At 42.1% G+C, this 45,783-nt stretch carries 36 protein-coding genes and 1 tRNA gene; 8 read left to right on the plus strand and 29 right to left on the minus strand.

The features are described from left to right. The first annotated feature begins 294 nt into the window (after positions 1-294). The 4 genes from SAE01_RS22230 (at position 295) to SAE01_RS22245 (ending at position 3,607) form a co-directional block, all read left to right on the plus strand. A complete protein-coding gene (locus SAE01_RS22230) occupies positions 295-1,053 on the plus strand; it encodes a LiaF transmembrane domain-containing protein (protein ID WP_147206036.1) in 759 nt (252 codons plus the stop codon). Positions 1,054-1,456: 403 nt separating this feature from the next. Beyond that, positions 1,457-1,816, plus strand: a complete 360-nt coding sequence (locus tag SAE01_RS22235) for a DUF4288 domain-containing protein (RefSeq protein WP_147206037.1) — start codon at positions 1,457-1,459, stop codon at positions 1,814-1,816. Between the two features lie 13 nt (positions 1,817-1,829). Next, positions 1,830-2,870: a sensor histidine kinase gene (locus SAE01_RS22240; RefSeq protein ID WP_246113305.1), complete on the plus strand. Its 1,041-nt coding sequence runs from the start codon at positions 1,830-1,832 to the stop codon at positions 2,868-2,870. Between the two features lie 5 nt (positions 2,871-2,875). Further along, the gene (locus tag SAE01_RS22245) at positions 2,876-3,607 is read left to right on the plus strand and encodes a LytR/AlgR family response regulator transcription factor (protein ID WP_147206038.1); all 732 of its coding nucleotides are present in this window, start codon (positions 2,876-2,878) and stop codon (positions 3,605-3,607) included. A gap of 118 nt (positions 3,608-3,725) precedes the next feature. On the opposite strand, the gene SAE01_RS25230 is transcribed toward SAE01_RS22245, so the two are convergent. The 4 genes from SAE01_RS25230 to SAE01_RS22265 all read right to left on the minus strand — a co-directional run bounded on the left by SAE01_RS25230 (position 3,726) and on the right by SAE01_RS22265 (position 8,336). Continuing rightward, positions 3,726-4,025, minus strand: a complete 300-nt coding sequence (locus tag SAE01_RS25230) for a type II toxin-antitoxin system RelE/ParE family toxin (RefSeq protein WP_147206039.1) — start codon at positions 4,023-4,025, stop codon at positions 3,726-3,728. Then, a complete protein-coding gene (locus SAE01_RS22255) occupies positions 4,010-4,249 on the minus strand; it encodes a hypothetical protein (protein WP_147206040.1) in 240 nt (79 codons plus the stop codon). The genes SAE01_RS25230 and SAE01_RS22255 overlap by 16 nt, the downstream gene beginning before the upstream one ends. Before the next feature lie 147 nt (positions 4,250-4,396). Then, on the minus strand, positions 4,397-5,899 hold the full coding sequence (locus SAE01_RS22260) for an FAD-dependent oxidoreductase (RefSeq protein WP_147206041.1): 1,503 nt from the start codon (positions 5,897-5,899) through the stop codon (positions 4,397-4,399). A 241-nt stretch (positions 5,900-6,140) separates the two neighbouring features. Continuing rightward, complete coding sequence (locus SAE01_RS22265; protein ID WP_147206042.1) at positions 6,141-8,336, minus strand: alpha-galactosidase; 2,196 nt, start codon at positions 8,334-8,336, stop codon at positions 6,141-6,143. Between the two features lie 405 nt (positions 8,337-8,741). Here SAE01_RS22265 and map point away from each other — a divergent pair, with 405 nt between their 5' ends. Continuing rightward, a complete protein-coding gene (map, locus tag SAE01_RS22270; RefSeq protein ID WP_147206043.1) occupies positions 8,742-9,506 on the plus strand; it encodes a type I methionyl aminopeptidase in 765 nt (254 codons plus the stop codon). Between the two features lie 52 nt (positions 9,507-9,558). Then, entirely contained in the window at positions 9,559-9,912 is a 354-nt protein-coding gene (locus SAE01_RS22275) for a ribose-5-phosphate isomerase (protein WP_147206044.1), read from the plus strand. Positions 9,913-10,052: 140 nt separating this feature from the next. Here SAE01_RS22275 and SAE01_RS22280 read toward each other — a convergent pair whose 3' ends face one another. From SAE01_RS22280 to SAE01_RS22300, 5 genes are all read right to left on the minus strand, one after another. Continuing rightward, on the minus strand, positions 10,053-10,544 hold the full coding sequence (locus tag SAE01_RS22280) for a DUF983 domain-containing protein (RefSeq protein WP_246113306.1): 492 nt from the start codon (positions 10,542-10,544) through the stop codon (positions 10,053-10,055). A gap of 2 nt (positions 10,545-10,546) precedes the next feature. Continuing rightward, on the minus strand, positions 10,547-11,434 hold the full coding sequence (locus SAE01_RS22285; protein WP_147206045.1) for an AraC family transcriptional regulator: 888 nt from the start codon (positions 11,432-11,434) through the stop codon (positions 10,547-10,549). Between the two features lie 105 nt (positions 11,435-11,539). Further along, entirely contained in the window at positions 11,540-11,809 is a 270-nt protein-coding gene (locus SAE01_RS22290) for a UBP-type zinc finger domain-containing protein (RefSeq protein ID WP_147206046.1), read from the minus strand. A 152-nt stretch (positions 11,810-11,961) separates the two neighbouring features. Then, a complete protein-coding gene (locus tag SAE01_RS22295) occupies positions 11,962-13,623 on the minus strand; it encodes an FAD-dependent oxidoreductase (RefSeq protein ID WP_147206047.1) in 1,662 nt (553 codons plus the stop codon). Between the two features lie 240 nt (positions 13,624-13,863). Further along, positions 13,864-15,267, minus strand: a complete 1,404-nt coding sequence (locus tag SAE01_RS22300) for a sensor histidine kinase (RefSeq protein ID WP_147206048.1) — start codon at positions 15,265-15,267, stop codon at positions 13,864-13,866. Positions 15,268-15,474: 207 nt separating this feature from the next. On the opposite strand from SAE01_RS22300, the gene SAE01_RS22305 reads away from it, so the two are divergent. Beyond that, positions 15,475-15,559 (plus strand) — tRNA-Ser (locus SAE01_RS22305). Between the two features lie 253 nt (positions 15,560-15,812). Next, positions 15,813-17,030, plus strand: coding sequence for a site-specific integrase (locus tag SAE01_RS22310; RefSeq protein ID WP_147206049.1), 1,218 nt, complete (start codon positions 15,813-15,815; stop codon positions 17,028-17,030). A 606-nt stretch (positions 17,031-17,636) separates the two neighbouring features. On the opposite strand, the gene SAE01_RS22315 is transcribed toward SAE01_RS22310, so the two are convergent. The 20 genes from SAE01_RS22315 to SAE01_RS24855 all read right to left on the minus strand — a co-directional run. Next, on the minus strand, positions 17,637-18,494 hold the full coding sequence (locus SAE01_RS22315) for a tetratricopeptide repeat protein (RefSeq protein WP_147206050.1): 858 nt from the start codon (positions 18,492-18,494) through the stop codon (positions 17,637-17,639). Positions 18,495-18,510: 16 nt separating this feature from the next. Continuing rightward, positions 18,511-22,425, minus strand: coding sequence for an eCIS core domain-containing protein (locus SAE01_RS22320; protein WP_147206051.1), 3,915 nt, complete (start codon positions 22,423-22,425; stop codon positions 18,511-18,513). An 18-nt stretch (positions 22,426-22,443) separates the two neighbouring features. Then, positions 22,444-23,811 (minus strand): ATP-binding protein, encoded by a 1,368-nt coding sequence (locus SAE01_RS22325; RefSeq protein WP_170234247.1) that lies wholly within the window; start codon positions 23,809-23,811, stop codon positions 22,444-22,446. After that, positions 23,793-25,325, minus strand: a complete 1,533-nt coding sequence (locus tag SAE01_RS22330) for a contractile injection system tape measure protein (protein WP_147206053.1) — start codon at positions 25,323-25,325, stop codon at positions 23,793-23,795. Before SAE01_RS22330 ends, SAE01_RS22325 begins: the two co-directional genes overlap by 19 nt. 2 nt (positions 25,326-25,327) lie before the next feature. Continuing rightward, positions 25,328-28,585, minus strand: a complete 3,258-nt coding sequence (locus tag SAE01_RS22335) for a carboxypeptidase-like regulatory domain-containing protein (RefSeq protein WP_147206054.1) — start codon at positions 28,583-28,585, stop codon at positions 25,328-25,330. Between the two features lie 11 nt (positions 28,586-28,596). Then, positions 28,597-31,917: a baseplate wedge protein gene (locus SAE01_RS22340; RefSeq protein ID WP_147206055.1), complete on the minus strand. Its 3,321-nt coding sequence runs from the start codon at positions 31,915-31,917 to the stop codon at positions 28,597-28,599. Position 31,918: 1 nt separating this feature from the next. Further along, positions 31,919-35,689 (minus strand): baseplate J/gp47 family protein, encoded by a 3,771-nt coding sequence (locus tag SAE01_RS22345; protein WP_147206056.1) that lies wholly within the window; start codon positions 35,687-35,689, stop codon positions 31,919-31,921. After that, positions 35,686-36,093, minus strand: coding sequence for a GPW/gp25 family protein (locus tag SAE01_RS22350; RefSeq protein ID WP_147206057.1), 408 nt, complete (start codon positions 36,091-36,093; stop codon positions 35,686-35,688). The genes SAE01_RS22345 and SAE01_RS22350 overlap by 4 nt, the downstream gene beginning before the upstream one ends. Positions 36,094-36,165: 72 nt before the next feature. Further along, positions 36,166-36,444 carry a PAAR domain-containing protein gene (locus SAE01_RS22355; protein ID WP_147206058.1) on the minus strand — a complete coding sequence of 93 codons (279 nt, stop codon included), beginning with the start codon at positions 36,442-36,444 and terminating at the stop codon, positions 36,166-36,168. Positions 36,445-36,454: 10 nt separating this feature from the next. Continuing rightward, positions 36,455-38,206: a type VI secretion system tip protein VgrG gene (vgrG, locus tag SAE01_RS22360; protein ID WP_147206059.1), complete on the minus strand. Its 1,752-nt coding sequence runs from the start codon at positions 38,204-38,206 to the stop codon at positions 36,455-36,457. A gap of 3 nt (positions 38,207-38,209) precedes the next feature. Beyond that, positions 38,210-38,893, minus strand: a complete 684-nt coding sequence (locus SAE01_RS22365) for a CIS tube protein (protein WP_147206060.1) — start codon at positions 38,891-38,893, stop codon at positions 38,210-38,212. Continuing rightward, positions 38,893-39,063 carry a DUF5908 family protein gene (locus tag SAE01_RS24610; RefSeq protein ID WP_170234248.1) on the minus strand — a complete coding sequence of 57 codons (171 nt, stop codon included), beginning with the start codon at positions 39,061-39,063 and terminating at the stop codon, positions 38,893-38,895. Before SAE01_RS24610 ends, SAE01_RS22365 begins: the two co-directional genes overlap by 1 nt. A 2-nt stretch (positions 39,064-39,065) precedes the next feature. Further along, complete coding sequence (locus SAE01_RS22370; protein WP_147206061.1) at positions 39,066-39,524, minus strand: phage tail protein; 459 nt, start codon at positions 39,522-39,524, stop codon at positions 39,066-39,068. A 2-nt stretch (positions 39,525-39,526) separates the two neighbouring features. Beyond that, positions 39,527-39,961 (minus strand): phage tail protein, encoded by a 435-nt coding sequence (locus tag SAE01_RS22375; RefSeq protein WP_147206062.1) that lies wholly within the window; start codon positions 39,959-39,961, stop codon positions 39,527-39,529. A 39-nt stretch (positions 39,962-40,000) separates the two neighbouring features. Further along, positions 40,001-42,196 (minus strand): phage tail sheath C-terminal domain-containing protein, encoded by a 2,196-nt coding sequence (locus SAE01_RS25000; RefSeq protein WP_246113307.1) that lies wholly within the window; start codon positions 42,194-42,196, stop codon positions 40,001-40,003. Positions 42,197-42,226: 30 nt separating this feature from the next. Continuing rightward, entirely contained in the window at positions 42,227-43,282 is a 1,056-nt protein-coding gene (locus SAE01_RS22385) for a hypothetical protein (RefSeq protein WP_147206063.1), read from the minus strand. Position 43,283: 1 nt separating this feature from the next. Next, positions 43,284-43,895, minus strand: coding sequence for a Pvc16 family protein (locus SAE01_RS22390; protein ID WP_147206064.1), 612 nt, complete (start codon positions 43,893-43,895; stop codon positions 43,284-43,286). Positions 43,896-44,229: 334 nt separating this feature from the next. After that, positions 44,230-44,823 (minus strand): LytTR family transcriptional regulator DNA-binding domain-containing protein, encoded by a 594-nt coding sequence (locus tag SAE01_RS22395; RefSeq protein ID WP_147206065.1) that lies wholly within the window; start codon positions 44,821-44,823, stop codon positions 44,230-44,232. A 597-nt stretch (positions 44,824-45,420) separates the two neighbouring features. After that, on the minus strand, positions 45,421-45,543 hold the full coding sequence (locus SAE01_RS25110) for a hypothetical protein (RefSeq protein WP_262713389.1): 123 nt from the start codon (positions 45,541-45,543) through the stop codon (positions 45,421-45,423). A 14-nt stretch (positions 45,544-45,557) separates the two neighbouring features. Then, positions 45,558-45,783, minus strand: a 226-nt coding sequence (locus SAE01_RS24855) for an SH3 domain-containing protein (protein ID WP_218029226.1), incomplete at its 5' end; no start/stop codon positions are given.

The following is a 45,783-nucleotide window of genomic DNA, read 5'->3' on the forward strand; positions in this document are numbered from 1 at the left end:
AGTCGCGTTGCAAGAACGAAGCCCAGCGGCTTGACTTCTGACATGAGATGTTAGGTTCAACACAAATATCTAGGTTAAAAAAATATAACTTAAAAGACATCTCTAATCGGGCAACGGGGTATTCCCGAATTTGATTTTGCTAAATAAGCATCCTTTCAAGCAAAGCAACCTACCGCCAAAATATTCACCTCAATTTGCGGTGGCTTCACCGCGTTTCCACAAGCATGTACCTAACCCTTGTTGCAGCGGTATAAGCCGCACACTAGATTTGTTACATCAATTAAAAATATCACGATGGAACAGGATCAGTATAAAAGCAAAGGACGTATATCGACAGGATTATTTCTTGTGGGAGCAGGTGTATTATTATTTGCTTTTAAAATGGGTGCGCCTTTGCCCGCCTGGCTCTTCAGCTGGCCGGTACTACTCATTTCCATTGGCCTGCTGATTGGTATCAGGCATAATTTCAAAAACCCCGGGGGCTTCATTCTTATCATCATTGGTAGCCTAAACCTTGTTGATCGCTTAAACCCCAACTTGAATTTCCAGGCTTACATAGCGCCTTTAATCTTCATTCTGTTGGGACTGGTATTCATTTTCAAACCATCAAGAACCTGTAAGCATGGGAGAAAAAGAAGAATTGGAGAAGAAGAATTTGCTCACGCTACCAACGCACCTTACACTCCTGAGCAGGACGAAAAAAAAAATGACGATGCCGACTACATAAATTCAATCTCTGTTTTTGGTGGAGTAAAGAAAAATATCTTAACCAAAAACTTTAAAGGGGGCGAAATAACTTGTTTTATGGGCGGCGCTGAATTCAATCTTTCGCAGGCTGATATTCAGCATCACGTCGTGCTCGAAGTAACCCAGGTTTTTGGTGGAACGAAGTTAATTGTGCCCGCAAACTGGCATGTAAAAACCGAAGTGGTTACCGTCTTTGGTGGCATCGAAGACAAACGACCTTTACAGGCAGGAAACATAAATTACGATAAAGTGCTTGAGTTGGTGGGTACGACGGTGTTCGGGGGAATTGATATAAGGAGTTATTGAGATGGAAGTTAGCAGTTGCCGAATACATGTGTTGGTTTTGAGTTTTGGGTTTTGAGTTTCGGGTTCTGAGTTGACTTTTTACTTTTTACTTTTTACTTTTGACTTTTTACTTTGCTACCAACTCACCAGCTTCCTTCAACATCCTTGTGTCACTCACTTTTACTTGTACAACTTTATTCGACTTTTAAAAAAAGACCCACAAAAAACTTTAAAGCTGAACGGAGCGTCGCAACCAAAGCCATAACAAAGAACAACTGCTGAAAACCAAAACAACAAACAAAAACCAACAAGTAAGTCAGAAACGCTCTAATCCAACTCGCGATTTTCGACTTACGACTTACGGTTCTACTCTCACAACTCAAAACCCAAAACTTAAAACTTCAAATCCTTCAAACTGACTCATATGAAATGGTACATGGCAAAAATTGTTTACCAAATCGTTTGTGGTGACGGACAGCACACGCCGCAATTTGATGAACAGCTAAGGCTGATACATGCGCATAATCAATTGCACGCTTTTCATAAGGCACGCGATATGGGAAAGCATGAAGAAGACTGTTTCTTAAACGACCTAAACAAGCCTGTTCATTGGAAATTTATAGACGTCGCAGAAATTGTGGTGATAGATGACCTCGCTGACGGAGCCGAGGTCTACTCTAAAATTTGTGAAGAAGATGATGAAGAAAACTACATTCGCACCATACATTTAAGGGCTGCTGCTTTGCGCGAAAACAGTTCGCACGAGTTATTGGCGTTAAACTAAAACCAACTGTTTCTTGTCGGCATCATCTTTATCAGATAAAAAATTTAAACTGGCTTTTACCGGATGGTGGCTGGTACTGACCCTGATGCATGCAGTTGTTTTAAAAGATTTTGGAGTACCAGGATTGACCTCCGTGATTGATGCAATTATAAGTAATGTTTTACTGGCTGGCACCTGTTTACTCATTAGCAATAACATGCGTTATTACCTGCCGCGACAGGAAAGATATTGGTATGTGCTAATCATTAGTCTGGGTTTGGCTGCTGCATGGCTGGCCATACTACGATTGATTTTACGGTCGTTTTTCAGCGACGATGAATCGTATATGATCTTCCTGAAGCAATCTTATGTGTTACGATATGGAATTGCATTTTTAATGGTTGGTTGTATGGCAATGATGAGTTTATCGTGGTACACACAACAGGAGCAAAAAGAAGCCGATGCAAGAAAAGCGGATGCGGAGAAACTGGCAAAAGATGCAGAACTTTTTAAACTCAGGCAACAGCTGCAACCGCACTTTTTGTTTAACAGCCTCAACTCCATCAGTGCTCTTACCGGAACTCAACCCGAAAAAGCGAGGCATATGATTCAGCAGCTTTCAGACTTTCTGAGGGGAACTTTACGAAAAGACGAAATGCTATGGAGTACGTTTGAAGAGGAACTGCAGCACCTGCAATTGTATCTCGACATTGAAAAGGTACGCTTTGGATATCGTCTTCAAACAGATATTACAACTGATGATGACGTTCTTCGGATGAAACTTCCTTCTATGTTATTACAGCCGATTGTAGAGAACGCGATTAAGTTTGGGCTGTACGACACCATAGGTGAAGTTGTGATAACAATCGCTGCAAAGAATGTAAACAAAGCCTTACAAGTGAGTGTACAAAACCCGTTTGATATGGAGACGACACAACCCCTTCATGGTACCGGCTTTGGTCTTTCATCGGTTCAGAGACGACTATTTTTGCTATTTGCCCGACACGATTTATTGCAAACAAAATCGCGCGACAACTATTTTGTAACCACTGTTACCATTCCGCAGGTAATATAAATAATATGAAAGCAGTAATTATTGATGATGAGCCTTTAGCCAGGAGTATTGTAAAAGAATACCTTCAATCACATCCCAAAATAGAAGTACTGCAAGAGTGCAACGATGGTTTTGAAGGTGTAAAAGCAATTAATCAACACGCGCCGGATTTGATCTTTTTAGACATACAAATGCCAAAGATCAATGGGTTTGAAATGCTTGAGTTAATAGAAAATCCCCCTAATGTAATCTTTACAACAGCCTTTGAAGAATTTGCTATAAAAGCTTTTGAAACGCATGCAGTAGATTATCTACTCAAGCCTTTTGGCAAAGAGCGTTTCGATAAAGCGATTCAAAAATTATTGCAGACAAAATCAACTTCTCCGCAGACGCAGGCAGTGTTAGAAACCGCCGCACAGTCACCAACTCAAAGCAACAGGGTAGTTGTAAAAGATGGCGGGAAAATTAAGATTATTCCGCTTGCTCAAATCAACTACCTCGAAGCAGCAGATGATTATGTAAAGATCTTTACCAATGATGGCAGTTTTCTAAAAAGGAAGACGATGTCATATTTTGAACAGTTCCTTCAACCGGAGCAGTTCATCAGAGTCCATCGTTCTTATATCGTAAACGTTCAACTCATCACCCGCATCGATCCCCATGAAAAAGATACCCAGGTTGTTTTATTAACAACAGGGGCAAGGCTGCCGGTAAGCAAAGCAGGATATGCGAAATTGAGAGAGGTGTTGGGGATTTAGGGACGAGTTGCGAGTTTAGAGTTTAAAGTTTTGCGTTACCCGTTACCAGTTGCCTGTTTCCGATTTGGAGTTCTGGTTTGGGTTTAAATTTTTGAGTTTGTGGTTGAGGTTAGATGTTTTAGTTAAAGGGGTTTTTTCTGGGATCTTGCCTCATGTCGATAATACTTAACAAGGTAATTCTTGATGGAAAAATTTTGTAGTAGATTTTACTGTGGGGCTTCAATATTATACTTCTCACATTTTTTCTCGTGACTAATGGTCTTCCTATTTCAGGACGAGTTGAAACCTTGTTCAACTGTAAATCCAATCTGAGAATAAAATCAAAGGCCGTTTTCCTTCCAAACTCCGTTTCAATAAAGCCACATATATCATTTAGCTTTTTTCTGAATGTAGGTGTAGTAATTATGCTTCTTTCCATTTATTGTCTAACTCACTTTTGAAACTTTTCCAATCTTGTAATCCCGTTTCATCATTTGCTTCTTTTAACGCCATATCCAATTCCTCTAACTGTTTCGAGGTAAGTCCGTCAGTGCTTGATTCTAAAGCATAAGCAGCTAAATCTTCTTTCAATAGATTTAGAGTCTGTTCATCTTCAATCGAATCAATTATTTTATGTAATTCCTTTTTTAAATCCTGCATCATACTATGACATCATTGTTTCTTAAAGTTATGTTTTTCTGCCCTAAAACGTTCCTTCCTGCTTAAAGTGCTAGACATCCAGCCCGCTTCACTGACAACCGGGTAACAGGCAACCTAAAACCCAAACCCCAAAACCTTAAACTCAAAACCTCAAACCATCACTTTCTTTAAAGCCGTATAAGCCGGTCCTTCCAACACTTCACCATCTATTGAAAACCGGCTTCCGTGACAGGGACAGTCCCATGATTGCTCAACTTCATTCCAATGATTGATACATCCCATATGAGTACATATAGCTGATACAACGTGCAACTTTCCACTTGCATCCCGATGAACGCCACATTTCTTACCATCTACCTCCATTACTTTTCCCTGGCCAACTGCAACCTCGGCAAATTCATCAGCTTCATTTTTTGTGAATCGGTCTTTTACAAACTCAAAGGCAACGTTTACATTCTCCTTAATAAACTGTTTGGCAGAAGCGAGCGGAGTGACGCGAGACGCATCGTATGTTTTAGCCCACTTATTTTGTTTTCCTAAAATCTCGTCAGAAATAATCATCGAAGCAAGCGTTCCATAAGTTAGGCCGTCTGCTGAAAACCCGGTAGCGATATAAGTTTTCGAATTACCTGAACTTAATCCGATATAAGGAATGCCGTCTGCGGCTTTGAATTGCTGCGCTGACCACCTAAACTCAACCGACCTCACATCGTAACGCTCACGTAAAAACTTCTCGAGGTTGTCATAGCATTCATGGTTATCCTCTTTTTGCCCTACTTTATGCATTTCGCCTAAAACCATCAATATTTTGCCCTTAGAAGTATCGTAGGTACGCATTGAATAATGTTCCTGCTTCACTCCATCCCAATCCCACCAGACCCCGTCTGCAGGATAGCTTCCGTTTAATGTGACTCCAACTGCATATTCACGGTATGGCCCCATGTTCATGTGCACTGCATAAATACCCTTAGGACTATGAGTAGCCATAATTACCTGCGAGGCTGTAACTGTCCCACCGGCAGTCTTTACAGTGCATGTTTCGCCTTCCGTTACATCATCAACTTTGGTTAGTTCGTAAACAGAACAATTCCCCGATACAATCTTTTTTGATAATGCCTTCACATACTCCAAAGGATTAAACTGTGCCTGTTTTTTAACTGTAAATCCTGTTTCTATTTTTAAGGGAATAGCGAAACTTTTACTAACTGTCAGACCTGCATCTTCTGCCGCTTGCATTTCCTTTTCTACAAAGGATTTTCCAGCTTCACCTTCAGTAAACAAAGTCCATGGCACCCGCTTGAAATCACATTGAATATTTAACTCCGTAATTACTGTCTCGATAAAATCAACTGCGGCAGCCCTTGACTCTACCACCTCTTTTATTTTTTGCTCGTCAAACTTAGACTTTACGTTATGTAGTCCGGGGCTTCCTATCGTGCAATACAGGTTACCGGTAGAAGATCCGGTTGCGCCTTCCCCAATTTTTCTGGCTTCAAGCACAGCCACTTTTTTTCCTGCCTTTGATAAAATATATGCCGCTGTTAACCCGGTTATTCCGCCGCCGACAATTGCTACATCCACGGTAATATCAGTTCGCAGCGGAGAAAATGAAGTTTCCTCCGCCTTGTCTTTCCATATTGAAATGCTGCTCATAATGTTTGATTAAAGTGTTAGAAGAAACAATTAGATATTCAAAAAAGTTTATCTATAAAAAACTAATGCCATCGACAGGGGAAGGTCTGGAATAAACAGGGTCTACTTCAAAAGAAGCTAAACTTGAAATTCAAGAAAATAAGTACAAAACGAAACGGGAGTTGGATGTTTCTAGTAAACAATCCACTCCCGTTTAATTTTAAAAAATGCCGTCAACTTAATTAAGCCCGGCTAGCCCATTCTACTTGGCTTCCTCTATTTGCAACACTACGCTCATGCGATTTGAATTGACGCCGGGGTTGTAGCCAACAGTCATTAAATAATCTCCGGAGTAGCTGTTATTCGACCCGTTTCCAAAACGAGATTCCTGGTAGATATTGATCTCTCTTATTTTATATTTTTTAGCGGGATCTAAACCTTTGAGCTTTATTGGCGATAAGCTTCCAGCTCCATAACGGTTACTGGTTATATAATTAAACATTACCGCCTTGTCTTTTAATTCATTTACATACATGACAGAGGCGTATGGATTTTCACGGGGATCAGCCAGCCGATACATGTCTCCCTGCCAGATAATGGTTTTTATTGAATCATATGTTTTAACTGCCTTTTGCGCAAATTCCAAATCTTTCGGGGAGAGTTTGCTCACAACAATATCAAACCCCAGCTTACCCATCATAGCCACATCGGTTCTATATTTAAGCGGTTGCTTTCCCCAGTCAGTAACGTGGTTACTATGTGATATAGCTGGGTAGAAATAAGAGTACTCGTATTGAATAAATACCCTTTCCAATGGATCAGTATTATCGCTTAACCAGAACTCGTTGAAGTATTTCAATGCGCCATAATCCACTCTTCCGCCACCACCGGAGCATAACATCATCTCCACTTTAGGGTACTTAGCCCTTACCCTATCAAGCACGTTGTAAAGGCCCTTTACATAATCAACATACAAATGCGATTGTTTCTCGAGAAAGGAAGAATATGCATTGTAAATAACGGCGTTGCAATCCCACTTGATAAACGCGAGATTAGGGTTTTTAGTGAAGAGTGTATCGAGGATACCGAAAACGAAATTCTGCACCTTCGGATTACTTAAATCAAGCACCAACTGGTTGCGGTATAAATGCTCCTGGCGATTGGGCTGTTTAATCACCCACTCCGGATGTTTTAAATACAAATCACTTTTAGGATTTACCATCTCTGGCTCTACCCAGATACCAAACTTCACCCCGTTATTCTCGGCTTCTCTTACAAGAAAACCAACACCATGTGGAAGCTTTTTTACATTCTCCTGCCAGTCGCCCAAACCGGCCCTGTCATTGTTCCTGGGGTAATTATTACCGAACCATCCATCATCCAATAAAAACAGATCAACCCCTAATTTTTTAGTGTCTTTCAACAGACCCGCTAGAATCGGTTCATCGAAATTGAAAAACGTTGCTTCCCAGTTATTCAGCAAAGTCATCCTGTCGCCTTTGCCGTCATACAGTTTGTAATTTCTTGCCCAACGATGCAAGTTCCGGCTCGCTTCCCCCGTTCCTTTATCTGAGAAAGTGAACACGAAAGCAGGTGTTTCGAATTGTTGATTCGGCTTCAGAGTATATTCAGAAGCAAATGGATTTATACCCGCAATCAACCGAAGATTATTTAATGGATCTACTTCAAGATCTACTTTAAAATTTCCAGACCATTCCAATTGCCCTAACAAAACTTTTCCCTCATCCTCTGTCGCCGGCTTATCCAATGACACCATAAAAGTTGGCGGCTGGTACAGGTGCGCTCTTGTTCCCAACTTCGTGTCCAGCACTTTTATTCCCGCAGTTAAACGAGTTACTTCAGGTTGCATTTCCTTTGCCCAATCACCATGAAACTGCTTCAGCCAATATTGATCGCCGGTTAAGTATAAATTAGCGGACGCATACTTTTGCAAAGTCACATTTCCCTTCTCTTTGTTGCGTATCACCGTCCATTGCTCCACGACATCTTCCTTGTAATAAACCTTAAAAAACAAACTCACTTCCAGCGCATAAGCAGAGTCTCTGAGCAGAATATTGGTAACCGAAACATTGGCATCAGTCTTTTCAACAGCACTACTTACAAAATATAGATCGAGCGAAGTATTGCCGTTTGCATGCCTTACCTCAATGGCCGGTTCTACCAGGTTACGCGAACCCGCAGGCGTATAAGCAGAATTAAGTATGCCGGAGTAATCGTCTCCCCTTCTATACATCTGGCGCACAAATCTGTATTCACTCGTGTCTTTTAGTTTCGTTCCAAAGTACGCGGTCGATACCCTTAGGTCGTTACCAACTTGTAATGCTATAACGTTGTGTTGGGTTTCAATTGGGATGATTTGGTTTCTTTGGGCAAATGATATAGAAACAGAAAATGTAAATAAAACTGAGAGCAACTTTTTAGACCGGCAAACATTCATTTTTATGAATTTGGTTTTTTAATTTAAAACGTGGAGGTGAGTGTAACTCCGTAAAAATAATGAGGTTCAATTGAATAAGATGTGGCAATATTATTTCTATAAAAAAGATTAGAGAAATTGAATTTACCAGTTGTGGTTTGAACCTTTATCGATCCTTTTTGGGCTCGGGCATAATCTCTTTAATCAACATTGTTGTGTCACTCCCTTGTACTTATAAATCTTTTATCAGGCCTTTTAGGTGCAGCAGTTATGTTTCCTTGCCCTACAAACATATTTTTCACAATAACATAAAAAGCCTTTAAAAAAGTAATAACTAAGGCCCAATCCTAATGTCAACGGGATATTTTAAATTTGGCTAACGATTGAAAAATTGAAGAGTAATTAAGTCGGCAAAAAAGAGCAAGCATGTCAATAACAAGAGAATATGAATTAATCGGAATGCAAAAAGTAAGTGAAGCCGTTGGCTTGACACTTAAAGAAATGAGAGATCATGCAAAGCCAGGAATGACCACAAAACAACTAGATGAATTCGGTGGCAAAATACTGGCGAGTCTAGGTGCTAAATCTGCTCCGCGATCGACTTATAACTTTCCTGGTTGGACCTGTATCTGTTTGAATAATGAAATCGCTCATGGTATTCCATCAGCTAAAAAAATAATGAAAGAGGGAGACTTAATAAACATCGACGTCTCAGCAGAATTAGATGGTTTCTGGTCAGACAACGGAGGATCTTTTGTACTTGGACAAGATCTGCACCATCATCAGAAACTAGTTGACACTTCAAAGCGAATTTTACAAAAAGCCATCAACAACATCAAAGGCGGAGTTCGCATTGCGGAGATAGGACGGCTAATAGAAACGGAAGCAAAAAAATCAGGCTATAAGGTTATAAAAAATCTAACAGGTCATGGAGTTGGCAGAAGCTTGCACGAGGAGCCACACAATATTGCTAATTATTTCGACAGGTTTAATCTTGCCAGATTTAAGAAAAATGCTGTTGTAGCCGTAGAGACTTTTATTTCGACCAAATCAACCATTGCAAACACAACAAATGACGGCTGGACTTCTGTTGGAAATAATGGTGGTTATGTTGCTCAACACGAACATACAATTGTAGTAACAGACGGCGAGCCTATCATTTTAACAAAAATGAATGGAATTTGGAATTAGAAGAAAAACGGTCTTAATTAATGCATAGTTTGAAAGAAGAAAAGCTTCTTAAATGACGAGTGTGACATACCGGGTATATGTGGTAGAACTATCAAAAAAAGTGTTTACTGAAAACTGGAAGTTCAGGGCAGCTAACCCACAATTCAACGGCGTGCTTGAATGTTTGTATGTAGGCATGACGAGCAAGACTCCCGCGGAACGATTAAAGCAACACAAGACCGGATACATTAACAAGAAAGGACACAAGCTTTCAGCAAACGTTGTCGAGAAGTATGGAATATATCTTCGTCCCAGTTTGTACGAACATCTCAATGTGAAACCTATGAACCGCGAAGAAGCTTTAGCAATGGAGGAAAAGCTTGCACTGGACCTGCGACGAAAAGGTTACGCCGTTTGGTTTAACTGAAAATGTCTCCTTAAAAGATGCAAAGCTTATTTTAAGCGTACATGTTCCCAAGCGATTACCACTGCTATTACTTAAAAAACAAAAGCTGCCTGGGCAGCTTTCATTCATTTAATCTTTACTCTATTTTTCAAATCCGCAATTTACCAATTATTCTCCTGGTCTTTGTTGGTTCTTTCAAGAGGTTGAGGTGGGTTGCTTCTCCAATTTTTATCGTACTTCACAAAGAAAGCAAGCCATCCGGTTCTTGACACTCTCATTAGATATGGTTGGGCCACCACTAATAAGACAGCATTCAATGCAAGCCAGTAAAAAATGCGATTGTCGTACAAAGAGAAGCCAACTAATACCCACCATGCTACAAATGTTGCTACACTTAATGCAACTGTTAGTGCATAAGCAACGTAGCTGGCACCGAAATAGAAACCGACCTCAATGTCGAGAGGCTGGTTACAAATAGGGCACTCTTTATTCATCTTCATCGTATTTTTTAAGTGCCAGGGATTGCTGTCCTGGAACATATTTGCTTTTCTGCACCTGGGACATTTGCATGCAAAAAGATTAAAAACGCTGGGAGTTCGGTCGGTATGCGGCATCGTAATATTATTTTCCCGGGTAAGATGTATCGTTTCCATAATTATAATTTTTTGATAATTTGTTTTCTAAAAGCTTCGGGTGATACTCCTTCGTACTTCTTAAAAAATTTCGAGAAGTATGAGTTATCTATGAAATCGAGTTCAAGGGCTATTTCAGAAATTGTCATTTTCGCATTCACCAATAATCTTTTCGCTTCCAATAATATCCTGTCTCTTATCAATTCACCTGCGGGCCGGCCTGTAACATCTTTGCACAAGGCATTCAGATGGTTTGGCGTCACATTCAGCATTGCGGCATAGTCTTTCGTCAATTTCTTCTCTTTATAGTGTTGTTCAATTAGCTTTTGAAAGTTGCGAAGTAGCACCGAGTTATAATTGCTCTGCTGACTGCTGCTGTTGTTATTCGTGTACCTATTGACCAGTATAAACAATTGTACTAGCGCAGTTCTTACAAAATCATCTTTCCCTTCTTGTTGCGAGTGGGCTTCTCTCACTATCGTCTCCAGCACTTGCTCTACTTGCTGCTTTGCTTCTGTTGGAATATTGATTACTTGTTCGCTCGCAATGCCCGAGAAGAAACTAAACTGGTCAAGGTACCTGGGATTAGCAATCAAAGCATGTAAGTATTGCTCGGAGAAGTTGACGATATATCCTTCCGGCTGAGTTTCAAATTCCCACCCATGCACCTGTCCGGGAGCCATAAAATAAATTTGTCCAGCTTGTACAGGGAAGCTGACGAAGTCTATAGAATGACTGCCTGAACCTTGAGAGAAATAAACGAGGTGATAAAAGGAATGCTTATGTGGAAAATGCAAATTCTTATGTTCATTGATGTAATGAGCAAAGTAATCTGCCATAAAATCTTTCGGTGAAAGGGGAGTTTCTTTCAGCGTGTTGATGTTGTAAGTAGGCAGAATAGCTTTTGACATTGTTTTTATTTCAATGCAAAGCTATGCCGCTCATACAACTGCGAGGGGTAGTATTTAAGGCTTTTATGGTACTTTTTACTGATTAGGCAAAATTCGTAGCAGGCATTAATACTCAACAAACTGTTCGTCGGGAAAACACCATAGCCACCTTTCGCCGGGTTCGGCCGAAATAATTACGGGATGGCCCGTTGCGTGGTTATGGGCGGTCATATGTTTTTTGGGAGAATCGTTACAGCATAAAGTGACACCACACGTTTGACAAGTTCTTAAATGAACCCAACGGCTGCCGGTTTTAATACATTCTTCGCAGGCATATTTTTCCGCTGTTTTTAACTCTTCTATACTTTGTATGTGGGCACAAATGGCTTGTGTCATTATGTTGGATTTAACGAGTTTATTAGTTTATGATGATGTCCGTCTATCATAATTAAGATCACTAAAGATTTACCGATGAAGTGCTTGCGACGCAACGATGTCGATTAAAAAATCCAATGCCGGTACTTCAATATTTTTCATTCAAATGCAATCTATACTTCAGCCAGGTACTTATGAACAAAGCTAATTGCCATACTGCCTTCACCCACCGCGGAAGCAACCCGGTTCATAGCGTTGGCACGAACATCGCCGGCGGCAAAAATGCCAGGAGCACTGGTTTCAAGCAAATAAGGTTCCCGTTCGAGTTTCCAGATTCTACCAAAATCATCATAGCCTTTTACATCTCTGCCGGTTTCGATAAATCCTTTTTTGTTCCTGATCACGGCTTCGCAAAGCCAATCAGTGTACGGCCTGGAACCGATGAAAATGTATAACGCATCAGCCTGCTTTGTTTCCGTTGCTCCCGTCTGGATATTGCCTATTACAACTTGTTCAAGCCTGTCTTTGCCCATTGCTTCTTTTATCTCCGTGGTACCCAAAATTGTAATATTAGCAGCACCATTTATCTGGTCAATCAGGTAAGATGACATCGATGAAGTGAGGTCTTGTTTCCTGATTACTATATACACATTCCTGGCAAACTTTGAGAGGTACATGGCGGCCTGGCCAGCGGAATTACCGCCGCCAACGACGTACACTTCCTTGTCTTTACACGAAGCTGCTTCAGTCATAGCTGCCCCGTAGTAAATACCCGCACCGGAAAAGTCACTGATACCTTTTGTCTCCAACTTTCTATAATCTACGCCTGTTGTAATCACAACGGAACGCGTAACAATCTCCCTGTCTTCCTCGAGTAAAATGGTTTTGTAACCGTCTTTCTCCCTTATACCTTTCACGTCTGTAGGTGCAAGAAATTCGGCTCCGAAGCGAGTCGCCTGGGTCATGGCACGCCTCGTAAGATCGGCACCGCTTAGACCTGAAGGAAAGCCTAGATAATTCTCTATGCGCGAACTGGTGCCGGCTTGTCCACCAGGAGAATGGCGTTCTATCAACAAAGTTTTGAGGCCCTCGGAGGCACCGTAGACAGAGGCAGCGAGCCCTGCCGGACCTGCACCTATAATTACCACATCATACACGTCATTTTTAAGCGACGGATTTAAACCTATCTTAATTGCAATCTCTTTAATCGTCGGTTTTTGCATTAAAGTACCATCTTCAAAAAGCACCACCGGCAAGTCTTTTTCCTGTATGTTGTTGGCGTCTAAAATTCGGCAGCCCTCCTTGTTTCTTTCCACATCAAACCATTGATACGGTATGAGGTTGCCCGCCAAAAATTCTTTTATTTCGTGCGACTTGGGTGAGAACTGGTACCCTATCAATTTCATTCCCCTAAAGTCGGGTTTGTAGTCATGTTGCCATTCGTCTAACAAGTCTTTTACGACAGGATACAACTTTTCCTCAGGTGGATCCCACGGCTTCATCAGGTAATAGTCGAGCTTGACTTCGTTAATAGCTTTGATGGCAGCACTGGTATCTGAGTAAGCGGTCAATAAAACACGTTTAGCTTCAGGAAAAAGATCAAGGGCCTTAACCAAAAAAGTGACGCCATCCATCTCCGGCATTCGCTGGTCAGATACAATAAGCGCAACTTTGTCTCCCTGGTTTTTTAGTTGAAGTAAGCTTTCTAAAGCTTCACTAACAGAAGGGGTACTTAGAATTTTATACTCATTCCTGAATTGGGTTTTAAGGTCGCGGCTGATAGCTCTTAAAACCTGCACATCGTCATCAATACAAAATATTATTGGCTCATTCATAATGTCGATTGTTTAAACATAATTAGGAAGTAAGGCTGGGCAAGCAACATTATAAAAACAATTATTCTAAATTATTAAATCAATGATATACATCCTTTAATGTTAGCTGTCTTTACCAGTTTTCATTTACCTAAAATAATTTTTTACCGAACATCGTTTTTCATTGCATCATCGTTGTGTCACACACTTATACTAAAAATTAAAAAGCATCGAAAAAAAGGCGAAAGTAGCAATCGTAATTTATAAATCGTCAATCGGTAACCGTACCTCGAATGTAGTTTTTCCGGGTATAGAGTCTAATTCAACAGAACCGTCATGCTGTCTAATAATTCTTGTAACTACATCAAGGCCCAGACCTGTCCCCTTCCCTATTTCCTTGGTTGTAAAAAACGGATCAAAAATCTGGCTTTGAATATCGTCTGGTACTCCTGGCCCATCATCAGTAATTGAGACCTTTATAAATCCTCCGTCTCTTATTGTTTTGATCTCTAGTTTGCCCTGACTGTTTACTTCCATTGCGTCCAGTGCATTATCTAAAAGGTTGGTCCAAACCTGGTTTAGTTCTCCTACAAACGCCTTCACTTTCGGAAGTGTCACGTCATAGTCCTCCACCAGCTTTACATTGCCTTTTTTAAACTTGTACTCCAACATCGTCAGTGTGTTTTTAATACCCGAATGAATATCTGTATACTCCTTATCGCGGTCGCGATCCATGTGTGTAAAGTTCTTAATTGCACTGACCAACTTTTCTATTCGCTGAGATGACTCCTGTATGTCGTTTACCATCTTCTCCGTAACTAAATTGTTGTTGATCCAGTTAAGCACAGGAGATAAATATGCAGGTGGCACAAGCTCCGAGAACTCATTCATGTCCTCGCATGTAAACCCAAATTCGATGAAGTTCTCAGCTAGCTCTGTACTGTTCTTTACTCCATGTCCGTCGAGACATTCGGCCAAATCATCTTCTAACGCCATGCGCTGCATAAGCGTTAGTATAGGTTTCTCCTTCCTTCGAAGTACCTCAAACATTTTATTGTTCACTATTTCTACTTCTTCAGCAGTCATCTTAATGGAGATTACTTCTTTGAAAGTTTCCGGTTGCAACTGCAAGTGCTGCTTAAGAGAGATTGAACCGCGAACTATTGCTGATGCTGGATTATTTAATTCATGCGCAAGACCAGCTGATAATTTCCCAAGGGCCATCATCTTTTCATTCTGCTGTTGCATCGTCGTAAACTCTCTTACTCTTGATGTCATCACGTGCACCAGCGCACTTGTCAGTTCAAAGTTCTTTACTATCAGTTCATTTATTTTCTCGATTGGAAACGTCATTACTTCCACCTCATCTACTGCCTGTGCGTCTACCTTTGAAACCATTCCCCTTGAATAAGGCAGGTAGCCTGTGATTTCTTTTTCTTCGGCAAACCCAAGAATACGTACGCTGTTTTTCTGCGGCATGTAAAGCCTTACCCTGCCTTTGATAAGTACGTGCGTGCCGGAAGCCGGCTCTCCCGCTCTAAACAAAAACTCATCCTGCGCCAACGTTTTGATGTTGCTGTTATCAATCCACCATTGAAGCTGCTCCAAGGGAACATCATGAAATGCTTCTATTAATTGTAGCCATTTAGCCGTTACCGCCTGCATGATAGATTGGTTGTTAGGGAACCATAAAAATAATAACGATTGCCTTATGAAGTACTTGTCGTCACGAAGGCGAGGGTGAAGTCACTCTCTTAAACCTCTCTCCCAATAAATTATACTTTACGGAAGTTGTTCTATCACGTATGAAAGAAAAGTGAAAAAAATTGAAAGTTTTTTTTGTAGTTATAACTCAACCCGTACTTTTGCGCCGGAGAGTTGGCAGAGCGGTCGATTGCGGCAGTCTTGAAAACTGTTGACTGTAACAGGTCCTGGGGTTCGAATCCCTAACTCTCCGCTGATAATCGATAAAAGAGTATTAAAAGCCCGTAAAATGCAAGTTTTACGGGCTTTTTTGTTGTCTTCTCCTTCAAATCGTATCAAATAAACTCAAAGTTCTGGTGACAAATTCGGTTGACCGTCAAATTCATGTAAACTTGGTCAACCGAATTTCTCTAAAACCCTTACTGCTACTGCATTTCACGGTGTTAAAAGTAGCATTTAAGAGGAGTTTTTATTGATTTGATTATTAAAAAATAAGGAGGTATAAAATGGATCACAAAATCAGTATTCTTTTTTACAGCAGAATTGCTTCAACTAACAGAGACAATTTAGTTCCTATCTATTTAAGAATTACCATTGATGGGCAGCGAATAGAGCAAACAACAAAACGTTTTGTAGAGCTGTCGAAATGGTCAAATACTCGAGGCAAAATGAAAGGCGCGCACGCTGAGGCCAGATCTTTTAATAGTTTTCTCGATGCAATAAAACACAAAGTCCACACCGCCGAGCGAGAGCTTTTACATGACGGAAAAGAAATTACCTATCAAACTTTTAAGGAGAAGTGGTTTGGAGTTGATGTAAAGGTGTACAAAATCCTGGAAGTTTTTGAAAACCACAATCGGCAGGTGGCCCAGCTAATTGGGAAAGACTTTTCTCCTGCAACTCTCCAGCGTTATAAAACCTCACTCGATCATACGAGAAGCTTTATTAAATGGAAATATAAGGTCCAGGATATCGAAGTGACCAAACTTAATTATGAGTTTATTAATGATTATGCCTTTTGGCTAAAAACCACAAGGAATTGCAACCATAACAGCACAATGAAGTACCTGGCAAATTTTAAAAAAGTTGTATTGCTCTGTATTAAAAATGGTTACCTTCAAAAAGATCCCTTTGTAGGCTTTAAATTAACTAAACGCGAAGTTGAAAGACCATTTCTATCAAAAGATGAATTACAGACGATGGCAGCAAAAGAATTTCCAGCTGCTCGCCTTAATCATGTAAGAGATATTTTTCTTTTTAGTTGTTACACTGGCCTTGCTTATGCAGATGTAAAAAAGCTTAAAAGAAATGAGATAGGTGTAGGTGTTGACGGCGAACAATGGATATTTACAAAAAGGCAAAAAACAGATACCGCTTCAAGAATACCCTTGTTGCCAGTCGCGGAAAGGTTATTAGATAAATACAAAGACAATCCTCAATGTATGTCCGGAAGTATATTACCGGTATTAAGCAATCAAAAAATGAATGCTTATTTAAAAGAAATTGCAGACGTGTGTGGTATAAATAAAGTTTTGACCTTTCACATTGCCCGTCACACTTTTGCGACTACCGTTACCTTAAGTAATGGTGTTCCTATTGAAACTGTTTCAAAAATGCTTGGTCATACAAATCTTCGTACCACTCAACACTATGCTAAAATTTTGGATATCAAAGTTGGGGAGGATATGAAAGCGTTGAAGGGTAAATTAGAGGATAGGATTTAGCAGGGAAAGAAGCGAAGTGCACTTTTAACTGTTAGAACAGTCGCCTTTGTGGATTACGAGACCGCCTACCTAAAGGCCCACTACCCCACGGAATACAGAGTAAGCGTTCTTAACCATGCCGGCAATATCGAAAAGATTACTTTCTTTATAGAGGAATGTAAGCGCATTGGCTTACATGTGCTTACTTTATTATTCGATCAGACACAACTGATACCAACTTTGCATTTTGTTGCTTTAATTCCTGAAGGTCTTCAACCACTTCAGTTAGTACTGTTTGTACGATTTCGGCTTCCATAACTGTCCCTTGATTTACAAGCGATGAGATTGCATTTTTTTCTTTCGCTTTTGGGAAAAACGTTTGTTTATTTCTTCATTGTTTGGCTCTGGCTTTATAAGCATCTATGGTGTCTTCTTTATTGCTTTGCAAAATTGAATGATTTGAACTTGCAGTCTGCTGAACTAAGGTACGGGCGAAGATTCTTTAACTTTATAAAAGGTATTTGCAAGACAGCTAAAGTGGATGTAGAAAGGTTCTGCTGAGCTTTACGTTAGTTAAGTCTTTGTGTACTGCTCTTAGTACTTACAAAAATGAAAAGTTTTCATCTACTAAATTTTTTCTAAGTACTTTTTAGCCCTTAAATCATTTGGAGATATTTTAAGTACGGAAGCAAAAAAACATTTTGCCTTTTCATCATTTCCGTCAGCAAGTTCGAGTAAGCCCCTTTCGGTAATCACTTTTACATTATGTGGGTTTATTAAAAGTATTCTATCAAATTCTTTTTTTGCTTTTTCTATGTTCTGTTGTGAAAGATATACCAGTGCAAGATGATAACGGGATGCTTCATCATCGGGAGCAATTGCAAGCGCACGGAAGAATGCCTTTTCAGCAACTCCAAAATTTTGTCTCATTAACTCCATAATACCGAGTTGACTCCAGGCAAAAGCATTGTTGGCATCATGTTCAATAGCCCGGTGCAAGCACGCTACCGCCTCATTAGCTTTTTTCAAACCGGTTTTTACAAGCGCCAGCTGTATCCAGTATTTTACCTGGTCCGGTTTTAAGGCAAGTGCTTTTTCCCAACACTGTTCTGCAGCCTGGAAATCTTGTTGTAGCATGGCTACGGTCGCGAGACTCTCCCAGGCGAAAACGTTTTGGAGATTATGCTCGATCGCTTTGCTAATGCATGCTACTCCTTCTTCGCCCTTCCCTTCCTGCACGAGTATATTACCAAGGTTAAGCCAGGCGCTGGAACTCTCGGCGTTTATTTTCAACGATTTCCTCGCGGTCTTTTCTGCTTCGGAAAGTTTCCCTTTTTGCTGTAGTACGAAAGCAAGGTTATTGTACGCAGATGAATCCCTGGCATCAGCCTTAACTGCTTCCCTGAATTTTTTCTCTGCCGCGTCCAGGTCGCCGGTAAGGAACGTTTGCACACCGGCATTGTTGATCGTATCATTTAACTGCATAAGAAAAGTTTTAAGATTAACCGAATAATTGTTGGCCGATACCTTTCGCAAAATCACTTACGCTAATGTCCGGTGCTTCAAACTTTACATCGTCAAGTGATATTTCAAAAGGTTTATTTTCTTCATAATGTACGGGGAATTTTACGCCGAACTTCATAGCAGGACCCCATTCAAACGCATACAGATTCCACTTCCACTCTTTGCTGAATTCTGTCACCCAAAGATCAAGCACCGCCTCCACGTAGGCATTTACATCAAACTTGAATTTGGGTTGAACGGATAACGAAGCTTCTGCATCAAGCTTGAATCCAGTGGCAGGCGTCCAGTTCACGACAACACCTGCCTCTGCAGCGCCTTCTATACCCAGTGCACCACCGAGTTCGATGCCTCCTGATACACGTGCAATACCAACACTCAATCCAATACCTGCACGAACATAGACACGAAGACCTGCCTCGGCCGGTACCTTGAATTTTGCATTACCGGTGATGGACATACTTTCTTCCTCTGCCGGGTTGTATTTGACTTCTACCGCTGCATCCGTTAATTGACCGGGACCAATACTTGCATAGGCTTCTGCGCCGCCCCCAATTGTTGCAACAAGTCCGATACTCCTGCTCCCAACCGGAATAGCAAACAATGGAATCTCAATGGTAGGCGCTTTAAATATCTCTTTCTTGATCTCCTTCTTTTCGAAAATATTTACTGCTGCTGGAATGCCAATCTTGCCTACTACTTCGATATTTCCATCGGGCTTGAAAGTAACGCCGGCCGTGCCCTGCAGCCAATCCGTTATCTTCAAAGTCAATGACCCGCCCCCGAATACTTTGAGATCTTCACCTGGTCCTCCCGACGGTTTGCCGTCAGCGCCTACCGCCTGGTTAGTAACACCTACGGTAGCGGTACCCGCCAGCCTGCCTTTTGTATAACCAACAGTGCCGCTTACTGTAAATACGCCATCAACATAGCTTACGGTGAGGTCTGAATCAATACCGGGAATATTAGGTTTCGCATTGCCGGACATCGAAACTTTTGTTTCCTCACCGGCAGTTTCAACCTTTGCTGTTACCTTACCGCTTTTAATGAACTTGTGCTTGAAATTTGCTTCCCCCTCGATCAGCAACTGATCATTGCCGTAAGTAACGCTCATCTTACCGTCTTCAAGTCCGGGAATACCAAACTTCGCGGAACCGTCTGCCTTGAAAATTCTGTCAGCGTAATTCACATTGATCTCTGCGCTATCAATGCCCTTAATTTTTCCCTTTGGTATTTTGATATTGCCATTAACATCCCATTTATCCTCTCCTCCTTCCGTATGCTCGTAGCTGGCTTTTACATTTGCTTTCACACCACCAAACAGTTTCTCATCAAACTCAAAATTTCCCATGAGCTTGAACACACCGTTAGTATCGCCTGTAGCGCTGATCTCGCCCTTTCCAACCTTATTGATTTCAAAATTGATTTTGCCTGTTACACCAATTGCAGCGGTACCACCATTGGCAAAAACAATCAACGAGGCATCAGTTACTTTTAAGGGAGGTGGAATGCCTTTTATATTACCGGAGCTAAAGGTCCTGCTCAGTATTACATTCTTACCTTCAATAGAAAAATCGATGTAAAGGTCTTTGATGATTTCAACGGAAGGTTGTATTCTTCCTTTTGCCACTATACCTACATCCGGAAGCATCTCTGCTGAATCCAGTTCAATAGGGCTCATCCCTTTTACCTTAAGATTGCTGAGTACAGTTTCAAGATTTCCGCCACCCCGGGTCCTTCGCTTCATGAAACCACCAAAGTCAACCCCATCCATTGTATATATGTTGATCGAAATATTATCAAGGGGTTCGAAAATCTTGGGATTGGGGTTGAACTTGCCGGTAATCGTTCCTGCAACCGCCCCGCTTTTGGACAGATTTATATTTCCTTCAAAGCCGGGCATGCGCTTCAACGAATCATTACGTAACATCGCACCGCCTCCTTCCGAAGTATAAGCAATAGGATTATCTTCTTTGCCGGCAACCTGTTCTATTTCCCGGTCGGTCATTTTTTCGAAATTCTTCAGGTGCTGTCCCTTTTGGACCTGGTCGAATGACCAATATCCGTCAGCACCACTTCCCTTGCTGCTCTTTTCTGTTTTTCCTGTAAAAGATACTTTCTCAAATTTTATCTCGTAGTCCTTCATCGCATCATCAACGCTGAAGGCTTGATTTGTTTTGGTGATGAAATTTTGAACAGCCTTTTCAACATTGTTGCTGATCTGCGAGCCAGAACTGCGATTGCCTGAAAAATTAAGCAGCTCCATATTATCAATCGTGTTCTCACCACCAACTAATTGCAGCTCGAGGATGTGGTCTACATCGAATGCTGAAACTTCTCCGGATGCATTCCATAATGGCACCTTGCTGTTTTCTATCAACGTCTCCTCTTTACCGAATAACTTGATCCCCTTCCACTTCAAAAAATATACATCTGGTAAGGACGGCTTTTTACCTGCTTTAGTCTTTAAGCCATCAACAGCGGTCTTAACACCTGCAGCAATACCCGGATCTTTTTTCCAAATCTCTGTTTGTGCTTTGCCACCAGTGGCTGCCTTGCGGCTGTAATTTTTTTTGCGCGTAGCGCTGGTGCCAAACTTTCCTGTATTGCGCGATTTGAATTGCGGTACTTCGATGGACGGAATAACGATCTGGCTTCCGACGATCTTACCTGCATCTGTTGCTCCTCCACCATCCGACGGCGTAGGATTACGGTAAGCAATAGCCCGCAGTACCTGGTCTTTTTGTTGCACAACGTGGGTTAATTCATGCGCAATCAGCTCCCTGCCACGGTCACTTTCAGGATCGTATTTCCCTGTATTGAAAAATATATCGTTCCCAATAGCAAACGCCTGTGCATTTAGTGAAGCGCAAAGCTCTGCAGATTCTTTATCATCATGGATTTTTACTTCAGAGAAATCATATTTAAAGGATTGCTCCATGTCAGCCTTCAGCTGGTCATTCAGTGGGCGACCAGAACCTTTCTTGGCATTGATCTTTTCTTCAATGGCCTGCAATTTCGCCTCATCGTTTTCAGGATCGTCCTGTTGTTTGGTGTCTCCTTCTTTACCACCTTCCTTACGACCTAAAGCAGTGGCTAGCGGTTTCTCCTGCGGCTTTTGATGGATAACCGGAGCTGGTACGTCCTTGCGATGTAGAGATTTTGGTTTTGCACTTTTATCTTTTTCTTGGTCTACAGGCTTCTTATCCTTATTGTTTTCCTCCTTCTTCGCTACTTTATCTTGCTTATCATCGTCTTTTTTTGCAGCTTTCTTTTCTTCATTTTCATTTCCCTTTTTCTTCGCTTCCTGCTTCTTATCGTCTTTCTTTGCTAGTTTATCTTTTTTACCATCGTCTTGCTTGGCAACTTTTTTTTCTTCTTTCTGGCTACTCGCTTTCTTCGCTTCCTGCTTCTTATCGTCTTTCTTTGCTAGTTTATCTTTTTTACCATCGTCTTGCTTAGCAACTTTTTTTTCTTCTTTCTCGCTACTCGCTTTCTTCGCTTCCTGTTTCTTGTCGTCTTTCTTTGTTAGCTTATCCTGCTTATCGTCATCTTTTTTAGCAGCCTTCTTTTCCTCCTTCCGGCTTCCCATTTTCTGAACTTCCTTATTGTCCTTATCTTCCTTCGTCTTTAACCCTTCTTTTTTCGGCTCTACATTCGGTTCTGTCAAAGGTTCCTTCGCCGCATTGTCTTTTTTGTCATCTGCTGTTTTCGTATGAGCTCGCTTCTCCTTTTGTTCGTCCACTACCCTACTTGCAACGGTGTCCGCTTCTTTCTCCGCCGGGTCTGAGGCCTTGCTGACTGTGAGCTTCGCCTGCACTGGCAAAGCATCTGCCATACTGAACGGTGTTGCTTTACTGGCCAACGAAGAATTTGTTTTTCCAATGAAGCCCATAGCATTGCTTTTAGACAGTTATGAATTCAGATTATCACCGGACAGACTTGACTCCTTGGATAATTCTTTTTTGATGCCCATAATCACATTTTCACTGGTGATAATATTGTTTCCCTGCTTCAATGCCATCACTGAAGCGTACCGGACAACGTTCATGATATTCGCTCCTGTGAGTGAAAAGTTCTCAGACAACGCTTGCAGGTTAACGTCATTAGCGAAGGACGTACTCGGCGAAAAACTTTGTCGCCATAAACGCTGACGCTGTTCTTTGTCAGGTAGCGGGAAATGGGTAATGAGTTGAAACCGGCGGAGAAATGCCTTGTCGATATTGCCCTTAAGGTTGGTGGCAAGAATGGCAAGCCCCTCATATTCTTCCATCCTCATCAAGAGGTACGAGACTTCCTGGTTTGCAAATCGATCGTTGGCGTTTTGGATATTCGAACGTTTGCCGAATAGTGCATCGGCTTCGTCAAAAAATAAAATCCATTTTTTGTTTGCTGCTGCGTCAAATATCCTTGATAAATTCTTTTCCGTTTCGCCGATGTATTTCGAGATCACCATTGACAGGTCGATCCGATAAACCGGCAGATTGTTTTGCTTCCCGATCAACGCCGCAGCCAAAGACTTGCCAGTACCGGAGGGGCCATAAAAGAGACATTTGAAACCATCTGGGATTTTGTTGCCGAACCCCCATTTACCAAGTAATTTCTCTTTATGGTCCAACCATGTTCGTATTTCCTCCAATTGCTGCTCCGTCTCACTAGCCAGCACCATCTCATCATATTTGAAATTGGTGGTGAGGAGCCTGGCGGGAAAATTTGAATTGAATAAGGGTTGATACGTCGTTGCAGTAGTAAGCATATGCAACACATCTTTCGAAATAAGAATGACGCCACTAGTTTCCGGCTCATAAGCAGATATCTCCTGCAGCTTCAAGATGTTTTTTGTATAGAACTTATGTTGCGGAGAAAACAGCAGGCTGCATTCCAATCTTTTTTGAAGATCACTACCGGCAATGAGAAAGAAAACGGTTTCACCTGTTGGAATTAAACCGCCATGTGACGAACCCTTGATACCACCGATATCGGGGAGCTGCCTGTTATCTATCCCAAACTTTGCCAACGAACGCTCGACAAGGTGAGGGTCCACATAAGGTAACAAGGAGACCAGCAGGATCATCCGCTCTGTGTCGTTCAATTCGAAGGATCTGATAAACTGCTGATAAACGGAAACCGGTGAGTGAAATGCGGGCGCCGGCATTTTCGCAAATGGCATTTCTTTTTTCTTTTGAACAAAAGACGTAAGCCGGCTTTCCAGCACCGCAGTCAGCCAATGAAGATCTTTTTGAAGATGTGCGGCGTTATGTATCAGGTTCTTGTTTGCCATTGCGTATACAGGGGTTTTGACATCCATGGAAATTTAATTATACTGAAGCTCCATGGCAGGCTGTCGATGAGTATATCGTATCCTTTAGAATCCGTGTGCAACTGCCATCCCCCGTCGTCATTTATCAGCCTACCCTGCCGCTGCAGGAAAGTGGTTCGGAAACCATCGATGCTTGTATTTTTAAGTATGTTCCAATGATGAATAATTGTTTGAAGAAACTCTACGCCAGCTTCTTTTTCGTGTGGTGCTAATGATAGCCTAACATCGCATATTTCGAATGGATGAACCCCAGCGAATATTTTATTTAATAGTAACCCATATTCGTGAACCTTGTGTTCACCCCATATCAGCCAGTCAAGCCATAATATGATCTTATGTCTTGCTGATTCGTCCGCCGTCGCCTGACCCTTTACCCAGCCTAATTGATGAAAATATCTTTGTAGCAGTGCTGCATTTAATAATACCAAACCGCCGTTGTCGATGAAATACCGATTCTGGTCATAGTCCTCTGCATCAGCAAGACTGCTTTCATCATCATAACTTGCTTCACTTTTATTAGCTGGCAACTCCGGGGAACTGATGCTATCATTCCCGGCTTTTTCAAACTTCTGTCCGCGAGGCAATTCTTTTGCAATCACTAATCGCGATGCCTGTTCCAGTGCAGATCTATACAGCTCCCGCCGAGAAGGGGAAGTTTCTGCTGAGATGACAATCTCGATCTGTCCAACTATTGCTGCCAGCGTTTGTGCATCATATTTAATAAGAACAATTAATAATTGCTTAATGAATACCATATCATAATCCTTCCCTGTTTTGATGGACTCATGTAAGCTTGTCAGCATCGTGACTGCGAGCTCCGTTTCGGAGATTCTTATACGCGCTGCATTTAATTGATTTTTTATTGTTACGACTATCTCTTCCACCGCAACCGTTTGATCTCTGCCCACTATCTTTTCCCCAAGTAAACGAATAGTGGGAAAACTAAAAGCGGTTGCCAAGCGTTCAACAACATGCCGCCGGGACAGTTGTAACAGGATGGATCTTTTGAACGGCACTATTTCGTTTTCTAATATTTCCACCAGCAGCACCTCCATGTCGGGTTTCCCATAAATATTCCATGGTAGGGATCCGGTGACCAGGTAGTGGAGAAGTGTCTCAATTCCTGATCCGATATTTTCAGGCGCCAACGCGTGTTGCGGTTGTTCAGTAAACGCCTGCCGTTTTTCTACGCCATTTATATGCGCCAGCTTATCCGCAAGCACTTCTTCCAGTTGGTTCCTGATCAGTTCTTCAATACTACCAAAATTGTCAGCCTCTAAATGACCAAGATCCAGTTCGAGTTGATCGATCCGTATCTTCCACGGAACATAATCATATTGAGCGAACACTTGTGTTAACAACGATTCTGTTTTAATGCTGCTTATCTTATCGGTAAACTCATGGGCAGCTTCTTCAGTTGAGGCGTAAGCATCGAAGCATACTGTCTGAATGATATGATTATTATGCGGAGGCATGATTATCTGATAAAGTTTTTCAGTGCATTGAAATCAATCCCCTCCGCGAAGCTTCCGATATTGCCGAAAAGTTTTACATCCTCCAGTCCTTTGATGTCGATCAGAGGTGCTTTCTGCAGTTTCACTTCTGGGTTTGTTCGACTATTCACTTGCAGTACTGTTCGTTTGTACCCTTTTCTTTCAACTGTTATCACCTCGCCGGCTCTCAAGCCACTAATCTTATATTGACCTCTTTCATCAGTTACTGCTTCTTTTTCTGTGCTGGTTGTCAATTTCACGTCCCTCAAAGGCTGACCCTGGTCATCGGTGATAACACCTGTTAATGTATCAGTTCGTAGTTTATCTTTTTTATCAATAACGTTTACGTAGACCGAGTTTCTTGAGGAGGTACCGCCTGCTTCGAGTATAAACGGTATTTCTTCGACACCCGGCGTTTTCGCATTGATTACTTTTATGTACGACAAACCGCTCTTGTCTTTATATATGCCGAACTCGTTGCCGGTAGGCGTAGTGTATACTTTCACTCTTTCACCGCCGACGACTCTTGTCCTGAAGTCGCCTTCAAATTTCATTTCGGGTTTTGTTTTTTTCAGCGCTTCTTTGTCGTAAGGATAGAAAGGTTTCACCCTTCCTTCCACGGGTACATTGAATTCTTCCATTTTTGCTCCGGCGACCCTTCCGATTATCACCAGGAATATAATTCCCTCAACAATCTTTTCTTCGAAATCACCAGTCAGTTCATAAAACAATTTAAATATCCCGTCCTTGTTAGGATTCTCATTTATGAAGTATTCCATTACAAGCTTATCCGATTGCCATGTTACTTGCAGATCATTAAAAGGCGTTCCTTTTTCGTCCACAACCTTTACTTTGATATCGATCCTGGTGTCGCCCTTATAGAAGCCCATGTCATCCAGCTCGAGTACGTATTCTTTTTTTAAAGGATCAAAGAACGCTTTCTGCTTAATCAATGCTTTTTCCGTTTTATAGTTGTAGTCCACAACCATAATAATCGGTTTCTCGAGTGGGGATACCAGCGCCAGGTTCTTTCCATCGCAAGGCGCCGTTTTGCAATCGCACGAGCAACCCAATAGGTCAGGCATATTGAAATCCGCAACGACAGTATTGGTACCGGTGTCCGTTACCAGCAGAAAAGTTTCACCTCGCCTTACACCTGCGAGATGTTCCAGGCCGGTAGTTTTGCCAGCTAGCAATTTCAAACTACTGGTTTCGGTTTGCTTTAACAATGCAAGCCTGTACTGAAAGAAATACCAAATTTTATATATCGGTGCAAAGAAGATGAGGTTGAGAATAGTAAGTACTATATTAAATGCCTGCGTGGCATTTGTTGTATTGCTTTTCAAACCATTGGCATATAGCTCAAGAAAAGCTTCCCATATCAGTAGGTAGGCGATTTTAAATTTATCATAAGGGAACTTGTTAATACAACGAATTTCTTTCAGCAACTTAGCCATAGTGTCGATCCCCATCTTAAAATCCTGGAAGAACTTTTTCGTTTCGGGACTTCCTCCACTGCCGGTAAAAATCGGTTCTACAAAAGCCAGCCATCTTTGAATTTCCTTAAGATAACCAAGTACCCGATCGCGATAGTAATTGTATTCTTCATCAAGATCAGTGTACGAGCAATTTACTGTTTTAGTATCTGGTTGAATGGAGATAGCTGTGACAGAAAAAGGAAGATTATAAGTGGTGCGCAAGGTGTCGATGGCAGCTTTGACATTTATGGGATTGCTTCCAATATGTCCCTCGATCCTGTAAAAATCATTTTTGGAAGTATCTTCTTCCAACAACTGATCTTGCGAAAATGGAAGTTTATAACCTTTTATCCGGCTGATCTTATTGCGGCGCGTGGCATCATAGTTCCAGACACGTCTGATATTCTCTATTGCCGCCTGCAGGTAGAAGTAGGGAATAGCACGATCACCGAGCGACCGGTCGTAGTCTTTGCTTGGCGTCACCTTAATAATGATATCATTAGCAGCAGGTGCACTGAAATTTGCGATTATCCTTATCAATCGTTTGAACAGACTCTGCGTTTTCTCATACAGCATGAATTGACCATCCATTACTGGTGAGGGAACGAAATAGTGACGGTATTTAAAGTTGGTTTCATTGTATTTTACTTCATGATAACAGGATAGCGTATCGTTTGTAGTTGGCCGGCCAAGCATAACATGAAAAGGATGTATGAACTCGTTTCCGCCGCATTCACCAACTAAATCACTTACTGCCGCGTATAGTTCGTTATAAGCATCTACCACATCCCTCAGAAAGTCGTAGAGGTATTGCATATAGATATTATTCGCCGCATTGTTTCGAAACGCCTGCGACTGCGATTGAAGGAAGCTGCCTAGGTTTTGTCCTGCCAATGCCGGCACCTCGATTTTCATGCAATTGAATTGCGTATCGAATATCCACGGGAACTTTGCAACGAGGTTGTTGATGGTGGTGGACATGATGGCAAGTTCAGGATCGAGGCACGGTGCTTTAAAGAGGTCTACAAGCTGCGCCTGTGTACTCACATTCATGAGATTCGCTGCCTTGAAAAGATTTTTAAGATAGAGGTAGTCGGTCTCAAACAGTAAACTTTGCTTTGCCTTTGCTGACCGGCCCGGTTCAGTAAAAAATGGTTGCGTATCAGGAGCATTAAGTATGTCATCGATCACCGCAATGGGAACCAATAACGGACGCGGCGTGTATTGGTAGATTTTCCCCTTATCATCACAACTCTCATCAAGACATTTTGCGATATTCAGCGCCTCAATATCATATAACAGTATCAACACCCGGTTGGTCTTGTTCGCATCAGTAAGGATGGCTTTTGTAGGACTTGTTTCAGAATCAAATACATCTTTGGTGATCAATTCGTAGATAGCAGGATTACCAGCGCCGACCACCGTCTTAAATGGTTCAAAATCCTTCAGGCGGGTAAAATTTCTGCGGTGGGTGTAAGGGATCAACACACCTGCTGTGTCTACCGGTTGTTTGAAAACGATCAGGTAGCCCGCAGACGTGACAGCACATCCATCATCAATCAATACTTCAGCATTGCCTGCTGCAATTGGCTTCCAACTGAAGGTTAGTGCACATACAATACCACTTCCGATCAACTTGTTCCGGGTATAGCGTTCCTGCTGGTAGAGATAGGATGCGAGTTCATTCAGGTGATTATACGTCAATACCTGGTTGGCCTGGAAAAAAGGCATGGTGTTAATCGGGTCCATCAGTTTGAGTGCCATTTCTACTTCAATTAAAAGGTTCCTAATATAGTTTGACTCAAGATCACAGGGTTGTCGGTGGAAGGATTATCGCAATCATGCAAATGACCCACGGGATAAACATTCGTCATTGTGTTCATCGTCTTGATAAGGTCTCTCAGCTTTATTCTCAGCACATTCATATTGGGCTTGTAATTTTTATTCTCGGCAAACCATTCGGTGTATGCTTTTTCAAAGCGATGCATATCATACATGCTTACCCAACAGAATTTCGGAAGTATATGAGCCGGTGTTTCGCGGTGAATGGTGTCTTCAGCAAATGCACGAAAATCCATATTGCGGAATCGCTGTGTCCAGTATGGAAGGATCACGCTGATGCGGAAGCTATAATAATCTGTTACGGGGCAGTCACAGTCGGGATTAAGATCAGCACACAAGGGGAAGAAACCTTCGGCAAGGTCAGCAGCCGTGATATGTTGCATTGTTGGCAATGCACGAAGCAATAAGTGATCAATTACTTTCATGCCTTCATCAACAAATATTTTTTTCACCGACTTGATTGCCTCCTGTGCCAATAATGGGGTTGCATAGACCGGTGTAGACACCGCATAAGGAGTAACCGCCCCCATACTTTCTTTTACTTCGATCCGATGACCGCCGCCAAAAGGTTTCACTTCGAAATAAACATTTTCCGTATCCGGATTGTCTTCATCAATCATCAATTCCACGATCTTTTCCATGGCAGCGAACGCTAACTTGTCAGTAGCATACAGGTTCACCGAAACTAGCTGGTGAGCGCCGTCGTATTGTACCACGAACTGGAACTGCAAACCGGACGGCAACACAAAAAACTTATTCAACGCCAGGTTGGAGTTATCGTGGATATTCATTCCAAGCATTAACGACGTTCGTTTATGCAACCCTGTTGGATTAGATGGATGCGGCATCTTATACGTATCGTATTCGAGCACATCATCAGCGGTTAAAGTCGCTGGAGGAATGGGTGCGATTGCACATTCGCCGGTAGGACAACATTTATAATACTGTCCTTTACCCCGGTTATAACTTAGTATGTGGTATTGTTGTAAGAAATTGAATTTATCATTGGCAATCTCTTCTGCTGTCTTCTTGCTGTTACTTTCCAGCATATTGCCGGTAAATTTGTACATCATGGCGGCGTAATCGCTAAAGCTTTCAGCAAAGCGTGCGAGCAGGTGATCCAGAAAGCGGTTTCTTCTGTCCAGCTTATCATCTTCAGGCTCTGTGAGTTCTTCCAGCGTTGTGCGGTAAGCATTCTTCTTACCGTTGGCAAATGCTTTCCACTGTACAGCGTATGCATCGGTATCATCAATGTCAACTGTCGTTAGCAAGCTAGGGGTTGCAAAGTCTTTTATCAGGGCAGCAGTACCATAGAAATTCAAATTTTCTGAATCTGGCATCTGCGGTGCAGGTGGAGGTGCATTGGAATAAAAATTGTCATCTTCAGTTAAATCCGGTATTGGTGTATCATAAACCGGTTGAGAAAAATAAGTTTTATTGTTGCTGTTACCGGTGGCATAGAGATTCTTTATTTCATCCAGCTGCGATAAATAGTTGGCAAGTATCTGGTCAAAAAATAAAAGATAACCCTTGAGCTGTTTAATCTTCGTTTTGCGAATGATGTCTGCATCAGAAGGGATACCATCACGGTTAACGCCATACACAAAAGGAAATTCATTTTGTACTGAATAGTACTCGTCAAGTTTATAATTCTGACCGATGGGTGGGAGTATGTCGTTAATGATGGCGAGATCTGGATTTATTCTGGGCTTGGATAAGCTTGCTTTTAGATCGTTATAAATACGGTTTGCTACCTGTTTGTCTGCAATGATGGGCATGTTGCCTTTGTAAAAAGTAATCTTCGAGCGAAGGCGGTCCAGATTGAGGTGGAATTCGCTAATCGGCAGCGTGACGCTGTTGATCTTATCCTGGTTCAATACCAGTTTCCAAAACTCACCTTCAGTAAGTGGAATACCATTGTAGTAATTGGTGATCTGGAGGTATTTGATCGTCTTTACTCCAGGGATGCTCATAATAATATTGTAAAGATCGGATACATGAATCTCTGAAAAAAGTGAACGCTTTCGCAGGTCTTCATCCAGTATAAATCCGTGCCTGAGTAGCGGCCCCTCGAATATGATCTCTGAAGGATATCCTTTTTGAAGCAGTTCCTTCAATAGATAAAAGCGAACCGGAGGCGAGAAGAAAACATCAATAGCGAAATATACCTGTCCCAGTATTTCTTCGAGGTCAACCGCATTGTCAGTTTCTATATTAGCGCAAACGGCAATTTCCTGCGAAGGCACAATACCAATTTTGATCACATCTTCGCAGAGGTTGCGGATGTGTTCGTACATGCAATAGACTTCATCAATGATTGAGGATACCTTCTTCACTTTGGCACTGAATACCGAAAGGATCTTTGCGATTACATCGGCCTTCACAACCGGGTTAGCCGATGAAAGGTGAGCCCACATCGCCGTTTTTAGCGTAGATATAAGATCGCCGGTATGAACGGGTTGCACGTGAAACGCCACTTTAGGTATGCTGATCTGCTGCAGCCCCGGGTTCAGCACCAGGTCGAAGGTGTTTTTTGAAAAGTCGACACCAGAGACTGTGTAGTTCATTATACTACCTCCAGCGATTTTTTCTATACCCGTATTAACGCCTTGTTTGCCGGGATAGACTTTTCCCATGTTCAATGGAAAAATAAAACGAACCAATGCCCTACGCACACCAGTAATCGGGTCTCTCATTTCCCAGTCAACACTTAGTATGTTTAAGTCGCCAAGAACTGCGTCTTCTTCTAGGAGCAGGTTGAAATGATAAAGCCCGTTGATATTTCTTGGTTCAAAACCGACTTCAAATTCTGCATTCAGGTCTATACTTCCCGGTATCGGGTTGCATTTGATAAAATATGCGGGATTGACAAGAGGGCTTGAACATACGGTATCTGTATACGGAAGTATCCAGGCATTCTCAACTCCTTCCACGTCGATGCTCTTTTTTCGCAAGTCATCAAAGGTTACGGGATTGCAGGGCAATATCTCGCGGGCGGTGAAAAAATCTTTAACGGTATCGGTGGTTATTCTTGCCAGTATATCTTCCATCGGCATATCAGTGCGATAGGCAAGATCGGTGATTACATATTCAAGCAATTCCATCGTAGTGATACCCGGGTCATGCGTGTTGTAGTCTGTCCAGATATCCTTCGAGAACTGCTCGATATATTTCAGTCCCAGCAACCGAAGTGCTTCGTAATCCTGCGACAGCGGTTTGGGCTTGTTTTTTATTATCGTGTACTGTTCAGCCATATCATGCCTTTTGAATGCTATGTGTACCAGAGGATGTTAATACCGACCTCGATGTAGTTGCTACTGCCAGTGACGGCTCTGTTGTATTCAATACGGTGAGTCCGTCCTTATGTTCTATTTCCAGGTCTTCGAGATAGTCGATGTAATGAAGCTGCTCAATGAAATACACTACCTGTGAAGCATGCAATCTTCCGCCAAAATTGATCTTACCCGGATCACCAGTTATCCAGGGTGATAAAAAATTATTAAGATCATCAACCAATTGTGCTTCATAAAACATTTGATCAAGACATTCTTTAACGCGGACTTTACAGGTTACTTTTATCGTTTCGTATTTCGGATTTTCGACTGCCAGCTGAGCGAGGTGGCAATGCAATGGCTTCAAATATTTATTACAGCTACCGGAATTATCGTCGCCATGAATAAAATTTCCTATGTCGGTAAGCTTCGCTGTGCTAAATGTTGGCTGGAAAATATTTCCTGCCTGCAGGTTGGTGACAAACGGCACAGGTACCAGCATAACCTGCCCTGGAATATTCTCTTTGTATTTTTTCAAACTAGTCGTGCAGTCCACTTCATAGCCAGTATGATTCAGACATTTTACCATATACACTTCCTGGAATTCGCGGAGCACCAATCGTTCATAATCCCAGATGGTGATAGCACGATGCTTATGACGTAGCCGTTCGCTTACCTGCGTATAGAACTTACTTCCCGATTCAATCTTCTTCCCACCAAATGATGCATATGGCTGGTTGACTTTTTTAACAGCAGCATCGGACTCGTACAATTTAGAAATAGTATGAGCGGGTAGCGCTTTTGCAAGATGTTCCGGATCGTTGCCATGATCTTCAAAATTTGCTTTCACAGCATTGGTAAATAGAGCAAGCACTTTCGGCAAAGCATGAGAACTTATTTTAGGATACTTAGGAAAGTCCGGTTTAATAGCAGCGCTGATCCAGGTAAAACCTGGGGGTAATTCAGTGGTTGCTGTATTTACATCCGCAGGTATCTGGAATTTCACAATTCCAGACTTTAATAAATTTTTGGTCGAGTCGCCGACCAGTAGCATATCAAAGTTCTTCCAGCCTGAAGTAGATAAATAATTCCAGATAATTGTGGGTGGGTCAACAGATATATCTTCGGTGCCCTCGTTCATCTGCAGCAGCAATGAAATTTGCTGGTTGATGACTGCATGGCTGACTCCGATCAGCAAGGCCGATTCTACCGGTTCATAAGCTAATGTTCCATCAACCTGTTTTTTTTCCGTCTCAAATGCCGGTAACAGCAACGCGTTGGTATGGGTAGGTCTTATTCCGAATGGTAAAAGATGTATGAACGCTCCCTGTTCAGGCTTATAACTAACATCCAGTTTAATGTCTTGTGTGGCAACATACTTTAACTTGATGCTTTCCAGCAATGGTGTGTACGGAGGATTAGGTAAGGTGTTATGGACATCTTTAGTAAGTGCGACTGTTTGCGCTGCAAATACCAATCCCCACTTAAAATGGCCAAATGCATCGGCGGGCGTTTTCAGCGTAAGACGGATGAATCCATCAGTAGTTCCTGTTTCAAATAATAGCGGAGCATTAGTATACGCTTCCGGGCGCTTCATTGGTTTCTTGATCGTGGTGATTGAACTATAGTTGAGCGTCTTCAGGTTGCTACCGGAAGCAACCAGTGCGCTATTGCCGGCGCCAAGAGTAGTCCATGTCTTGTTCCTGATAAATTCAACGAGAGCGGTAAAATCAGTTACTGCTCCTATCGGCAGGTACGTAGCATCCTTCATACCATCAGGAGCAGCGGTATCAGGAATCTTATACTTATAATGAGTAGTGAGATCAGGCAACCCCAGCCAGTTCAGTCTGAGTTCCAGCAGGGTAATCTCTTTATGCACCAGTTCATGATGACCAACCAAAAACGAAGCGCCCACTTTTGGCAAGGGCCCGAAAGCCTGCACCGGTTTTACCGGGTCGAGTGTTCCTATTTCATTTTGCAGCGAAAGTGCGGTAATATCTTCAACGGTTACAGTGATGTTAATCTTGCTGATCTCTATATCCTTTAATTTTTCGTAAGCCGCGGCGGTAGCCTGGTTCAAAACAAACTTTACTACCGGGAAGATGGTGTTGAGATTGCCATCACAAACCAGGGGATCATATCCCACTACGGGTTTGAACTGGGCCAACAACACCAGGCGAATGGTAAAGGAGAGATCAGTTAAGAGAGGCGGTGTAAACGATAGTTCACTATTGTAATCGGTCACCACCCCATCATTGATGATCAGTTCTTCCCATTGTTTTTCGCCGGAACAAAAGAAGCTGAACAGGTAGAGTATATCCGTCACCGTTAGGGCATTCATTTTTGCGATGCCTGTCGGCTCGGCAAAAAAGGTGAATTCAAGAACCCGTCTTCCTTCTGTTAGATGCAACACGGGTGAAGCAATAAAAAATCCTATGGCCGCAGCATTCAGTTCATTACCAAATCCTTTCCAGGAGGTATCTGACCCCGTAAATGCAGCACCTTTGCCATCAACAGAGTTAGCAATAGGAGATGCAGTAACTTTCTCAATTGTTCCGCTGATACCGGACGGTTTTATGAAAATGGTTTTCAGTTGTTCAACCTTCGCCTCGTTTATGACGATCTCGTCCTCTGTATGATAAAGCAATAATTTTCCGGTACCATCCTTACCCGCATTCAATTCAGTCGCAGCTTTAATAAGATGGCTCCCGATATTTTTTGCGGGGTCAAATACGATGTGTGCCGTATCGGGAACAGCGGGCGCAGGATGTATTTGTAAAACACGGCTGTAATAATATTCAAGATGTTTGCGCGTGAATTCGTTCATGTCGGTGCGAAGTATGCCAAACAGCTTGATGAATGCAAGCATCAATCCATGATGAGCGTAGTGCGCTGAACTTCGCTCCAAACTATTTTCCAATAACTCGGTGGCCTTCGCAATTATTCTTACATAGGCTTCAAAAGCTCTTTTGAAAACCTGCTTTAGCTGTACTGTAGAGTAATCGATGCGGTCAAATTCGTCGATTAAACCTGCCGTATTGAAGAAGCTAAGCGCGAGCCCGGGAGTAAGTTTAAGAACAGCAACATAATCGGTCCATGAATCGGCCAGTGGTGCAAGGCTCTTATCTATCCATAACTTGTGGAAGCCGCTTTGAATGAGGTCGTCGGCAAATTTGAATTTATATTCATCATCAGTGGATACGGTTGAAACCTGCAGGTTCAGGGACGGGATGGCCGCTGCATCATTCAGGTAAGCACCTGCAACGATTCCAAAATCAGTTACCAATCCGTTGCCGATTTCCGTAGCTATTTCATTGCGCAACGGCATATAAACAGGTAGTGCTGTGTAGAAGGCTTCTATTTCCTTATACACCGAAAAGATAATGTCCCACAAAACCCGGTATGCCAGGTTTCGTTTAGCAGTAGTACTACCCGCTTCATAGAGATTGACGTACCGGTAGAAAGTGATGTTGGGCAATGAATAAGGAGTGACCGATATTCCCGCGTAGTTAAATGCTTCGTCAGAAAGTATGAGGGCCTGCCAGTTTCCCTCAATAGCATAATCTTTTTGATCGGGTCCTTTAAGCGCATAAAAATTGATCAGCTCCGCATATTTCGTAATAAACACAAGCAGGTTAGCAACGGTACGTTCATCGGGTAATACATAAGAAGGATCGAGCGCTTGGTATAAGCGCTGATCCTGCCGGGTGCCGGGAATCAGGAGATCATTTTTCTTAAAGCAACCGTCGCTCATATATTTGTTCCTTCTTTCAAATAATAAGGATACACATAGTTGGCTCTCGAATTGGTCGCATCTATTCTGAAATCGATTTTGATCCACATAATCCCTTCCAGGTTTTGGAAGTCCACACCAACTTTTTCAAGTGTTATCCTTGGTTCAAAATAGATGATCGCATCTTCTACCAGTTTCTTGATATAGGCTTCCATTGCAGTGTTCGCAGGATCAAAAACATAATCTTTGAGATTACATCCATACTCAGGTCGCATTACCCGTTCGCCGAGTGTAGTAGAAAAAAGAATATGGAGGCTGCCAAAAATGTCTTCCACTCCCGTTGTCATTGCGGTATTACCCGTGGCTTTGTCAAACGCAGGTGGAAAACTCCAGCCGGTACCTATAAATTGAAGATTGTCATTCATCGTTTAAGCATTTTATTCGCGATGTTCTTTCATCTGACCTGTCCAGTTGTTTCGCTCTTTTTCATTAATGTTTCAGTTAATCATTACCGTTGAACATCCAACCACCGCACTTGCGCCACAGGCACAAACATCCCCGACACGTATAGCTGGCTTGCCTCCGATCAGCACTGTCGTACTTCCCATTGTAAAAGGACTTGTTGTGGGTTGGTGACCCACGGGTGGCAAAGCGCATACATGCATGTCGCCTGCAACTGCCGCCGGCATACCGCCGATCATTACGGTTGCCATACCCGGCCCACTGATGATGCCTCCGTGATTAGTCGTATCTGTTACCCTTGCTGCTGCCGGCATGTAATACTATTTAGTTGATCATAACTGATGATCCCTTTACTGTTGTTGAGCCACTGGATGAAATTTCGGCGGAGCTGCTTCCCTTTACTTTCGCAGTAGTACTGCCGCTTGCTTCCAGTTCTTTACCACTGATGCCTATCTTGCCAGAAGCAGCATCAAGCGTCAGGTCCTTAATACTTTTTATAGTGATACCATCTTTACTCATCGTGATCTCATTGCCATGTTGATCCTTTAACGCTATCTGTTTTCCGTCTTCATCCAGTTTTATACTGTTGCCCGCAGGCGTTGAGATCTCGATCGTTTTTTTCTCATCGTTGAACCAGATTGTCATTTTCTCTCTCGTTACAAATCCCTTTTCATGATTGGTATCCTTTGCCTGGATAACGGCCGGTTTAGCGGAGCTATTCAGCATACCCAATATCACAGCGTGGCGCGGATCATCGTTGATAAAACCGAGCACTACTTCATCACCTACTTCAGGTCTGAAAAAACTGCCGCGGCTATCACCGGCGTCCGGCAAAGCATGTCTTGCCCAAATGCCTTCTGCATCTTTATCTACCAAAGGCATCTTTACGAGTACACGATCCTCGCCTAACGGATCGTCCTCAAGTTGTGTAACCACGCCCGCCTGCAAACCATTCACACCCGGTAGCAAGCCTGCAGCTGGAAATGGATTCACATCGTGTTCTGTTATAAATAACTGTGATGATAATCCAAACTCAACATCCGTTAGCCAGTTGCCCTGGTTGATCTCATGCCGGACAGCGGAGATAAAAGTCTTTCCGTTGAATCGTTCGCCAGCACCCTGGAGGTTGGCGATTACACCGCATTTTAGTTTATCGCTACCCTGGCATTTAGCACGTCCTCTAACTTTAGAAAGACTATGTTTCATCATCTGCGCATCAGCCCATGCTCTCAGCTCTGTTTCAGTAAGAGGCGCAGCATTCTTATAATCTATAGCTGCATCGCCAGTTTTTGAAGCGAGGTCACTACTGCTTACATTTCCTTGTTGTTGGAACCCCGATGGTACCGTGCCCTCGGTTTCTACTGCTTCCTGTGTCGCGGGATCCCAGCCCATTGCTTTTACGGTATCAAACTGGTACCGCGCATCCATTTCAGCATCAAACTCCAGGAGGTTGTTTCCAAATTTCAATTCCATAACTGCGGTTGCGGCGAGATCGGGTTTGCTAAGTTTGAGTTTGCCATTGTCGGTGATCACCAGCATGCTGTTCGCTTCAGCACGACTGATCATGAAATCCCAGTCTGTGCAATTGAATTGCACCATTTCTTTATGCTCCACCTTCGTATCTGTGGCATCAGCGTTTATAGAGTAGCGTTGTAGAATGGATGAGAAAATATCACTGTCTTTCTGCTCGGTAAATATTTTGTTCTTCCTGGTCTTAGTTGCTTTCACAGCCGCATGCCTGCATTCTACAAGTAAGAAGGTTGACTTATTTTCTTTCAGCTTGACGGAATGTTTAATAACGATTCCTTTGAAAATTGTTTGGTTCTGGCCTTTGTAACCGGCAGCTATTTCTACAGCTGCTCCCGGCAAAAAATCCGGCTTATTGCTCAACGGAAAGTCTCCCTTTGACGCATCCCCATCCAGGAAAATAAATTTGGCATAAGAGAGTCGGTTCACAGCATGATATACCATCATCGATACCATGTTGTATTCGGCAGGTATTGCTGCTCCATTCACTTTAACCTCGAAGGATGGTGAGGCACTCGCAGCATTATTGTTTTGATCGTTTCCTGGCATGCATTATTCGTTATTCAGCGGTGGAAAATAAAGTTGCTCACCTGTTCTTAGTTTTCTGAAGTTGATAAGCCGGTTGGCTTTTGCTACATCCAGGTAGTATTGGTTGCTTTCATAAATGCGTTGCGACAAGAGCGGTAATTTCTCTTTGTCTTTTACAACGCGGAAATGGGTGATGTCTGGTGATTGCGCTTTATCTGCCAGAACTCTTTTCTCGTCATTCACAAAGCCAAGGAACTTCGCATTAATCCTCGCCCGCAGAGGCCGTCCATCGCTGCGAAACAGTGTAAACGAAACATCGGCGTCTTTCAATACACAATCAAATACCAGGTAACTCCATACCACGCGCAGGTAATTGTTCTTGTGCTTTGAACCGTCATACGAATAGGTATGTTTCAGAAATTCTTCTACTTTCTGATCAACAAATACATCATCTGTATTTTCTATGCCTGTACCATCAAGAAAAAATTCAAGACTGAGCTCCTGCTGTTTCATATTCGAAAACTTCGGGGCGGGTGGAGAAGTGCCGGCAGCACCCTTCTTATCGTATTCAATCTCGTATTTAAGATTGTACTTGCTGGGATTGAACATGGCAGTGAACGTCGCATCCTTCTTTTGCGTAAACTTTTCATCGTCATATGCCTCGATGTATAGTTTCACCAACTGCCCTGACTTTGCCTGTGCAGACATTAGCGTTCCTTTTTATCTTTTATAATTTCCATTACCTGTCCTACACATTCTTTAATGATTTCTTCCTTCGGCGCTGCTTCCTGGTCGTTAGCCGTTGAGTTGTTGCTACCACCCTGGTTGGGGTTGCCTACGCTCGCACGGATAATCAATTCGCGGATCTCTATGGGCATGATTAAACTTTTTTCTGTGTGTAATAATTGTAATTGAGTTCCAGTGTTTCGATAACGATAGCGTTGTCCTGGCCTTTGAAGTCGGAAGTTGCCCATTTCAGAGGCCAGCATTTGACAAACTCCCATGCTACTAAAGGATTATGATCTGGATTAAGCAGCGTTACTGTAATATCAACCGGTTGAAAATCGAAATGGTCAATAGCATCCCTTGCCCAATCGATTATCTTCGAATCGGGTTTCATGCCACGTTTTAAAACAAGATTGGGATATTTAGTGCCTTTGGGAAAACGATAGACAAACCGGTTCTCACCACCTTCCGTAAAATCTTCCGTCGTCATTTCTTTATTGAGACCGGAGACCTCCTGGAAATTGATTTCTGATTTCGCACGCTGATCACTAAACTTGAACTCCACCCTGAAATGAAAACTAACCGGCGGATAATCAAATTTGCTTTCTTCCATAATTAGGTTGCTTCAATAGTAAATCCTTCATGCGCCAGTTCTACCGATTCAATCGCCACTTCGTTTCCGCTGGCTTTCATACCAGGTCCTTCGAGCTTGACAGGAAATGCCTGCTTTACTTTCCAGATGATAACAGGATTATGCTCTTCATTCAACAACTTGATGGTGATATCACGTCGCTCGATGGTATTCATCTTAACCGTATTAAGCCAGGAGAAGAATTCATTGTCACCGCCGAATATGCCCCGCTTGAGCGTGATGTTGGAGAACTTCTGGATACCAGGCATTTTCGTCACGTGAAATTCAGGACTTGCCCCATCGCGGTACTCGATGGCCTGTATTTCATAGGTCAGCCCGGTTACTTCTGTGAAGCCGACGTTGGATCCGCCCCAATCAACAAGAAAATGAAAAGCCGGTAATGGATATGTATTTGCCATTGTAATAAAGAATTAGTTGTTTAAGATTTTTGTTACAGGTCAGGATGTCTGTACTTTATGTGAGAACTCAAGTATGATAAATTCTGCCGGGCGTACTGCTGCCATACCGATCTTTACGATCATTCTTCCTTCAAGTATGTCTACAAACGTCATGGTCTTGTTAAGGCCGACTTCCACAAAAAAAGCTTCCTCTGGTTTGGCGCCCGCAAGTGCACCCTGTCTCCACAGGAGCGTGAGGTAGTTTTCGATCATGCTTTTCACCTTCACCCAGGTATTGGCATCGTTGGGTTCAAATACAGCCCAGAAAGTTGATTTTTTTACAGACTCTTCTACCATGTTGAAGAATCGGCGCACAGGTACATATCTCCACTCATTATCGTTGCCGGCAAGTGTTCTTGAACCCCATACCAGAACCCCCTTGCCGCTGAATGAGCGGATGGCGTTCACTGATTTACCAGCATCCACGTCGATGTTCAATCCGTCCTGTATGTTGTCTGTAATATTTACCAATACACCTTTGGCATAAGTAACGCTTACGTTGGCAGGGGCTTTCCATACACCTCTTTCGTTATCCACTCTTGCATATATACCTGCCATGGCGCCGGATGGAGGCAGAATGGTGAGATTATTGTTTACACCGTCAATGATGTTTTTGAATACCGGCCATATTCGCTTCAGTTCCTCTTCCGCAGCTTTTTCAAATGCGCTGCCAAATATTTCGATAGACGAAACAATGTTGTTGAAATAATTAAACAATACCTGCAGCTTCGGAAGCGCATCTTTCATATTAATAATCTGATCGGCCGCTGTAGCAGCAGCAGCGACAGTCAGTAAAGCAGTATTAACAGCGGCCAGATTCGCTAATGGCAAGTTATACGTTTGGAAAACCAGGGCACCAGCGGGAACCCCATCCCTGGCGGGAATTACGGGGGCGGTTGAAATAGCATTTAATCCAGCCTGGAGATTGGAGAAGGTGGCATCCCAACCTACAAGCTCAGTTATCTTAGCAAGGAAATCACCCACCGCGTTAGCAGGGAATGCGGGTGGAGGTAAAGCAAACCCGATCGACGTCCAGGTATTTTCTACCATTCTTTGATTGCTCATGAAACCCACGCTGTCGAAACCGAAGTCGTCCAGCAACACCGTAAGATTGTATATCTGGCGGATCAATTTCACCACTTCCAGTGCAGCAATATTTACATTAGCAACAATCGGGTTTGCCTCCGCAGCTGCGATGAGGCTGTTGACCGATTGTAGTAATTGCGCATAACCACCGGAGAGGGATGGCAGATTTTTAGTAGCACCTGCCGGAGTATATTCAACAAACTCCGGGTTAGCAATAAGATTAGAATCGAGAATACTGGCAATTCGCGCGGCAATAAATTTATTATCGTTCACAAGTTCATCTAGTAGGATGATCTGGCTTTTGATGGCAAGTGTATCAGCCGCTGAAAGATTTTTAACCAGTGAACTCAGCACAACCGCTGTCGTTGTACCCGCGAGCACGATCTGGTCTTTTATATCGCGATAGTGGACGTCTTTTTTGATTCCAACCTTTATCCACGGCGTATATACAGCACCGTATTTCAGGTTCGCCATGCCAATATTTTCCCGGAACTCTTTAACCTTATTGGCATGCGCTGTCTTATCCTCAGCTTTTTGAATATCGAACACACCCACACGATCCATCAGGTCACCGCACTGTTGTAATGCCGCTTGTTGCAACGTATACATATCACCAGCCATTGAAACCGCATCAGGGAAAACGATCATCGTTGGCTCATCTACTTCTTTCAATACTTCAAGTCCACCCAGCATGCCGGTAGCGGGCGCAATTCCCCCGATATCTACAGCTCCATTGTCTTTGTATTTATCCACGGCTATGATATAGCTATCACCACCTCCATTGGCAAAGAACATCTGCATGGAATCATATAAGAAATAAAGTTGTTTGTTGACCGCTTTAACCACCTGGTTGTTCCCATCAATTTCTATCCCGTTACCCGTTGCCTTATCAAAAATCAATTTCGGGCCGCTTCCAAAATATTGCACGAACTCAACCATCGAGCTAATCTTTTTATATTTCAGAAAAAGACTCTCGCCGTTGGTCTCTTCCGCTTTCTCGGTGTAACCGATAAAAGCAGGTATGGCGGTAGGAACCTGTGCTACCGACGGCGGAAATATGGAGACTTCGTTCACATATACCCCGGGCGTTTTAATTGATGAGACAACCATATGATGACGTTTTATGTGGTGATTTAATGATTATACGTTGACGACTATCTTGGTGATAATATTATTGAGTGCATCTTTTTGTACAGTGATGGAAGAAGGAAGGGGCATAGTATCGAGTACGGTAGTGGCAGGAACTTTCTGCAGCTGCAATTGCATAGGGCGTTGTGAATAGGTGAGCTTTACATTGGATTTGAATTGAACAAAACCGTTCACATCATCAGCTACACCCACCACGGCGAAAGTTCGTAGTGGTTCCGGCGGTACAGGTACATGCGTAATCTTAAGCTGGCTTGCCAGGTACGGAGGGATTGCTTTCTTACGGATATGGACATCGAAAAACCAATCGGTCGCGCGGCTGGTGATATTGACAACATAGCGTTGAAACGGTGGGATACCAGTCCATGCCAAACCTGACTGGTAACTGATTTCTACAATAGCAAGTGTGTCGGTTGAATAATCTTCCGAACAATAGACCGCTTCATCAACATCACCGCCCGAAGTAACATGACGAAGGGTATAAGATCCATCTGTAGAATTTTTTAGATCAACGAACAGAGCTTCTTTCTTCCCAACAGGTTCTACAACTGTCCTGGCGCGAACGATGATGGTCCGCAATACATTACCGGTGGCGTCCAAAACTTTCAACAAACCAGGTACGTTTTCCATTACCAGTTCGTGTTTGAATTGCATGGGTCGAAACAGCACTGTCGCATTTAGAGGGCCGGTAAGAACATTGATATCCCCTGTGGTATTAAAGAAGGGATTCTTCAACAGGAATATCTTATCCCTTTCCCAATTATTGACGTCGGCATAATACCAGAACTCCGGATTGGCGACCGTGACCTTGAACGTAAATTTTTCGACAACATTAACCGGGCGGAAAGGCGTAGCATCATTGGTGAAGGGACTGCATTCATAAATAAGAGACATTCCATTTATAGTTTTCTTCGACAGCATTTTAAACCGGCTCATCTGCTTCACACAATAGCAGGTAGGTACGATAACAAAATCACCATGCGGCAGCATATCCACATAATAAGCTGTGGTAAAATCAATCGAGAAAAGGTGTTCGTAACGAAGTCTCATATTAGTTGACTACCTCATCGGTTATAAGCTCTTTGATCAATGGAGTTTCCGGCGATACAACAGTCTCACGGAATGTTAACATCCTGCATTTGTATATAACCGATGGAAGATACTTCGCTCCCATGGTCGCCCAAAGATGGTTGAGTTGTTCGAACGTGAGACTGATCGGTTCGATGATCAATTTCTCTATCCCTGCGGCCATCAGTACGGGATAGTGTTTTTTTGAGAAAACATTTCTGTATTGGAAAAAGAAAACAACCTGGTCGAGTAAAATCAATGCCCGTTCATAGGCGCTTTGTGGTCCTGATGTTGTATCCGAGAACCCTGCGAATTGTATATAAAGATTCAATTTGATATCCGGGTTCTGTACATGCAACTTGTCATCGGGTGTCTTAAGATAAGGAAGTTGAGATTTGCCAACCGTCTCTTCTTCTGTATTCACGAGCGTCATAACTACAAAATCACCAGTCTTATTAAACAAATGATTTTCCTGGTCTACTATATTGGAGAGAACCACCGGATTTGCTAATGCGCCTACCATATTAAGGGGATCTTTCAATGTAATGAAGTTGTTTAATGCGAGTCTTAAGAAGGACAGGGATATATGTATCATTTATCAATTATTGTTTTTAGATAATTTGACTCTCATACTTAAAAAGGGATGCGACCACATCAATAAAACATTACATGTTCATCAATTACAATAATATTTCGTCCCTTATTTTGCTACTCTATAAAATCTACGATGGGAAGCAATTTGAATTCCAACGTCTGATTTTTTAGGTCAAGGTGAGGTTAATTTAGGAGTATTAAAAGTGACATTCATAATAAAAGAATTTAATAATCATAAAATGTAATAAGAAAAGATTATTGCTGCCAATAAGATAACGTGAACAGCACTTTTAAAGACGCGAACAGAAGATAATTTACGCGAAATAAATTAAGCGTCATTTACCAATAGTTCCAAAAGCAGCAAGCGAAATGGCATGTTTAAGTTTTATTGAAACCTTGAAATCAAATTCAAAAGTTTGATCATTATAATTGCCCCCTGAAAGTCTGCGTGTGTTAACAGCACAAAAACGACCAATGCGAAGAAATTGTGTTTTCGGAAGCTGCAGCAGAAAATCTTTTAGAGTGTTAGCTCGTACTGTTTTTTTAATTGTATCATCAAAAGCTACATACACCTTTACTAAATGATCACAGCTCTCCATCATAACTATATCATCTGGACGAGCGTACACATAGTCGCCATTTTTTACAAAAAGACGGAATAGGTCTTTAGCATTTGGATAAGTTGTGGTTGACAGTTCTTCATTAGAATGGTCATGAAGCAATAAATTTGAAATTATACTTGGAATTTGACTTTGTTCTTTGTTAGCAGAAAATCTAACTTTACTTTTAATAAATTCTTCATTAATTATAATTTCGGAGGAGCTACTCTTAACTTTTTTATTGCTTGCAAATTTGGAAGTGCCAGCCCCACTATAGATATCGATATCACGTTCTCTTTTGGTTGAGGAGAAGTTTTGCAGTTTACTCATCGGTATGAATACTTATAATCTTTTAATTCATTGTTTTTATCCAAAACAAAAATCACTTATGTTCATCAATATAATAATTCTGAGGGTTTCAAATTAAAACCAATTCTGTTACTTTTAATCTACAACCTCAACTTTAAAAGAAGTTGTTTTCAATCGAATCAATTCAATTTTTTTAAATTTAAATGAGTATTTATTGGGCACTTTCCTCTGTAAAACTTTCCTTTTTGTAGTAAATAGAAGAATTTAAAAAAGTGATGCAGAAAATACTCATAGGGCTATATATATTATTTTTAGCCAAAAGGAGATTGATTTATCAAAACATTTGTGCAGATTCAAATTAAGATAGAAACTTTGAATTGAATTTGCAATAGCAAAATAGCTTTCTAAAAAAATGCAAGTATTTATTTCACAAAAAAGGAACCCACGAATGCTTCAATCTTCTCCGGCATTATATTCCAAATATAATATCGTTCGCAGGAGTTTGTCAAGAGTAGAATTACGCACTTTTATTTAAGATAGTGCAGATATACATCTATCTATTACACCAGTGAAAAAGTTATGGCAAGAAATGATACTTAGGTCCGATGTCACATTGAATTATCCTGATAACACATAAGCAGAGATTAGTACCGTTCCTACCAACCCTGCATTTTGTTGCTTTAATTCCTGAAGGTCTTCCATCACTTCAGTTAGTACTGTTTGTATGATTTCAGCTTCCATAACTGTCGGTTGATTTACAGGTGATGAGATTGCCTTTTTTTCTTTCGCTTTTGTTTAAAATGTTTGTCTATTTCTTCGTTGTTGGGCTGCGGTTTCATAAGCACATCTACAGTGTCTTCTTTATTGCTTTGGAAGTTCGAATGATTTGAACTTGCAGACTGCTGAACTAAGGGTTGGACAGGTAGATTACTTTGACCTTGAGCTCGTAAAACCTGTTGCCTTGCAAGTATTTTTTCAATG

The organism is Segetibacter aerophilus (assembly GCF_007991655.1).
Taxonomy (GTDB): Bacteria; Bacteroidota; Bacteroidia; order Chitinophagales; family Chitinophagaceae; genus Segetibacter; species Segetibacter aerophilus.

What these genes read in the sequence shown, in the direction of transcription:
- SAE01_RS22230 (WP_147206036.1), top strand. Translation starts at nt 295, where the DNA reads ATGGAACAGGATCAGTATAAAAGCAAAGGACGTATATCGACAGGATTA.
- SAE01_RS22235 (WP_147206037.1), top strand. Translation starts at nt 1,457, where the DNA reads ATGAAATGGTACATGGCAAAAATTGTTTACCAAATCGTTTGTGGTGAC.
- SAE01_RS22245 (WP_147206038.1), top strand. Translation starts at nt 2,876, where the DNA reads ATGAAAGCAGTAATTATTGATGATGAGCCTTTAGCCAGGAGTATTGTA.
- SAE01_RS25230 (WP_147206039.1), bottom strand. Translation starts at nt 4,025, where the DNA reads ATGGAAAGAAGCATAATTACTACACCTACATTCAGAAAAAAGCTAAAT.
- SAE01_RS22255 (WP_147206040.1), bottom strand. Translation starts at nt 4,249, where the DNA reads ATGATGCAGGATTTAAAAAAGGAATTACATAAAATAATTGATTCGATT.
- SAE01_RS22260 (WP_147206041.1), bottom strand. Translation starts at nt 5,899, where the DNA reads ATGAGCAGCATTTCAATATGGAAAGACAAGGCGGAGGAAACTTCATTT.
- SAE01_RS22265 (WP_147206042.1), bottom strand. Translation starts at nt 8,336, where the DNA reads ATGAATGTTTGCCGGTCTAAAAAGTTGCTCTCAGTTTTATTTACATTT.
- map (WP_147206043.1), top strand. Translation starts at nt 8,742, where the DNA reads ATGTCAATAACAAGAGAATATGAATTAATCGGAATGCAAAAAGTAAGT.
- SAE01_RS22275 (WP_147206044.1), top strand. Translation starts at nt 9,559, where the DNA reads ATGACGAGTGTGACATACCGGGTATATGTGGTAGAACTATCAAAAAAA.
- SAE01_RS22280 (WP_246113306.1), bottom strand. Translation starts at nt 10,544, where the DNA reads ATGGAAACGATACATCTTACCCGGGAAAATAATATTACGATGCCGCAT.
- SAE01_RS22285 (WP_147206045.1), bottom strand. Translation starts at nt 11,434, where the DNA reads ATGTCAAAAGCTATTCTGCCTACTTACAACATCAACACGCTGAAAGAA.
- SAE01_RS22290 (WP_147206046.1), bottom strand. Translation starts at nt 11,809, where the DNA reads ATGACACAAGCCATTTGTGCCCACATACAAAGTATAGAAGAGTTAAAA.
- SAE01_RS22295 (WP_147206047.1), bottom strand. Translation starts at nt 13,623, where the DNA reads ATGAATGAGCCAATAATATTTTGTATTGATGACGATGTGCAGGTTTTA.
- SAE01_RS22300 (WP_147206048.1), bottom strand. Translation starts at nt 15,267, where the DNA reads ATGCAGGCGGTAACGGCTAAATGGCTACAATTAATAGAAGCATTTCAT.
- SAE01_RS22310 (WP_147206049.1), top strand. Translation starts at nt 15,813, where the DNA reads ATGGATCACAAAATCAGTATTCTTTTTTACAGCAGAATTGCTTCAACT.
- SAE01_RS22315 (WP_147206050.1), bottom strand. Translation starts at nt 18,494, where the DNA reads ATGCAGTTAAATGATACGATCAACAATGCCGGTGTGCAAACGTTCCTT.
- SAE01_RS22320 (WP_147206051.1), bottom strand. Translation starts at nt 22,425, where the DNA reads ATGGGCTTCATTGGAAAAACAAATTCTTCGTTGGCCAGTAAAGCAACA.
- SAE01_RS22325 (WP_170234247.1), bottom strand. Translation starts at nt 23,811, where the DNA reads ATGGCAAACAAGAACCTGATACATAACGCCGCACATCTTCAAAAAGAT.
- SAE01_RS22330 (WP_147206053.1), bottom strand. Translation starts at nt 25,325, where the DNA reads ATGCCTCCGCATAATAATCATATCATTCAGACAGTATGCTTCGATGCT.
- SAE01_RS22335 (WP_147206054.1), bottom strand. Translation starts at nt 28,585, where the DNA reads ATGGCACTCAAACTGATGGACCCGATTAACACCATGCCTTTTTTCCAG.
- SAE01_RS22340 (WP_147206055.1), bottom strand. Translation starts at nt 31,917, where the DNA reads ATGGCTGAACAGTACACGATAATAAAAAACAAGCCCAAACCGCTGTCG.
- SAE01_RS22345 (WP_147206056.1), bottom strand. Translation starts at nt 35,689, where the DNA reads ATGAGCGACGGTTGCTTTAAGAAAAATGATCTCCTGATTCCCGGCACC.
- SAE01_RS22350 (WP_147206057.1), bottom strand. Translation starts at nt 36,093, where the DNA reads ATGAATGACAATCTTCAATTTATAGGTACCGGCTGGAGTTTTCCACCT.
- SAE01_RS22355 (WP_147206058.1), bottom strand. Translation starts at nt 36,444, where the DNA reads ATGCCGGCAGCAGCAAGGGTAACAGATACGACTAATCACGGAGGCATC.
- vgrG (WP_147206059.1), bottom strand. Translation starts at nt 38,206, where the DNA reads ATGCCAGGAAACGATCAAAACAATAATGCTGCGAGTGCCTCACCATCC.
- SAE01_RS22365 (WP_147206060.1), bottom strand. Translation starts at nt 38,893, where the DNA reads ATGTCTGCACAGGCAAAGTCAGGGCAGTTGGTGAAACTATACATCGAG.
- SAE01_RS24610 (WP_170234248.1), bottom strand. Translation starts at nt 39,063, where the DNA reads ATGCCCATAGAGATCCGCGAATTGATTATCCGTGCGAGCGTAGGCAAC.
- SAE01_RS22370 (WP_147206061.1), bottom strand. Translation starts at nt 39,524, where the DNA reads ATGGAAGAAAGCAAATTTGATTATCCGCCGGTTAGTTTTCATTTCAGG.
- SAE01_RS22375 (WP_147206062.1), bottom strand. Translation starts at nt 39,961, where the DNA reads ATGGCAAATACATATCCATTACCGGCTTTTCATTTTCTTGTTGATTGG.
- SAE01_RS25000 (WP_246113307.1), bottom strand. Translation starts at nt 42,196, where the DNA reads ATGGTTGTCTCATCAATTAAAACGCCCGGGGTATATGTGAACGAAGTC.
- SAE01_RS22385 (WP_147206063.1), bottom strand. Translation starts at nt 43,282, where the DNA reads ATGAGACTTCGTTACGAACACCTTTTCTCGATTGATTTTACCACAGCT.
- SAE01_RS22390 (WP_147206064.1), bottom strand. Translation starts at nt 43,895, where the DNA reads ATGATACATATATCCCTGTCCTTCTTAAGACTCGCATTAAACAACTTC.
- SAE01_RS22395 (WP_147206065.1), bottom strand. Translation starts at nt 44,823, where the DNA reads ATGAGTAAACTGCAAAACTTCTCCTCAACCAAAAGAGAACGTGATATC.
- SAE01_RS25110 (WP_262713389.1), bottom strand. Translation starts at nt 45,543, where the DNA reads ATGGAAGCTGAAATCATACAAACAGTACTAACTGAAGTGATGGAAGAC.